Source organism: Pseudomonas sp. GLN_2 (assembly GCF_043106005.1).
Lineage (GTDB): Bacteria > Pseudomonadota > Gammaproteobacteria > Pseudomonadales > Pseudomonadaceae > Aquipseudomonas > Aquipseudomonas alloputida.
In genome coordinates this window covers 115,344-167,662 of record NZ_JBICMC010000080.1, presented here as the reverse complement: position 1 = coordinate 167,662, position 52,319 = coordinate 115,344, and the positions used below count along the sequence as shown (strand labels likewise).

The window sequence follows — 52,319 nt, the reverse complement described above, 5'->3', positions numbered from 1 at the left end:
CTTGCTTCTTGCTTCTTGGATGTGGGCATTCACATCGAGTAGGTATTCATTCACGCAGGTGGCGCACAGTCACCTTTCCGCCCTTACGGCGGGTCACTTTTTGTCAAACGCGACAAAAAGTAACCAAAAAACGCTGGCTCCTATCATCCGGCCCCTGCGCTGCGCTCCGGGGTTCCCTCGCTACGGTCTTGCTCCCGGGAGTACGCGCTGCAGGCCCCATCCATGGGGCCTCAGCGCTTGACGGGCATCCATGCCCGTCACCTCCCTTCGCAAGCCCTACGCTCGGCCTCCTGAAGTCGCAATCCGCGTCGCCTGAACTATCGCGCACTTAGAAGCAAAAGCCACAGCAACGGCAACGGCAACGGCAACGGCAACGGCAACGGCAACGAACCGAGTCTGATCAACGGTCCTTGAACTGTGCCTCTCGCTTGGCGATGAATGCGGCCATGCCTTCTTTCTGGTCTTCGGTGGAGAACGCCGCATGGAAGACACGACGCTCAAAACGAACCCCCTCGCTGAGGGTGACTTCAAATGCTCGGTTGACGCTCTCCTTGACCATCATGCTCACCGGAATCGACTTGCTGGCAATGGTCGCCGCCACCTTCAGCGCCTCTTCCACCAGCTCTGCCTGCGGCACGATCCGCGCCACCAAACCTGCACGCTCGGCTTCTTCCGCCCCCATCAGGCGGCCGGTCAGGCAAAGCTCCATGGCCTTGGCCTTGCCCACCGCACGCGTCAGGCGCTGGGTACCGCCCATGCCCGGCAGCACGCCCAGGTTGATTTCCGGCTGACCAAATTTGGCATTGTCCGCAGCGAGGATAAAGTCGCACATCATCGCCAACTCACAGCCGCCGCCCAGGGCAAATCCAGACACGGCAGCAATGATCGGCTTACGGCGATTGGCGATGCGGTCAGCGTCGCTGAACAGGTCGTCGACGTAGATCTGCGGGTATTGCAGCTCGGCCATTTCCTTGATGTCCGCGCCAGCGGCAAAGGCCTTGGCCGAGCCTGTCAGTACCACGCAGCCGATGTTCGGGTCGCGCTCAAGCTGGTCCAAGGCCTGGTTGATCTCACCGACAATCTGCGCGTTCAGCGCATTGAGCGCCTGCGGCCGGTTGAGGGTGATCAGGCCGACCTTGCCGTGGATGTCCAACAGGATGGTTTCGAATGCCATGCAGTCTGCTCCTTCAAAGATTGCGCGCAATGACCATGCGCTGAATGTCGCTGGTGCCTTCGTAGATCTGGCAAACCCGAACGTCGCGGTAGATCCGCTCCAGCGGGAAGTCACTCAGATAGCCATAACCACCCAGGGTCTGCAAGGCATCCGAACAGACCTTTTCGGCCATTTCCGAGGCAAACAGCTTGGCCATCGACGCTTCAACCAGCGCCGGGCGCCCCGCATCACGAAGGGCAGCAGCGTGCAATACCATCTGCCGGGCAACGGAAACTTTCGTTGCCATGTCGGCCAGGCGAAACGCCACGGCCTGGTGCTCGATCAGCGGTTTGCCAAAGCTCTGGCGCTCGTTGGCATAGTCGCGCGCCACTTCGAACGCTGCGCGGGCCATACCCACCGCTTGCGAGGCGATGCCGATACGGCCGCCTTCAAGATTGGCCAGGGCGATCTTGTAGCCTTCACCCTCCGCACCCAGCCGGTTGGCCACTGGCACGTGCACATTGTCGAAAACGATCTGGCAGGTGTCGGAGGCGTGCTGGCCGAGTTTGTCCTCGACCCGCGCTACCTGGTAGCCCGGCGAATCGGTCGGCACGATGAAGGCGCTGATGCCACGCTTGCCGGCCTCCGGGTCGGTGACTGCAAACACGATCACGACGCCGGCGTTCTGCCCCGAGGTAATGAACTGCTTACTGCCATTGAGCACGTAATGGTCGCCCTCCAGGCGTGCACGGGTCTTCAGGCTGCTGGCATCGGAGCCAGCCTGCGGCTCGGTCAGGGCGAAAGCACCGAGCATCGCACCTGTCGCCAGCGGGGTGAGGAATTGCTCTTTCTGCTGCTCGTTGCCGAAGCGCAGGATCGGCACGCAACCCACCGAGTTGTGCACGCTCATGATGGTCGAGCAGGCGCCATCACCCGCAGCGATTTCCTCCAGCGCCATGGCATAGGCCACATAACCCGTGTCGCTTCCGCCCCACTGCTCGGGCACCAGCATGCCGAACAGGCCCAGTTCGGCCATTTCGTCGATGGCCTCTTTCGGAAAGCGATGGTCCTTGTCCCATTGCTCGGCAAACGGCTTCAGGCGTTCCTGGGCGAACGCACGAACCGCGTCGGCGATCTGTTGTTGCTCGTCATTTACCAGCATGGTTCACCTCAGTACAGGCATTCAACAGCCATGGCCGTGGCCTCGCCACCGCCGATGCAGATGGCCGCCACACCCCGTCGCAGATTGTTCTGGCGCAAGGCCGACAACAGGGTGACCAGAATACGTGCGCCAGAAGCGCCGATCGGGTGACCGAGGGCGCAGGCGCCGCCATGGATATTGACCTTGTCGTGTGGCAGGTCGAGGTGTTTCATGGCCGCCAGGGTGACCACGGCGAAGGCCTCGTTGATCTCGAACAGGTCGACTTCGGCCAGGTTCCAGCCGGTGCGCTTCATCAGTTTGTCGATCGCGGCGATCGGGGCGGTCGGGAACAACGCCGGGGTGTCGGCAAAGGCGGCGTGACCGTGGATGACGGCCAATGGCTTGAGGCCACGTTTGTCGGCCTCGGAGCGGCGCATCAGTATCAGCGCCGCAGCGCCGTCGGAAATCGAACTGGCGTTGGCCGCCGTCACGGTGCCGCCTTCACGAAACGCCGGTTTGAGCTGCGCAATCTTGTCCAGGCGCGCCTTGGGCGGCTGCTCGTCATCCTTGATGACGCGCTTTTCCTTGCCCTCGGTGACTTCCACCGGCACGATCTCGGCGGCAAAACGGCCGCTGCTGATGGCTTCCTGCGCTCGGGTCAGCGAGGCGATGGCGAACTGGTCCTGGGCCTCGCGGCTGAAGGCATTGACCTGGGCACAGTCCTCGGCAAAGGTGCCCATCAGGCGGCCTTTGTCGTAGGCGTCTTCAAGGCCGTCCATGAACATGTGGTCGATGATCTTGCCGTGGCCCATGCGGTAGCCGCCACGTGCTTTGTCCAGCAGGTACGGCGCGTTGGTCATGCTTTCCATGCCACCCGCCACCACCACGTCTGCGGTGCCGGCCAGCAGCAGGTCATGGGCCATGATCGCGGCTTGCATACCCGAGCCGCACATCTTGTTCAGGGTGGTGCAGGTGGTGTGTTTGTCCAGCCCGGCGCCCAGCGCGGCCTGGCGTGCCGGCGCCTGGCCCTGGCCGGCCGGCAGCACGCAGCCGAACAGTACCTGCTCGACACAGGCGGCATCGATGCCGGCACGTTCCACGGCAGCACGAATGGCGGCGCTGCCCAGTTGCGGCGCAGTCAGGCTCTTGAGGTCGCCCTGCAACCCGCCCATGGGCGTGCGCACGGCGCTGACGATAACGATGGGGTCATTGGCGAGGGTCATGTTCGCTCTCCTTACTTGGCAGCCATGCGCAGCGCACCGTCGAGGCGGATGACCTCACCGTTGAGCATGCTGTTCTCGATGATGTGGCGGGCCAGCGCGGCGTATTCCTGCGGGCGGCCCAAGCGGGGCGGGAACGGCACGCCGGCAGCCAGTGAAGCACGCACCTCATCGCTCATGCCGGCCATCATAGGTGTTTCAAAGATGCCCGGAGCGATGGTCATCACGCGGATGCCGAAGCGTGCCAGTTCGCGCGCAGCCGGCAAGGTCAGGCTGGCAATGGCACCCTTGGAGGCAGCGTAGGCGGCTTGGCCAATCTGGCCGTCATAGGCGGCAATGGAGGCCGTGTTGATGATGACCCCTCGCTCGCCGCTCTCATCGGCAGCCCCTTCGGCCATGGCCGCCGCAGCCAGACGCAACAGGTTGAAGCTGCCGATCAGGTTGACGTTGATGACCTTGGCGAAGCTGGCCAGGCCATGCGGGCCCTGCTTGCCCAGCACCTTCTCGGCACCGACGATGCCGGCACAATTGACCAACCCATGCAAGCTGCCAAAGGCGCTGACAGCTGCATCGACAGCCGACTGGGCCGCCTGCTCGTCACTGATATCAGCCACGGCGAAACGGGCGTTGTCGCCCAGTTCGCGGGCCTTGGCTTCGACAGCCTGCGCATTGAGGTCGACCAGCATGACCTTGGCGCCAGCCTCGACCAGCATCTGTGCAGTCGCGGCACCCAGCCCGGAAGCGGCGCCACTGACGATGAAATGTTTATTGGCTATGTGCATGAGTACTTTCCTTTCAGACGCTGACAGGGGTGGCCTGTTGCACTTGTTGTTTGGCGACTTCCTGGTTGCGCAGGATGAAGCGTTGCAGCTTGCCGCTCGGGGTCTTGGGCAGCTCGCTGACGAATTCGATTTCCCTGGGGTAGGCATGCGCGTAGAGGCGCTGGCGCACGTGCTGGCGCAAGGTTTCTTCCAGCTCGACGCTGCCGGCGTAGCCGCTGGCCAATACCACGAACGCCTTGATCAGCTCGGTGCGCTCCGGGTCGGGCTTGCCGATCACCGCGGCTTCGATCACCGCCGGGTGCTCGATCAACGCGCTTTCCACATCGAACGGCCCCACCCGGTAACCGGAGGTGGTGATCACGTCGTCGCTACGGCCAACGAAGCTGATGCTGCCATCCGGGTTCAGCTCGACAGTGTCGCCGCTGAGGTAGTACTTGCCGACGAAGGCTTTGGTCGGCAGGCCGTGGTAACCGCCGAACCAGCACAGCGGCGACTGCTCGCGGTCAACGGCGAGGATGCCTGGCTGGCCGGCTGGCCGCTCGTTGCCCTGTTCGTCCAGCACCACGATGCGGTGGCCGGGGATGGCATAACCGGCGGAGCCCAGGTGCACCGGGTGCTGCAGACCATGGTGATTGCACAGCACCATGCCCAGTTCGGTCTGGCCGTAGTGATCGTGAATGGTCACGCCCAGCTCGTCGGCGAACCAGCGGATCACCTCGGGGTTAAGCGGTTCGCCGGCACTGCTGACCACCCGCAGGCGGCCCTTGATCGGAACCGAAAAATCTTTGCCCGCCGCAATCAGCAAGCGATACGCGGTCGGCGAGCCGGCCAGGTTGGTGATGCCCAGCTTGTCGATCACCCGGGCGCAGCTCTCGACACTGAACGGGCCATCGTAGAACGTGGTGGCATGCCCCAGCGACAATGGGCCGGTAACGGCGTAATACAAGCCGTACGCCCAACCCGGGTCGGCCAGGTTCCAGAAGTTGTCTTCGGGCAGCAGCTCGATGGCATCACGCATGTAGCCCTGAAACGCGACGATCGCACGCAGTGGCACTTCCAGGGGTTTTGCCGGGCCAGTGGTTCCAGAAGTGAACATCAGCAGGAATGGATCGTTGCCTGAGCGCATCACCGGCTCACATACGTCCGCTGCGCGCTCCAGGCATTGCTGAAAGTCCAGCTCACCACTGCGGGCCTTGACAGTGATGATGGTCGGGCAGGCGTGCACGTCGTCCAGCTTGGCGCGGTTGTGGCTATCGGTGACCACCACTCGGGCATGGGATTGCTCAAGCCGGTGCTCGATGGCCTTGGGGCCGAACGCGGTGAACAAGGGCTGGTAAACCGCCCCGAGGCGCCAGGTAGCGAGGATGGTCACCAACAGTTCGGGGGTGCGCGGCATCAAGCCGGCAACCCGGTCGCCTGCGCCTACCCCCTGCGCCTTTAGCACATTGGCGAACCGGGCAGCCTGCACCTGAAGCTGATCGAAGCTATAGCGCGCGCTGTTACCATCGCGGTCTTCATGAATCAGTGCCAGCTTGCCGTCACCGGCATGGCGGTCACAGCATTCGACACAGGCATTAAGGGCTTCAAGGCTGCCGTGCAATGCCGCCACAACGGCCTCGTCATGGTCAAACGTGCGAGCGGCCTCGGCGTAATCGCGCATCATCGGACTCCTGGTTTCTTGTTTTTGGAGTTGAAGCATCGGTCCGACGATGTTCGCGCCGCTCATGCGCGGCGGCAATGGCCAAAGCTGTCAATCTGGATGACTGGTTTGGCCGCCGCCCATCACCCCTCTGCGCGCTCGGCTGCACGCAGGTAGGACTGGGTGAGCCCTGCGACCAGGCGTTCGATGTCGAGGTCCTGCTGTGCCTGCAGCCGGTGTAGTTGCTGCTCGAAGGCCGCCGGCACCAAGACAGGACGTTGAGCCTGCAGCTCAAGCGTACGCCGCGTGTAATCCGCACTGAGGGCATCGAACATCTGGTCATGTAGCTGGCGCAGGTAACGTCGCCAGAACGCGCGCTGGCTCAGGCTATCGGTCAGGCCCTCGATGGTCTGCGCGCGCGTAACCCGCAGGAACGCATCCTCTATCTGGGCCTGCGTCAGCGCGACAGCTTCGGGATAGCGCATGGCATATGGCTGGTTGGGCAGCTGCAACCGGCTACGAAGTTGCACCCTGTAAGCCAGCCCCAATGCCAACTGGTCAATATGTTCACTGGCAGCCAGACGCTGCCGGCCATCCTGGTAGGCAATCCCTTCCAGTTGATCCAGCCGAAACAGTTGCCTGCCCAGTTCGAGCAACTCTCCCCTGCTTTCAGGGTTGGCTGCGGCGGCTTCTGCCTGCGCCTGCCTCACCGATACTTGCAGTGCACTGAAGTGACTGGCAACGGCGTCCGAACATGACAGCGGCCGGCCGGCCTGTTCAAAGATCCGCCGGCACAGCACCGGGTCGCCGTCCAGCGTAGCCAGCAGTGTCCATACGCCGTCAACCAGCGCATCCCGCCCTTCACCCGCTTCGCTGTAGTCCGCTGTCATCTCCAGGCGAGCCAACAACCTGAACAACCCACTGCTACCCGCTTGCTCCAGCAACCGCAGCCACACGTCCTCCCGCTCGGCCTGAACCGTCGCATCCGTATGGCCCACCCAACGCGTACGGGCCCTGACCAGGTCAACTGACCCCAACTGCTCAGGGGAGTGCCGGTGCTCTTCGATCACATCGAGTGCATACAACCCTCTTTGCTGCATGACCGACAAGGGGTTGTTCTCTACCAGAATGGCGCGTCGAAATGCATAAGGCATCAGTTGGATCTCGGTGGGCACTTCGCGGAGTTGGTTGTTGCGCAGGTCAGCACGCTCGAGCAGACCACAGAGCTCCAGGCGACGCGGCCAGCTGCCCAGGCGACAATAACGCAGGTTCAGGCTTGTCAGCCGAGAAAGTTGATGGAAGCTCATGTCCAGCGCTTCCAGCCGGTTATGACTGAGATCAAGATGCGCAAGGTTGGACAAACCATGCAAAACGCCGATCGCCTGGGCATCGAGGCGTATCTCGTTATGCGCCAACCGAAGCGATTGAAGATTTGGTAAATGGGCAATGCCTGTTGGTAGACGCATCAACGCGTTGTTGTTGAGGTTCAGGTGCGTCAGGGCAGTGAAGGGGCGAAGGAAGTCGACCGGTATGTCAGTAATCCGGGTGTCGTTCACGCTCAGCAGGGTAATGCGATGGAAATCGATGTTCGGCGGCAGTGCCGGCAGTGTGCGCAAACCCGAACCGATCATCGACAAGCGCTGCCCTTGTGTTTGCCCCTCGCCGGCCGAAACAGGCTCGCCCTGCAGTCGCCAGGCTCGCAGGATGCTATCGGCCGTCAACCTGCGGGCGGCGCGTCGCCCCTCCTGCAACTCGGCACCGACCCAGCGATTCAGGTACAGCACCAGCTGGTCATGGGCTTCCTGCAGTTCTACCAGGCGCTCGAAGACTGGCTGCGGGCCTTGTTGCACACGCGCCAGCTCCACATCGAGCGCGGCCTCGTCCAGGCCAGGATAAAGCGACCTTAGCTGGTCACGAATGATCGCTCGCTCATCCCTGGGTGCAGCGCCAGGGCGGCCACTGAGCGGGTATCCCACGCGCCCATCGTCCATGCGACGCCCTGGATTGAGCCAGGCCTGCTCCTCTGGCCAGCCGAGCATGCGCGCGATATCCCAATGGGAAGCGGGTAACCGCGCCAGAAGTTTCTCACGCAATTGGCTCGCCGCAGCACTGCCCACCACTTGCATCGCTGCCCGCTGCTCTGATGTCAGTGCGGCAAAAAGCGCCTCGAAGATACATCCCGGCTCGTCAGCAATAAGCACGTGTGGCACACCTGACCCGTTGTAGATCAGAAACCTGCCTTCATGCCGGACCACTATTCTTCTTGCCTCGGTTTGCCCGCCGCTACCGAGGCGCCTGATAGACCGCCCATCCAGCCCGCTGTCACGCAAGTCAAGGTCAAGGTGCTCGAGTTCGAAGCTATCCAGCAACGCAAGGGCCAACTCGCCGGTGACATCACTGTACGCTGTGCTCAGATACAATCCCGCCAGCCCCCGGCTCAGGCGAGCCAGACGCAAGAGCGAACGGGCGTTGTTCGCGCACGGCAATGGCAGCCGCCGCTCGACCCGCGCCATTTGGTGCTCAAGCTCATGCGCTTGGCTGGTTACTTCATTGATGTAGGCCGAAGGCAAACCCGGGAAGTCCCGCTTGACCAACATGCTCAGCGGGTCTGCTGCAAGTGACTGCTCTGTCAGGTGGGCAAACAATTGCGGCCGCAACCCGGCCTCATGCACCCGGATCTGCTCCAGTCCGGCGCCCACGTCTGGCCTTGCTTCACACCAGGCCAGCAGTTCACTGTCCGATGGCACCAACGCCTTCAGCCGAACACGCTCGAAAAACGTTTGAATGCGTGCATGCGCCTGGAAGGCGCGCAAGGTTTGGCCAAGGCTCACCGGCGCCGGGCGATTTTCCACGAGAACGCCGCGCAACAAATCTTCATCGATACCTGCCACCCGCATGATCTGCTCGGCCTGATGTGCGTCGACAGGGGGATGCTGTGGCCATAATGCATCCAGCATGCGAGCAGGCGCCTGCCAGCTGAGTGGTTGCTCACGCATCAGCTGCCAGCCACGCTCACCATTGTGCAACACGACCGGCCCGTAGCCGCCCTCACTCGCTACATGGCGCAGGCGATAGGGGCCATCGGCGATAGGCTGATGCACTTCGAAGTTGCGCCCATCGATACGGACCCAGCGGCGGCCCGCCTCGCCATAGCGTCCCTCGTCAACCAGGTCGATAGCGCCCGGCAGTGATCGATAATTCCTGGCGTTGAACTGCCACAGGCGACCGCGCCCATTCCCAAGGCTTACCGGCTCCAGGCCCGCGACAAACGCACTGCGCACAAAACTGACACCCGCCACCGTCGCAGCGGTAGCCGCCAAGGTTTCGGCAACCCCCAGCAGATGCTGCAGCGCTTCGTGTTGGTGCCCTCTCGACCAATCCCGTGTCCCTTCGAACACTTCAGCGCACGTCTGGGCAACCACCTGACCCAGCAGCACGCCGCCCACAGCCGGGATGAACAAGCCAGCGAGGTTTACCAGGTCCAGACCTGCCGCTTTCCACTCAGCGTGTCTGGCGCTTACCGCCAGGCTATCAGCGTCGGCAGTCGGTACCAGCAGCAACCGGGCATCTTTCTTGACCCGTTGCACTTGCCGAGTCGCCAGTTGCGTGAAGATCCCTCCTTCAGGAGTTTCACCCTCAAGCTCCAGGTCCGGCAGCTTGTCTTTCAGGCGCTTGCCGAGGGTACTGACAAAACCTGCACGGTGCTCAAGGCTGATGAGCTGTGTGAAGTACTGCCAGTAAACGGGATCTGGCAACAACATCGCCACGGTACTGTTCATGGAGGCGGCATTGTCGAAGAACCGCAATGCCTGCCGGGGATCACCAGGCAGGTAAAGTACGATGCCCCGTTCATTTCCCGTCTTGTCATGCAGGTGGATCAGCAAGCCATCGACCACAGGTTTCCCTAGTGCCCTCAGCAGCATGGGTTTGCCTTCAAGCCCTCGTTGTCGCCGCTCCTGACCGTGGTCCACCAGCTCACGCAGTGCAAGCTGCACATCGACGCTTATGTTTCCCTGCAAAGCCGCAAGCTCGGTCGCCAGCTTCAACCCCGAACGTTTGTCTTCAGCCAGCACCGCCTGGGTAGCTGGCGGGAAGATCCTTTGCAACGCGTCCTGATAGCGCTGACCAACGTCCAGATTGCGACAGGCCGCAATCAATGCTTCCAGCGATGCATTCAATGGTTTATCGCTGCCTGGCAAAACCAGCCCCGTGCCCTCGTAGTAGCGGGTATTCGCAGCAAAGTTGCGCATCAGCCGCAGTAACCCGTTTTCACGCGTCTGGCTGTACCCGTATGTCTGTTGCAAGGTACCTGACAGTGTGCCGAAGCGCGGCGCTACCCGCAGCCATTCGAGCTGGGCAAATACCTGCCCGTCCGGCAACGGTGCATCCAGCAAAGCCGCCAGGTGCTTCTCGGCAAACTGCTGGAGCGGCAGTAACTCAAGCGTCAGGCCACTCAAGCGTGCCTGGCTGGCGTGGTGCGCGTTCAGGCTGGTGCGCAGGGTGTTGATCTGGCCCCGTGACGCGCGTTTGAGCCACTCAGGTAATCGGGCACCGATGAATGGGTCATGGCCCGTCGCGTTGATAATCATGGTGGGTTCCCCCCGCTATTTGACGAAGCCAACCATGTTGTTCAAATGCCGGGCCAGGAGGCAGAGGGAACGGGTTCGATCAGCGCCTGCTCGGTAAGCCCTCTGGGCCCGCGGGGTAATGCACTACGACGGGAAGTGTTCGCCCTTCAGTGCCCTGCTCCTCGCGCCTGGATCAATGCCCGATAATGCCCTGGGTTGCAGCCGAACCACTTGCGAAATGCCTTATAGAACGAGCTGCTGTCGGCGAACCCCAAGCGCTCGGCAAGCTCGCCCATGGCCAGGTCTTCCTGGCTGAGCCAGGCGATCGCCAGCTCCCGTCGTACGCTGTCCTTCAAGCCTTGGTAGTTCTGCCCCTCTTCTGCCAGGCGCCGCCGCAGGGTCGATGGCGACAGGCACAGCTGCCGGGCCAGGCGGTCAGCATCGGGCCACTGCGCAGGGGCCAGGCGCCGCAGGTCGGTGCGGATACGCCGCCCGAGGCTGGCCGGGTCACGGTATTTGACCAGGATATTGCCCGGCGCTTCGGCCAGAAAACGCTGCAGCTCCTCCTCGCTGCGCCGCAGGGGCAAGTCGAGGCATTGCGAAGCAATGATCATGCGTGTGCGTGGACGCTCAAAATGCAGGTTTTCCGAAAACATGACCCGGTAGTCGTCGCAAAAGGGTGGTTCGGTACACCGCAGATCAATGCTCAGAATCGGGATACGCCGCCCGGCCGCCCAGCAGGTCACGCCATGCACGATCATCCAGAACGTGAAATAGGTGAACGCGCGGCGCGGTTCGTCACGCGGCTCGTTGATGACAATTTCGGCCAAGCCTTGCTGGCGTACCAGGCTGGGCTGCATGTCTTGAAGCATCAGCGACAGAAATGCCAGCGAGGTTTCCAGGCCTGCACCCAGGGTTGGTTGGCCCATGCTGGCACGGCACATGAACGCCAGGCTGCCACTGCGCAGACCGCGCGGGTCCATCGCGAAAAACTCGTCGTTGCAGCGCCGGGCCAGCAAGCGCCACAGGCGGGCATAGGACTCGGCACTGACCCTTGCCTCTGGCAGGTGCAATTGTTCAACGGCGATGCCCGCCCTCGCCAGCAAGCCACTGTCAGGCTCACCGGCAGGGCAGGTCTGCAACAGCGCTTCGCGCACCAGCTGCATGGAAATGGTGTCTTTGTCGCTCATCGACGGTCCTGTCGGCTGATTGCCGGCCATTTTAGGGTCTGTATGAAAAGCCTTGAGACGAAGGTCAGGCAAGGCGAAAACAGCCGAGGAAGCGGAGTTTACGGGTTGTAAATGAGCATTCCGAGGCTGTTTTCAACGCAGCATCACCGAGTATCAAGGCTTTTCATACAGAGCCTAGGGTGCCCCGCAGCAAACAGCCATCATAGCCCCGCTGCCAGGCTCAGGAATGCCTGAATCAGGCGCAGTTCGCGACGGCGCTCCAGGCAGCCGATCACGTGTTGGTTGACAAGGCCCTCGCCGGCCAAGGGTCGTGCCACCACACGGGGATCATTGGCCACTTCAGTGGAAGAAACAACGCCAATACCCAGCTGCGAGGCCACGGCCTCGGTTACCGCCTCCCGGCTGTCCAGTTCCAGCAAAACACGCGGTTGCACGCCCGCCTTGATGCAGGCCTTGTCGAAGGTGCGCCGGGTGGTGGAGCTGGGTTCGCGCAGCACCATGATCTGCTGGTGCAGGTCGGCCAACGGCAAGTCCTCCTGCTCGCTGGCCCAGACGTGCCCCACGGGTAACAACGCACACAGGCGCGACTCACAGAGATTTTGCAGGTGCAGCCCTTTGCGCGGCTCGATTTCGGTCAGCACTGCCACGTCGGCATGCTCACCGAGCAGCGCAGCCAACGTCTCCTGTGCATTGCCCAGACGCAAGTTGACGGTGACGCCAGGGTACCGCTCACGCAGCAGCGCCAGCATCGGCATGACCCGGTGCGGGCCGTCGGCGGCTACCTCCAGGCGCCCGGTCAGCAACTGACGGTTGGCCTCGAGCATGGCCTGCGCTTCTTCAGCCAGGCCGAACATGGCGCGCGTGATGGCCGCCAGGCGCGTGCCCTCTTCGGTCAGTTCCACGCGCCGTGCAGTACGCCGCAGCAAGGTGATCTGGTAGTGCTCCTCCAGAGCCTTGACGTGCCCGGTCACCGCCGGCTGGCTGATGAAGAGGCGCTCGGCAGCACGGGTAAAGCTGCCCTCACGGGCCACGGCGTCGAAGGCGCGTAGCTGGAACAGGTTCATATTTATCGGCCTGACTTATAGCTGAGATAACAACAAACAATTTGATTGATGACAGCGCGAATTGCAACCTAGGCCTCGTAGTTTCAGCCCACCGCTTGTGAGGAATAACGGAATGAGCAACGCCCCGATTCTGCTGACCCCAGGTCCCCTGACCACATCAATCCGCACCCGCCAAGCCATGCTGGTGGACTGGGGCTCCTGGGACCGTGACTTCAACCAATTGACTGCCAGCGTCTGTGAGCAACTGCTGGCCATCATCGACGGCGCCAGCAGCCACCACTGCGTGCCCCTGCAAGGCAGCGGCACCTTCGCCGTGGAAGCGGCCATCGGCACCTTGGTGCCACGCGATGGCAAGGTTCTGGTACTGATCAACGGCGCGTACGGCCAGCGCCTGGCGAAGATCTGCAAAGTGCTGGGTCGCACTTACAGCACCTTCGAAACGGCCGAAGACCAGCCGACCACAGCCGCCGACGTCGACCGGCTGCTGGCCGAAGACTCGGCCATCACCCATGTGGCGCTGATCCACTGTGAAACCAGCACCGGCATCCTGAACCCGCTGCCCGAAATCGCCCAGGTGATCAAACACCATGGCAAGCGCCTGATCATCGATGCCATGAGCTCGTTCGGTGCGCTGCCGATCGATGCCCGCGAAATCCCCTTCGAAGCGCTGATCGCAGCCTCCGGCAAGTGCCTGGAAGGCGTACCCGGCATGGGCTTCGTCTTCGCCGAAAAGAACGCCCTGGCGGCCGCCGAAGGCAATGCCCACTCGCTGGCCATGGACCTGTACGACCAGCACGCCTACATGGCCAAGACCGGGCAATGGCGCTTCACCCCGCCTACCCACGTGGTCGCGGCCCTGCACGAAGCACTGCAGCAATACAACGAGGAAGGTGGCCTTCCGGCCCGCCACCAGCGCTACGCAGACAACTGCAAGACGCTGCTCGACGGCATGGCAGCCATCGGCCTGCGCAGTTTCCTGCCCGCCGAGATCCAGGCGCCGATCATCGTCACCTTCCACGCCCCCACCGATGCCCGCTACCAGTTCAAGGACTTCTACGAGCGAGTCAAGGCCAAGGGTTTCATTCTCTACCCGGGCAAGTTGACCCAGGTCGAAACCTTCCGTGTCGGCTGCATCGGCGTGGTCGGGGCGGACGGCATGCAGGCCGCCGTGAATGCCGTGGCCGACGTGCTACGGGAAATGGAAGTGCTGGATATCTGACGCTTTGCCCACCCGAATTCAGGAATTAGCGCACATGAACTACAACAACCCCACCCAACTGCAAGCCGCCATCCTCGACTGGGCTGGCACCGTGGTCGATTTCGGCTCATTCGCCCCCACCCAGATCTTTGTCGAGGCCTTTGCCGAGTTCGACGTGCAGGTGTCCATCGAAGAAGCCCGAGGCCCGATGGGCATGGGCAAATGGGACCATATCCGCACCCTGTGCGACGTACCGGAAATTGCCGAGCGCTACCGCAAGGTGTTCGGCCGTACCCCGACCGATGATGACGTCACCGCCATCTACAACCGCTTCATGCCGCTGCAGATCGAGAAGATCGCCGTGCACTCGGCACTGATCCCCGGTGCGCTGGACACCCTCACCGGCCTACGCCAGGACGGCCTGAAGATCGGCTCGTGCTCGGGTTACCCGAAAGTGGTGATGGACAAGGTGGTGGAACTGGCGGCGCAGAACGGCTACGTAGCCGACCATGTCGTGGCCACCGACGAAACCCCGAACGGCCGACCATGGCCGGCCCAGGCCTTGGCCAACGTAATTGCGCTGGGGATTGACGATGTAGCAGCCTGCGTGAAGGTGGACGACACCGTGCCAGGCATTCTTGAAGGCCGCCGTGCCGGCATGTGGACCGTGGCGCTGGTCTGCTCGGGCAATGCCTTGGGCCTGACCTGGGAAGGCTTCCGGGCGTTGAGTGCCGAGAAACTGGAAAGCGAGCGCCAGCGCATCCACGCACTGTTTGCCGGCTCCCGCCCGCACTACCTGATCGACACCATCAACGACCTGCCCGAAGTGATTGCCGATATCAACCGGCGCCTGGCCAAGGGCGAGATGCCGCAAGGCTTCTGACCCCTGCAGTTTCGCTGTGGTAGCGGCCCTTGCGCGACACAAGGCCGCGCCCAATCACCGACCTGTGTCTACCCTCGATCAGGTGTAGGCGCGGGTTTACCCGCGAATACGGTAGCGGCGGCAACGGCGAACGGCGGGTGGAGATTGGCCAGCAGGCCCGGCCCTTTCGCGGGTAAACCCGCTCCTACGGCCGACAAACCTGAGCAAGAACGCTATTGTGGCAATTGCACCCGCGGTTTGGTCGCGGCAAAGATCGCCCAGCTGGAGACGAACAGCGCCGCGATCAACGGGCCAATCACGAAGCCGTTCAGGCCGAACACCGCCAGCCCGCCAAGGGTCGACACCAAGATCAGGTAGTCCGGCATGCGCGTATCCTTGCCCACCAGGATTGGCCGCAACACATTATCCACCAGGCCGATCACCAGCACCCCGAACGCGGTAAGCACCACCCCTGGCAGTATCGCCCCGGTCAGCAGGAAATACGCCGCCACCGGCGCCCAGATGATGCCCGCGCCCACCGCCGGCAGCAGCGACAGAAACGCCATCAGCACCGCCCACACCAACGCACTCGGGATATCCAGCACCCAGAAAATAAAGCCTCCCAACGCACCTTGGGTAATGGCCACCAGCACGTTGCCCTTCACCGTCGCCCTCACCACACGATTGAACTTCAACTGCAAACGACGCTTCTGGTGCTCGGGCAGCGGGACGGCCATCCGCACCCGGCGCGCGACTTCCGGACCATCACGCAGGAAAAAGAACAGCAAGTACATCATGATGCCAAAACTGATCAGGAACTCGAATGTGCCCTGCCCAAAGCTGAACGCCTGGCTGGCCAATACCTGGCTACCCTGGGTTGCCCACTTGGCGATCTTGTCACGCAACCCGTCGAGGTTACCCATGCCCATATTGTCCAAGCCACGCTGGGCGAATGCCGGGAGCATGTCCTTGCCGCGCTCGACGTAACCGGCGATGTCCAGTTGCCCGCTTTCGATGCGCTGGTACAGCGTGGCGCCCTCTTGAACCAGCAGGGCGCTGGTGATGATCACCGGCAGGATCGCCACAAGCAGGCACACCAGCGTAGACGTGGCCGCGGCAAGGTTACGCCGCCGACCGCAGCGGATCAGCAAGTGACGCTGCAGCGGGGCGAACAAAATGCCGAGAATCACCGCCCAGAAGATTGCGCCGTAATACGGCAGAAGGATCCAGAAGAAGGCAATGGTCACCAACGCCAAGAGTACTGCCAGGGCTTTGTTCTGTAGCGCGGTTTCGTTCATCGCAGTTCCTCAAATGGCTTATGAGTGATTAGTGCACCGCACCTGGACAAAAGTGCCGCGCTCACTTGACGCAAATCAATACGCGCCTTGTCCATCGACCCTAGCATCCCGGCCTTTTTGCCCTGGTGCGCACATGAACCCTACTGCCAAGCCCGAACTGCTGGCCCCCGCCGGCACCCTCAAGACCATGCGCTACGCGTTTGCCTACGGCGCCGATGCGGTCTACGCCGGCCAGCCGCGTTACAGCTTGCGGGTGCGCAACAACGCGTTCGATCACGCCAACCTGGCACTGGGGATCGAGGAGGCGCACGCCTTGGGCAAGCGCTTCTACGTGGTGGTCAACATCGCCCCGCACAATGCCAAGCTCAAGACCTTCCTCAAGGACCTGGCACCCGTGATCGAGATGGCGCCGGACGCGCTGATCATGTCCGACCCCGGCCTGATCATGCTGGTGCGCCAGCACTTCCCACAGATGCCGGTGCACCTGTCGGTGCAGGCCAACACCGTCAACTGGGCCAGCGTACAGTTCTGGCAGCAACTTGGCCTGAGCCGGGTGATCCTGTCGCGGGAGCTGTCGCTGGACGAAATCGAGGAAATCCGCCAGCAGGTGCCGGGCATGGAACTGGAAGTGTTCGTGCACGGCGCCCTGTGCATGGCCTATTCCGGCCGTTGCCTGCTGTCGGGCTACCTCAACAAGCGTGACGCCAACCAGGGAACCTGCACCAATGCCTGCCGCTGGAAGTACGACGCCACGCCGGCCACCGAGAACGCCACCGGTGACATCGTGCGCCAAGTGCAGCCCACCCTGGGCCTGGGTGCGCCCACCGACCAAGTGTTCCTGCTGCAAGAAAGCAACCGCCCCGGCACTGAAATGCCGGCGTTCGAGGATGAGCACGGCACCTACATCATGAACGCCAAGGACCTGCGCGCCATTCAGCACGTCGAGCGCCTGGCCTTGATGGGCGTGCATTCGCTGAAGATCGAAGGCCGCACCAAATCGCACTTCTACTGTGCCCGCGCGGTACAGTCTTATCGCCAGGCGATCGACGACGCGGTGGCCGGGCGACCATTCGACCGCGCCCTGATGGGCAACCTCGAATCCCTGGCGCAACGCGGTTACACCGAAGGTTTCCTGCGCCGCCACGTGCACGACGAGTACCAGAACTACCAGCGCGGCAACTCGGTGTCCGAGCGCCAGCAATTCGTTGGCGAGCTGACCGGCGTGCGCGTCGACGGCCTGGCCGAGGTCAAGGTGAAGAACCGCTTTGCCGTGGGCGACCATCTGGAGCTGATGACCCCGCGCGGTAATTACCACTTCGATCTGCACCGCCTGTGCAACCGCCAGCGGCACGCCATCGAGGTAGCACCGGGCGATGGTCACGTGGTGTATCTGCCGATCCCGGAACAGGTTGCCCTCGACTACGGCCTGCTGATGCGCGACCTCCGCATCGACGAAGCAGCAAGCTGACAACACTGTAATGTGCACATCAGCTACCTGACAGCCGGCGGCAGCGAACATCGTGGCGCTTCTGCATGAGGCCACGCCATGTTGCGCCCCCCTCGCGCCGTACGTTTGCCAAAGGCCTGGGCGCCGCCAGCACGCCGGCAGGGGCAACAAACCGCGCTGCGCCTGGAAGCCGCTTACGCTATGCTGCTGACCAACCGCTGGATACTGGAACCGACCCTGGAGGCCAACCTCCAAGGGCGCACCGACGCCGGGCGCGAACAAGGCGCGGGGCTGGCCGACAGCGAGGTGGGCCTGCGCCTGCGCGACAAGATCACGCGCGGCTTCGCCCCCTACGTCGGGCTCAGTTTCAACCGCCTGCACGGCTCGCGCGCCAACCAGGCCCTGGAAGACGGCGAAGATCTGGGCCAGACCCGCCTTGTCGCCGGTATCCGCCTGCGTTTTTAAAGGAGTGCTTCACCATGCTGCGCAAACACCTGCTGACCCTGAGCCTGCTGGCCGTCACCGGCCTGGCCCAGGCCGCCGAGACCATCGACGTCTACCGCGACCCCAACTGCGGCTGCTGCAAGGCCTGGATCAGCCACCTGCGTGACAACGGTTTTACCGTCAACGACCACGTCGAGCCAAACATGAGCGCCGTCAAGCAACGCCTCGGCGTGGCACCACGCCTTGCGTCGTGCCATACCGGGGTGATCGACGGCAAGTTCGTCGAAGGCCACGTGCCGGCCGAGCAGGTGCGCCTGCTGGCCAAGCGCAACGACCTCAAGGGCCTGGCGGTTCCGGGCATGCCCATGGGCTCGCCCGGCATGGAAATGGGTGACCACAAGGATGCCTACCAGGTCATCGGGGTGACCCAGGATGGCCAGGACACCGTGGTCGCCAACTACTGATGCTCAGCCTGGGGGCGCTGTTTCTCAGCGCCTTTGGTGCCGCCACCCTGCTGCCGCTGCAATCAGAGGCCGTGCTGGTCGGTCTGTTGCTGCGCCAGCCCGAGGCATGGGCGATCCTGCTGCTGGTAGCCACCCTGGGCAACGTGCTCGGCTCGGTGGTCAACTGGCTGCTGGGCCGGGCCATCGAGCACCTGCGCGACAAACGCTGGTTCCCTTTCAGCGCTGCCCAGCTGGCGCGGGCGCAGCAGCGCTACCAACGCTGGGGGCAATGGTCGCTGCTGCTCAGCTGGATGCCGGTGATCGGTGACCCGCTTACGCTGATCGCCGGGATCATGCGTGAGCCGTTCTGGCGCTTCCTGTTGCTGGTGATCCTGGCCAAGGCTGGCCGCTATGCCGTGCTTGCCATGATCACCCTGGGCTGGTTTCACGCCTGGTAACACCTTTTAGGTTTCGCGTGGTCCACTGCCTGTTACAGTCGCCCCATTCAACCTGGCCCTACACGGAGTTCCCCCATGCTGCGCGCAACCGCCCTCGCCCTGGCCTGCCTTGCCAGCAGTTCGGCCATCGCTGCCGAGTCGCCTACCTACGGCCCCCAGCTTGAAGGCTTCAGCTACCCGCACCCCCTCAAGCATTTCAACTTCAAGTCCCAGGGCCAGGCCCTGCAGATGGGCTACATGGACGTGCCCGCCCAGGGCCAGGCCAACGGCCACAACGTGGTGCTGATGCACGGCAAGAACTTCTGCGCCGCCACCTGGGAAACCACCATCGACGCCTTGAGCAAGGCCGGCTACCGGGTCATCGTGCCCGACCAGGTCGGCTTCTGTACGTCAAGCAAACCGGCGCATTACCAGTACAGCTTTCAGCAACTGGCCGACAACACCCATGCCCTGCTCGAACAGCTGGGTGTGAAGCAAACCATTGTGCTCGGCCACTCCACCGGCGGCATGCTGGCCACCCGCTATGCGCTGATGTACCCACAGCAGGTGGAACGCCTGGCAATGGTCAACCCGATCGGCCTGGAAGACTGGAAAGCGCTGGGGGTGCCCTACCGCACCGTGGACCAGTGGTATGCCCGCGAACTCAAGCTGGATGCCGAAGGCGTACGTGCATATGAGCGCAAGACCTATTACGCCGGGCGCTGGAAGCCTGAATATGAACGCTGGGTGCAGATGCTGGTGGGCTTGAACAAAGGGCCAGGGCATGAAGCGGTGGCGTGGAACTCGGCACTGATCTACGACATGATCTTTACCCAGCCGGTGTACCACGAGTTCAAGCACCTGCAGATGCCGACCCTGCTGCTGATAGGCGACCAGGACACCACGGCCATCGGCAGCGATATCGCGCCGCCGGAGGTAAAGGCCAAGCTGGGCAACTATGCAGAGTTGGGGCCGCAGGTGGCCAAGCTGATACCCAAAGGTGAGCTGATCACGTTCGAAGGCATGGGGCACGCGCCGCAAATCGAGGAACCGGTGCGGTTCAATCGCACCCTGGTCGAATGGCTGGGCAAGTGAGCCAATGATTGGCCCCTGTGGGAGCACGCAGGCTTTGGGATTTTGCGCACGCCCGCTGCTGCCACAGGGTTCCTTTACACGTTCCAGACCTGCGCTTCTGTCCAGCCCAGCTCGGCAAAGTCGTTTGCCCGCAACTCAGCCTCTTCTTCGCAGAAAAACTCATCCAGCTGTGGTGGTCTGACCGCTGTATCACTGAGCATTGCGTGCACCTGCCCACGGTGATGCACCTGATGTTCGAACAGATGCGCCAGCAACCGCAGCCGCTGCTCGCGCTGCACCCGATCGGGCCGTACGACGCTCACATAGCGGCCAAGGTCGCCATCACTCAGCCCCCGGCAGTAGGCGATCAAACGGTGGTCAGCCTGGGCCTGCTCGGCATGCAGATCGGTACAGGTGGCAAACGGCTGCTCCGGGTCGAAAAAGCGTTCGCCGTCGGCATCGGGCTGCTCGCCGCGCTGCTCGCACTCGAGCATATGCAGGTAAAACCAATCCACCGTCAGCAAGTGGTTGAGGGTGGCCTTGATCGACGGGAAGAAGCTGCAACGCGGGGCGACGAACTCGTCCTGGGTCAGTTGCAGGCAGGCCTTGTACAGGCGGTGGTTGGCCCAGCCATTGTTATAGGCCTGGGTCAGCAGATGATGCGATAACGGCTGCATGGTCGGCTCCTTTTCAGGCGAAGCGTTGCAGTTGCATCTCCCGTAGCCGGCTCAGGGTGCGCTGGTACGGGAACGCCAGATACCCTTGAGTGTAGAGGGCATCGAGCGGCACCTGTGCCTCCAGGTACAACGCCACCCGACGGTCATAGCATTCGTCGACCAGGGCAATGAAGCGGCGAACCGCATCGTCCTTGGGCGACAGCGCAGGCAGTTCACGGTCGCCCGCCACTACCCTCGCCGCGCCATCTTCGGTGCCACGGGCAATACGCCCCGCCCGCTGCTCCCCGCCCAGCGCCGGAATGCCGGATACCAGAATCGAGGGAAAACGGTCGCACAAGGCCATGAACTCCATGGCCGCCAAGGGTTGATCGCACAGATCGGTGAAACGACACCAGATAGCCTGCTCACTGCGCCGCACGACGTGAATGTGCCTTGAGCCAATAACCAAGGGCTGATCTGTGCCGGCATCTTCCGGGCTGAGCTGGCGAAACACCTCGGCCAACGGGCTGGCCTGCCCTGCCTCGGCTACCCAATAGCGCTGCCGCGCTTCACCGGGGTGCAGGCGGTGATCCTGCTCGCCCGCTACCGGCAGGACCTGCATGTGACGACCAATGGCGGCGATGGCCGGCAGGAACCGCTCGCGGTTGAAACCATCGCGGTAGAGCTGCTCGGGAGGCTGGTTGGAAGTGGCAACAATCACCACGCCCTGATCGAACAATACCTGGAACAAGCGGCCGAGGATGATCGCATCACCGATGTCGTTGACGAACAGTTCATCGAAGCACAGCACACGGATTTGCCGCGCCAGCTCCGCCGCCAGGGCCAATAGCGGGTCGGCAGTGCCGTTGAGCTGAAACAGGCGTTGATGCACCCAGGCCATGAAGTGGTGAAAGTGCTGGCGCCGGCTCGGTATGCGCAGACAATGGTGGAACTGGTCCATCAGCCAGGTCTTGCCGCGCCCGACCGGGCCCCAGAGGTAGAGGCCCTGGGTGGGGCGGCCCTGCTCAAGGGACTGGAAGCAGGCTTGCAAGGCCTCGACGACGCGGGCCTGGGCGGGGTCAGCGACGTAGCCCCGAGTGCTCAGGGCTTGCTGGTAGAGGGTTTGGGGATCGAGGGCCATGGCCGCATTCTACCCGACTGTCACCCTCGGTGCAGTGGCGCGTCAGTCGGCCAGGCCGACCTTGAGTAGCGCGCCGTCCTTGTCATCGGTCAGTACATACAGGTAACCATCTGGCCCCACCCGCAAATCACGGATACGCGCCTTCAGGTCACCGAGCAACCGCTCTTCGTGCACCACCTTGTCGCCCTCCAGTTGCAAGCGGATCAATTCCTGCGTGGCCAGCGCCCCTATGAACAGATTGTGGTCCCAGGCCTTGAACGTTGGGCTGTCGTAGAACGCCATACCGCTGATACCCGGTGACTTTTCCCATACATGGTGCGGGTCGACCATCCCGTCCACATGCTCGCCCTTGGCCTCGGGGATGGGCAGCAGCGAGTAGTTGATGCCGTGGGTCGCAATCGGCCAACCATAGTTCTTGCCAGGCTTTGGAATGTTGATTTCATCCCCGCCACGCGGGCCGTGTTCGTGGGTCCACAACTGGCCGGTCCAGGGGTTGAGCGCGGCGCCTTGCTGATTACGGTGGCCGTACGACCAGATCTCCGGACGCACGTTGTCCTTGCCGACGAAGGGGTTGTCTTTGGGCACTTCGCCGTCCGGCAGAACACGCACGACCTTGCCTTGCAACTTGTCCAGGTCCTGAGCAGTGGGGCGTTGATTGTTCTCGCCCAGGGCGATGAACAGGTAGCCGTTGCGGTCGAACACCAGCCGCGAGCCGAAATGGTTACCCACCGACAGCTTGGGCTGCTGGCGGAAGATCACGGTGAAATGCTCCAGCCGGGCGCGGTCCTCGGACAGCTGCCCGCGGCCGACCGCAGTACCGGCCTTGCCGTCACTGCCCTCCTCGGCGTAGGACAGGTAAACGGTGCGGTCCTTGCCGAACTCCGGTGACAGTGCCACATCCAGCAAGCCGCCCTGGCCTTCGGCCCAGACTTTGGGTACACCGCTGATCGGCGGGCCGACCTTGCCTTCGGCATTGACCAGCCGCAGGTTGCCGGCGCGCTCGGTCACCAGCATGTCCTTGCCACCAGGCAGGAAGGCCAGGGCCCAGGGGTTGCGCAGGCCATCGGCAAGCGTGTCGACGATCAAGGTGCCTTCTTCGCTGGGAAACCGCTGTTCGGCCGCGGCATGCGCCCACAGTGGCAGTAGCGCGGCGGCGGTCAGGGTGACTAGCCAGGGTGCTCGAAGCATGCCGGATTCCTTTCAAGTGGGCTTAAGGCGCACGAGGGTTGTCGCGCGGTGGCCGGGTGGGTTCCAGGTTCGGGGTTTGCTGCTGACGGCGCAGGTTGTCGCCATTGCCGATGCCGCGATTGTCCAGGGTGGGTGGGCGCTGGTACGGGTCGGTGGACGGGCCACGTACCGGTGGCGCAGCCGGCATGCTGCCTTGACGGCTGTTGGGATTGGCCCGCTGGATCGGGCTGTTGTAAGGGTTGTTGTTGCCGGCAGCACGTTGCACGGGCTGCTGCGCAGCCGCGTGCGTGGGCAGGCACAAGGCCAGGCCGAGGGCCAGGATGGGCAATGTCGGGGTCATGCTTCACCTCCTGTACGAAAATGCCGCGCCTGGTGGGTTTGATAGCCTAAGGCGCGAGGGGTTCGCGGCAAAAGTGTGAATGCGGGTGGAGTTGATTCCTGATGTTTCAGTATGGGCCGCGGAGGGCTGCTTCGCCCTCCCATGGCCGCAACCTTCTACTGGCCGTTATCCACCTTGTGCCGCGCCGCATACAGGCACAGCATCTCCATGGCCAGGGTCGCCCCGGCCAATGCGGTGATATCGGCATGGTCATAGGCTGGCGCCACTTCCACCAAGTCCATGCCTACCAGGTTGATGCCACGCAGCCCACCCAGAATCTCCAGCGCCTGCACCGTGCTCAGCCCGCCACACACCGGGGTTCCGGTACCGGGCGCGTAGGCCGGGTCGAGGCAGTCGATGTCGAAGGTCAGGTACACCGGCCGCTCGCCCACCCGCTGGCGAATCGCTGCAATCACCGCCTCTGTGCCCTGGCGGTGCACCTGCCTGGCGTCGAGAATGGCAAAGCCCTGGCTGTCGTCATTGGTCGTGCGCAGGCCAATCTGCACCGAGTGGGCCGGGTCAACCAGGCCTTCGCGGGCGGCATGCCAGAACATGGTGCCGTGGTCGATGCGCTTACCCGCCTCGTCCGGCCAGGTGTCACTGTGCGCATCGAAATGGATCAGCGCCAGCGGGCCATGGCGGCGGGCGTGAGCCTTGAGCAGCGGGTAGCTGATGAAATGGTCGCCACCAAGGGTCAGCATGGCGCAACCCGCCTGCAGAATGTGCTCGGCATGAGCCTCGATGCTGTCCGGTACCGACTGCGGCGTGCCGCTGTCGAAGGGGCAGTCGCCATAGTCGATCACCGCCAGGTGGTCGAACGGGTCGAACGCCCACGGCCAGTGGCGGGCCCAGGCCTGCTGGACCGAGGCAGCACGGATCGCCCGCGGGCCGAAGCGCGCGCCGGGGCGGTTACTGGTGGCCGTATCGAACGGCACCCCGCTGACCACCACATCCACACCGCGCAAGTCGCGGCTGTAGCGGCGGCGGGAAAAACTGACAACACCGGCGTAGGTGCTTTCTGCGGCGGTACCATACAGGCTGTCGCGGGTCATGGCCTGGTCATTGCTTGCGGCTTGGTCCACGGTCGGGCTCCTTGATTGTCATGGGCTACTGCCGGCTGCGGAAGGCGGTCCACAGACGGTTGCGTTGGCGCAGGTCGGCCAAGGCCATGCTGCGGTCGGCATACAGGCGCTGACGCACCTCGGCCGACGGATAGATATCCGGGTCGTTGCGCACCGCTTCGTCCACCAGCGGCGTGGCAGCCTGGTTGGCATTGGCGAAGAACAGCGTGTTGGTCAGCGCTGCCACCGACTCTGGCTTGAGCATGAAGGCGATGAACGCCCGTGCGGCCTCGGGGTGCGGGGCGTCCTTGGGGATGACCAGGTTGTCCTGCCATACCAGCGTGCCTTCGCGGGGGATGCGGTAGATCACCTCGAACGGCTTGCCGGCACGGCGGGCCTGGTCGGCAGCCATCGCGGCATCACCGTTGTAGGTCAACGCCAGGCACACGCTGCCATTGGCCAGGTCGTTGATCTGCCGGCCGTTGGCAACGTAGCTGACCGACGGCTGCAACTGGCTGAGCAGGTTCTGCGCGGCAGCCAGGTCATCCTTGTTCTGGCTGTAAGGGTCCTTGCCCAGGTAGTTCAGGGCTACGCCGATCACCTCCTGGGGCGAGTCAGGCAAAGCGATGCCGCAACCCTTCAGGCGGGTGGCGTACTCGGGCTTGAACAACAGGTCGAGGCTGTCCAGCGGTACATCGCCAAGGCGCTGGCGTACGGCCTCCACATTTACCCCCAGGCCCAGCGTGCCCCAGGTGTACGGCACCGCGTGGCGGTTGCCGGGGTCAACCTCGGCCAGTTTGCCCAGCAGGTCCTTGTCGAGGTTGCCATAGCCAGGCATGGCCTGAGCATCCAGCGGTTGCAGGGCATTGGCCTTGAGCGCCCGGGCCAGCACGGTGGATGACGGCACCACCACGTCGTAGCCACTACCACCGGTCAACAGCTTGGTTTCCAGCACCTCGGGGGTGTCAAAGGTGTCGTAACGCACCTTGTAGCCCGTTTCCTGTTCGAAGCGCTGCAGGGTTTGCGGGGCGACGTAATCGGCCCAGCTGTAGAGATTGACGACCTTTTCTTCGGCCTGCAGCGGCAGGGCCAGAACCAGAGACAAAAGGCACAACGATCGACGCATGGCGGACACCTCGGTAAATGGGTGGATGCCGCGAGCATGCCAGCCGGGTTACATTGCACCAATGGCAAGTTTGCAAAGCTGACATTCATCAGGAGCAATGTAATGCTCGGACAAGTGCACGACCCCGACCTGCACCTGCTGCGGCTGTTCGTCACTGTAGTCGAGGCGGGTGGCTTCAGCGCCGCTCAAGGCGTGCTGGGCCTGAGCCAGCCCACCATCAGCCAGCGCATGGCGCAACTGGAGGCACGCGTGGGTTACCGCCTGTGCAGCCGCGGCAAGGGTGGTTTTCGCCTGACGGAAAAAGGTGAATTGCTATTGGACGCGGCGCATGGGCTACTGCTGAACATTGAGCAGTTTCGCCAGCAGGCCAACGGCGTTGCCGGGCGGCTGCTGGGAACTGTGCGCATAGGCATGGCGGAAAATCAGGACAAGGCGGTGAGCCTGAAACTGGCGGCGGCCATTGCGGCATTTCGCAGGCGAGAAGAATCGGTGCAACTGGAGCTTGTCAGTGCACCGCCGGCGGAGCTGGAACGGCTGTTGCTGGAGCAGCGGTTGGACTATGCCATCAGCTATTTTTCCGGCAACCAGGCGGCCTTTGATTACCAGCCCTTGTTCGCGGAGCGCCAGCGGCTGTATTGCGGCAAGGGGCATGTGCTGTATGGGGAAACGGATGTGGGACTTGAGCGGTTGCTGGACATGGACCAGGTGCGCCATCCGTACCGTTTTCTCAAAGGGGGCGAGCCGTTCCAAAGCAGACGCAGCACGGCAGTGGCGGAGCAGATCGAAAGCGTGCTGACGTTCATTCTGTCTGGGCGGCATATTGGCTACTTGCCATGCCACTGTGCACAGGCCTGGGAGACCGAGGGGCTGTTATGGGCGCTGGACCCTGAGCTTGATTTTGGGGTGCCGTTCACCTTGGCCCGGCATCGGGCACAGGGGGTTGGCGAGGCAGCCCATGTATTTGCGCAGGATTTGCTGGCGGCGTTTGCCTGAACCGGCCCCTTCGCGGGTAAACCCGCGCCTACACCGGATCGGTGGTGGACACCCGTCGGTGGCTGGGCACAGGCACCGTCGTGTAGGAGCGGGTTCACCCGCGAAAGGGCCGGTTCAGGCAACCACAATCAGTAAGCCATGCTCCAGGTCAGAGTGTAGGTCCGCCCGCGCCCCTGGTAGTCATACAGATACGCCGGCCCGTAGGTCGGCGAATAGAACAACGTCGCACGCTGTCCCCAGACCGTGCTGTACTGTTTGTCCAGCACGTTCTGGATACCGGCACTGACGGTGCCGAAACCGGTGTCTTGGCTGCCCAGCAGGTCAAAGGTGGTGTAACCGTCAATCTCGTGATCGGCATCGTCCTTCAGGCTGAAGGCATGGTTGGCCTGCAACCGTGCACTGCGGCCATCGCCTTTCCAGCCGACGAACGCGGTGGCCTTGGACAACGAGGCATAACGGGCATCGCGCTTGATCCAGCCGCCATCCTCGGCCTCTTCCTCGGAGCGTGTCATGTGCAATGTGCCGCCGGTTTCCCAGCCGGTCTGGAAGTGCCGGGTCAGTGCACCTTCAAAGCCAAAGTCGCGGCTTTTCTGCTCTTCCACGTCGATGGTCAGCGTTTGCGAATCGACGTTGATGATCTTGTCCGACCAGATGTAGTACAGCGCTGCCTGTGCATCCCAATCCAGGTCGGCATAGCGCCAGCCCACTTCCACCTGGCGGCTCTTGATACCGGCCAACGGGTTATCGGCCACGCTCAGGCCCGGCTTGCCGTAGTACTTGGCCGGGTCAGGCAGGTCGAAGCCTTCGCCATAGTTGCTCCACACCTGGTGGCCGTTCTTGAAGTCGTAGATGGCACCGACGTTGAACAGGTTGACCTGATAGTCGTTACTGCCACCTGGCACGCCCTTGAAGTCGCTGACATCCACGTCCATCTGCTGGCGCCGGGCACCACCGGACAATGTCAGGTTGTCGGTGGCATGCCAGTCCAGCTGGGCATACACCGACACACCATCCACCCGGTAGCTGGGGTAGCGTGCGGCCTTGCTGTCTTTTTCCAGCTCCAGGCCACCCGACTCGGACGAGGTCTGGGCGTTGAAGGTGGTCTGCTCGGCGTTGAAGCGCTCGCGGTCCAGGTCAACGCCGTAGGTCAGCTTCAGCGTATCCCACTGTTTGGCAAACAGGCCCTTGAGGCTGGTGACTTCGAAGTTCTGCTGCGAGGCGGCAAAGTACACCCCGCGCGAGCCGGTGGGCGTGGCACGGTTGTAGTACGGGAACGGGTAGAAGTTGTCGTCTTCCTTGCGGTACGAGGCCTGCAGGTAGAAGTCCTGGCCCAGCACGTCGGTGTGGTGGTAATTGGCGTTGAGCAGCAAGCGCCGCGTACGCGGCTCCAGGTCCGATGAATAACCGCTGCGCAGCTCGGCGTCTTCCAGGTCGGATGGCGCGTTGTAGTTCAGGTTGGGGAAGTAGATACCCGTGCTGCCGTGGTTGCCCGAGTCGTAGTACTGGGCCAACAGGTCGAGGCTCTGCTGGTCGTTCAGCTGCAGGCCCAAGGTACCGAGTACGTCGATGGTGCGGTTGTACTGCAGGTCGGTCTGGGTGTTGTCGATGAAGATCTGGTCGCCAGCACCATCGTAGAAGGCTTCGTTCTGCTCACCGGAAACGCCCAACCGGGCATTGACCCGTTCGTTGCCGCCGCTGACCGACTGGGCGAAGCGGGTGGCCAGGTCGTCGCTGTTGTTGAAACCGCTGCTGGCCCCCAACTGGGTTTCGAAGCGCGCCGGGCCAGGCTCACCCTTTTTGGTCACGATGTTGATGATGCCGCCAGTGGCGCCACCGCCGTAGATGGCGCTGGCGCCAGACAGCACTTCGACGCGCTCGACGTTGAACGGCGAAATGCTGTCGAACTGGCGCGACAGGCCGCGGGAGCTGTTCTGGCTGACCCCGTCGATCATCACCAGCACGTTGCGCCCACGCATGTTCTGGCCGTAATTGGTGCGCCCTTCCGGCGCCAGGTCAAGGCCCGGTACCAGCTTGCCGATGGCTTCCTTCAGGCTGACGCCGCTGTCGATCTGCTCGCGCAATTGCTGCTGGTCGACCACCCAGACGGTCCCGGGGATTTCGCTGATGGCGGTGCTGGTGCGCGAGGCTACGCTGACTTCGATCGGCTTGAGGTTGACCGCCTGCGGCGCGGCCTCGGCCTTGCGCAGGGTGACGGTGCGAGCCTCGCTGAACTGCCAGCTCATGCCGCTGCCGGCCAACAACTGCTGCAGGGCCTGCTCGACACTGTAGTTGCCCTGCAACGCCGGGCTGACCTGGCCGGCGACATCGCCTGTGGTGTACAGCAGGTGCAGGCCGGCCTGGTCGGCGAAGGTGGTCAGCGCCTGGTCCAGCGGCTGGGCTGGCAGGTCGAGCTGGACCTGGCGAGCTTGCATCTGGGTCTGTTCGGCAGTTGTCGCGGCCCCTGCGTGCAGGGGGCCGAGCAACAGGGCCACGGCACTGCAAGACATCAAGGCATGGTGAAAAGAACCGCGACGGCGGTGCAAGGGCTTGAGCATCAGAGGCACGAATGAGCTTCCTGACAAGTCGTAAATGAGAATGGGTTGCTGATCAGTCTCACTACGACGATCTGGCTTGCAGGAACTTGCAGTGGCAAATGGAAAATATTTTTGTTTCTGTCCGGCCTCTTCGCGGGCAAGCCCGCTCCTGCAACGACTGCGTCCGCCTGAAGGTTGTGCGACCTGTGCAGGAACGGGCTTGCCCGTTGAGAGGCCGGCACAGGCTGATCAATGCACCACGGCCAACCACGGCAGGTAGGTCACCTTCAGGCCATACCGCTGCTCCAACGTCCGCAACAGGGCCTCAGGTTCATCCAGGTCAAACACCCCGCTCACCTCCATCGCAGCCAGCTTGCTGTCAGACAACACAATGCGCCCATGCCGGTATCGCTCAAGCTCCGTCAGCACCTGCCCCAGTGGCTTGCCGTTGAAGATCAGCTTGCCACGCTGCCAGGCCATCTGCGTGCCGGCATCGGCCGCCACCGCCAGTTCATGTTCACCCACCTTGGCTTCACCGCGTGCCAACACGACGTGGCCATCGCGGTGCACGCTGAAGGTGGCGGCATTGCCCTGCACCCGCGCACCGGCCGTTTCGACCACGAACGGACGTGAATCATCGGCGGTCTCGAACAGCGCCTCACCCGCATCGAGTACCACACGCCGCTCATGCTCGCTGAACGCCACGCTCAAGGCACTGGCGCTGTTCAGCGTCACCCGTGTGCCATCTGCCAGGGTAATGACCTGCCGCTCGCCCACGGCGGTGTGGTAATCGGCCAGCAGCATCGGGGCTTGCTGCCAACCCGCCACGGCGGCGACCAGCAACACCACCGAAGCCGCCACACCCGCCTGCTTCAGCCGGCCGCGGCAATGGCGCAAGGCCTGGCCGATATACTTTGCCACCATGCTCTCGGAAACCCCCAGGCGTTGAGCGACCTGCTTCTGGGTCAGGCCCTCGACACGGTTGAGCAACAGCGCCTGGCGGGCATTGTCGGGCAACTGCAACAGGGCCTGGTCAAGAATCTGCAAGCGCTCGCGGGCCAGCAACGCCGCCTCGGGTGCCGGCGCCGGGCAGGCCACCTCACAGGCACCGTCGCTGTCGTCGTGGCTGGCGGCGATGCGTTGCTCACGGCGCAAGGCGTCAATCGCCAGGTTGCCGGCCACACGGAAGATGAAACTGCGCGCGTGCAACACCGGCACCGCCTGCTCGTCGATGTTCACCAGCTTCAGGTAGGTTTCCTGGGCCACATCGGCCGCGCGCTGGCGGTCGCTCATGCGCCGTGTCAGAAACTGCAGCAGGTCGTCGTAGTGCTCCTGGAAACTTGCCAGCAGGCCCGACATGGGTGAAGTCAGCATGATTGGGGAACAGCCAGTAAGAGAGGTTATCGAGCGTTAATGAGAAACAGTATCTTTCATATGAACCGATACTTTCAACGCCGACGCGCATTTGCCACACTGCCAGCTCCACTCCGGCAAGGTCACAGCCCATGACTGCCCGTCTGTACCGCTACACCCGCCTGTTCCTGGTCCTGCTGTTGGCCTGTGGCCTGGCGGCCTGTGCGCTGTTCCAGCCACGCGACCCGGTGAACATCAGCGTGATCGGCATCGAACCACTGCCCGGGCAGGAGCTGGAACTGCGCATGGCGGTGAAAATGCGGGTGCAAAACCCCAATGAGGCACCAATCGATTACAACGGCATCGCCTTGAACCTGGAAGTGAACGGCCAGCCGCTGGCCGCTGGTGTCAGTGACCAGCAGGGGCACATTGGCCGCTACGACGAAGCGGTGATCGTGGTGCCGGTAAGCATCACGGCGTTTTCCTTCCTGCGCCAGGCCTATGGGCTGGGCAAGCTGGATTCGCTGCAGGGTCTACCCTACAAGCTGCGCGGCAAACTGGCCGGCGGGCCGCTGGGGACTGTGCGTTTTACCGATGAAGGCAAGCTGGACCTGCCCAAGGGCACCTACTGACAAGCGCCGGGCGGGTGTGCTCAGCGGTTGGCGCTGGCTGCGGCCATCAGCTTGTTGACTTCGCTGCGCACCATGCTGGCGTACTCAGGCGGCGTCATGCCGTCCAGTTCGGCGCGCACCCACTCGGCCCATTTGCCCTTGCGCCGTGGCTTTTCGGCAATCAGCCGGGCGGCTTCGCCCTTGGCTTTGCCCAGGTTGTTCTGCCACATCTCGAACAGCCGGGCCTTCTCTGCCTCGATCTGCGCCCGTTCCTCGAAGCTCATGTTGGCCAGATTGAAACTCATGAAGGTACCTGCAGGTTTGAAAATGGCCGCTATCTTACACCCAGGCACCCCATCATCGGAAAGCCGCCGCAACTTTCCCGACGTGGCGGCATCCATTGTTCACACCCCCATTGACGAGGACGAGTTCATGGCCCGGAAGAACGCCACACTGGCTGACAGCGATCAGATCAAGGACCAGGTATTCAGCGAACTGCAATCGCTGATAGAAGAATCGGAAAAACTGCTGAACGACAGTGCCGCACTGGTCGGCGAAGAAGCAGAGACGTTGCGCGCCCAGGTGAGCCTGAAGCTGCGCCAGGCACGCCAGGCGGCGAGCAACGTGCGCAGCAAGGCGCAACCGGTGGTGGACGCCACTCAGGACTACATCGGCGGCCACCCCTGGCAGACCGTGGCCATTTCCGCCGGCCTCGGGCTGGCGGTAGGCCTGCTACTGGGCCGGCGCAGTTAAGGCCTGCGCCGCCCGGTGCCCATCAGGCGGCCAAAGCCTGCGGGATGCCGCTGTGGAAGCGCAGTTCCTGGTCTGGCGACTGGATCAGCTCCATTTCCGCAGCGCGTACCAGCTCGACACGGCGGGCGATGTCCGCCTCATCACCGTAGTTGTGCGCCAGTTTCAGGTAGCCCTGGTAGTGGCGCGCTTCGCTTTTCAGCAACCCGTGATAGAAGCGGCCCAGCTCTTCATCCAGATGCGGCACCAGCGCGGCAAAACGTTCGCAACTGCGCGCCTCGATGAACGCCCCCACCACCAGCGTATCCACCAGCTTGACCGGCTCGTGGGCGCGCACCAGCCGGCGCAACCCCGACGCATAACGCCCTGCCGACACCGGACGCAATGGCACACCGCGGCGTTTCATGAGGCGTAACACCTGTTCGTGATGCACCAGCTCCTCGCGGGCCAGGCGCGACATCATGTTGATCAGATCCAGGTGAGTGTTGTACTTGGCGATCAGGCTCAAGGCCGTGCTGGCGGCCTTGAACTCGCAGTTCTTGTGGTCGATCAGCAGGGTTTCCTGGTCGGCGAGCGCCGCTTCGATCCAGGCGTCTGGCGTCGGGCAGCCAAGAAAGGCGTCGATTTCGGGGATCAGGGACATAAGCGTGCAACCACACAGAACAGGCAGGGTCGGCGATTATACCGGCGGCGGCTGGCGACGCCAGTGACTATGCTTGATGTACATCAAGCGCTGGCGGGGGAAGCGCCGACTATAGTCAGGCATTGGTCGCCATCATCGAAGGGAGTTAACGCCCATGCAAGCCGTCCGCAGCATCCTCGTCGTCCTCGACCCCGCGCACGCCCACAGCCGGGCGCTTACGCGCGCCAAGCTGATTGCAGGCGTCACGGGCGCACGCCTGCACTTGCTGATGTGTGACAAGCGGCATGATCACAGTGCGCTGCTCAGCCTGCTGAGCAGCCAGTTGCATGATGACGGCTACGACAATGTCACCCATGAAGAGGGCTGGCGCGACAGCCTGCACGACACCATCATCCATGTACAGCAGGCCGAAGGCTGCGAACTGGTGATCAAGGAACACCGCCCGGACAACCCGCTGAAAAAGGCCCTGCTCACCCCCAGCGACTGGAAGCTGCTGCGCCAATGCCCGGGTACCGTGCTGATGGTCAAGAGCGAACGGCCGTGGACCGGGGGCAAGATTTTGGCGGCGGTGGACGTGGGTAACCAGGACGAAGACCACCGCCGCCTGCATGCCAGCATCATCGACCACGGCTTCGAGATTGCCAAACTGGCCAAGGGAGAACTGCATGTCATCAGTGCCCACCCGTCGCCGATGCTGTCAGCGTCGGACCCGGCCTACCAGCTGAGCGATACGATCGAAAAACGCTACCGTGAAGCATGCAAGGCGTTCCAGGCCGAATACGGCATCAGCGATGAGTGCCTGCACGTGGCCGAAGGGCCAGCGGATGTGTTGATTCCACATACCGAAAAGAAGCTTGATGCAGTGGTGACCGTGATAGGCACGGTGTGCCGCACGGGGATTTCCGGGGCGTTGATTGGCAATACCTCGGAAGTGGTGCTGGATGCGCTGGAGGGCGATGTGCTGGTGCTCAAGAGCGAAGAAGCCATCGCCCACCTGGCGGAGTTGGCCCGCGGCTGAGTAGGCAATATGCAGGCCCCTTGTAGGAGCGGGTTCACCCGCGAATGCGTCATTGCTTTCCACGCCGCATTCGCGGGCAAGCCCGTCCTCAAGGTTCCTTGCTGCCCGGGAATCTAAACCAACGCCTCCCGCACTTTTGGATCAAGCCCCTCCCCCGCGTGGGCCTCGCTCCACTCCGCCAATTGCCGGAGCATCGCCGGCGTCCAGAAGCTCTTCAGATGCTGCCGCACCCCTTGCACCGCCAGCGCCCGGTCTGGCTCGCTATCGAAGTAATGGGCAATCTGGTTGGCCATCTTGACCAGGTTTTCACTGCTCATCGGCGAACCTCGGCTTTCTCCGCAGTACGGCGCTCTTTCAGCAGGCGCTGCTGTTCATCACTGAAGTCCTGGTAGCGCTTTTGCCACTGCGATGGCTGGAACACTTTCACCACTTCCACTGCCGTCACCTTGTACTCGGGGCAGTTTGTGGCCCAGTCGGAGTTGTCGGTGGTGATCACGTTGGCCCCCGACTCGGGGAAGTGGAAGGTGGTGTACACCACGCCCGGCGCCACCCGCGCACTGACCTTGGCACGCAGCACAGTCTGCCCGGCGCGGCTGCCGATGCCGACCCAGTCACCGTCGTGGATGCCACGGCTTTCCGCGTCGGTCGGGTGGATCTCCAGGCGGTCGGCATCATGCCAGGCAACGTTGGCAGTACGCCGGGTCTGCGCACCGACGTTGTACTGGCTGAGAATGCGCCCGGTGGTCAGCAGCAACGGGTAGCGGTTGTTGACCTTTTCGTCGGTGGGCACGTAGCCGGTGAGCATGAAGCGGCCCTTGCCACGCACGAACTGGTCGATGTGCATGGTCGGCGTGCCGTCTGGGGCAGCGTCGTTGCACGGCCACTGCAGGCTGCCATGGCGGTCGAGTTCAGCGTAACTGACACGACGGAAGGTCGGCGTCAGGCGGGCGATCTCGTCCATGATCTCGGAAGGATGGCGGTAGTTCATCGGGTAGCCCAGGGCGTTGGCCAGGGCCACGGTAGCTTCCCAGTCGGCCTTGCCGGCCAGCGGCTCCATGACCTTGCGCACCCGCGAAATACGCCGCTCGGCGTTGGTGAAGGTGCCGTCCTTTTCCAGGAACGAACTGCCCGGCAGGAACACATGGGCGAACTTGGCAGTTTCGTTGAGGAAAATGTCCTGCACCACCACACACTCCATGGCGAGCAAGGCCGCCGTAACGTGCTGGGTGTTGGGGTCGCTCTGGGCGATGTCCTCACCCTGGCAGTACAGCGCCTTGAAGCTGCCATCCAGCGCCGCCTCGAACATGTTGGGAATGCGCAGACCCGGGTCGGGCTGCAAGGTCACGCCCCAGGCCCGTTCGAACTCGGCGCGCACGCCCTCGTTTGAGACATGCCGGTAGCCGGGCAGCTCGTGGGGGAACGAGCCCATGTCGCACGAACCCTGCACGTTGTTCTGCCCGCGCAGCGGGTTCACCCCTACCCCTTCACGGCCGATGTTGCCAGTGGCCATGGCCAGGTTGGCAATGCCCATCACTGCGGTGCTGCCTTGGCTGTGCTCGGTCACACCCAGGCCGTAGTAGATGGCCGCGTTGCCGCCGGTGGCATACAGCCGTGCCGCAGCGCGGATTTGCTCAGGTGGCACGCCACAAATCGGGCCGAGCACCTCGGGAGCGTTGTCTGGCAGGCTGACGAAGTCGCGCCAACGGGCAAAGTCTTCGGTTTCGCAGCGGGCATCGATGAAGCGCTGGGCCAGCAGGCCCTCGGTGACGATCACGTGGGCCAGGGCGTTGAGCATGGCCACGTTGGTGCCCGGGCGCAGTTGCAGGTGCAGGTCGGCGCGGGCGTGCGGCGAGTCGACCAGGTCGATGCGCCGTGGGTCGATCACGATCAGCCGCGCCCCCTGGCGCAGGCGGCGCTTGAGTTGCGAGCCGAACACCGGGTGCGCATCGGTAGGGTTGGCACCAATCACCAGCACAACGTCGGCCTGCATCACCGAGTCGAAGCTTTGCGTGCCGGCCGACTCACCCAGGGTCTGCTTCAGGCCATAACCGGTGGGCGAATGGCACACCCGTGCGCAGGTGTCGACGTTGTTGTTACCAAACGCGGTGCGCACCAGTTTTTGCACCAGATAGGCTTCTTCGTTGGTACAACGGCTGGAGGTGATACCGCCGATGGAGTCGCGCCCGTACTTGAGCTGGATGCGGCGGAACTCGCTGGCGGCATAGGTCACGGCCTCGTCCCAGCTGACTTCCTGCCACGGGTCTTCCAGGCGCTTGCGGATCATCGGTTTGGTGATGCGGTCCGGGTGGGTGGCGTAGCCCCAGGCAAAGCGGCCCTTGACGCAGGCGTGGCCGTGGTTGGCGCCACCGTTCTTGTCCGGGACCATGCGCACCAGTTGGTCACCCTTGATTTCGGCGCGGAACGAGCAACCAACGCCGCAGTAGGCGCAGGTGGTAATGACCGAACGCTCAGGCTGGCCAAGCTGCACCAGGCTCTTTTCCGTCAGGGTCGCGGTCGGGCAGGCCTGCACGCAGGCGCCGCACGACACGCATTCGGAAGCCAGGAAGTTTTCGCCCCCCGCGGCCGCCACCCGTGATTCGAAACCGCGCCCGGTAATGGTCAGGGCGAACGTACCCTGGATGTCCTCGCAGGCGCGCACACAGCGGCTGCAGACGATGCACTTGCTCGGCTCGTAGTCGAAATACGGGTTGGAAACGTCTTTTTTCTCGTCCAGGTGGTTGGCGCCGTCATAGCCGTAGCGCACCTCACGCAGGCCCACCTGGCCGGCCACGGTCTGCAGCTCGCAGTTGCCGTTGGCCGAACAGGTCAGGCAGTCCAGCGGGTGGTCGGAAATGTACAGCTCCATCACGTTGCGACGCAGGCCGGCCAGGCGCGGGGTTTCGGTGCGCACCACCATGCCTTCACTGACTGGCGTGGTGCAGGACGCCGGGTAGCCACGCATGCCTTCGATTTCCACCATGCACATGCGGCAGGAGCCGAAGGCTTCAAGGCTGTCGGTGGCGCACAGTTTGGGGATGCTGGTGCCCAGCATGGCGGCGGCGCGCATGACCGAGGTGCCAGCAGGCACGCTGATGGCGCGGCCATCGATGCTCAGGCTGACCTGCACGTCGCTTTCGCGGGCCGGGGTGCCGAGGTCGCTGCTTTTATCAGAAGCGGGGTCGAAGAAATTGATCACTGTGCGGCCTCCGTGGTGGTCAGCCCAAAATCGGCGGGGAAGTACTTGAGCGCGCTGGCCACCGGATAGGCAGTCATACCGCCCATGGCGCACAGGGAGCCGTACTGCAGGGTGTCGCACAGGTCGCGCAGCAACAGCGCCTGGTCATGGCGCTCGGTGATGTCGCTGCTGGCGATCAACCGGTCGACCACTTCCATGCCCCGGGTGGAACCGATACGGCACGGGGTGCACTTGCCGCAGGACTCCTCGGCACAAAACTGCAGGGCGAAACGCGCCATGCTGGCCATGTTCAACGTATCGTCGGCCACCACCACACCGCCGTGGCCGAGCATCGCGCCCACGGCAGCAAACGCTTCATAGTCCAGTGGGGTGTCGAAATGGCTGGGGGGTACCCAGGCACCAAGCGGGCCACCGACCTGCGCGGCCTTCAGCGGCCGGCCACTGGCCGTGCCACCGCCATAGCCTTCCACCAACTCGCGCAGGGTCAGGCCGAACGCGCGCTCGACCAGGCCACCCTGGCGAATGTTGCCGGCCAGCTGGAACGGCATGGTGCCCAGCGAGCGGCCCATGCCGAAATCGCGATAGAACGCTGCACCCTTGGCCAGAATGATGGGCACCGAAGCCAGGGTAAGCACGTTGTGCACCAGCGTCGGCAGGCCGAACAGCCCTTGCAGCGCAGGCAGCGGGGGCTTGGCGCGGACGATGCCACGCTTGCCTTCGATGGATTCGAGCAGCGCGGTTTCTTCGCCGCAAATATAGGCGCCGGCGCCCACCCGCACTTCCAGGTCGAACGCCTGGCCGCTGCCGGCTACGTCAGCACCCAGGTAGCCCGCGTCACGCGCGATGGCGAAGGCCTGGTCGAGTACCCGGATGGCATCGGGATACTCAGAGCGCACATAGATATAGCCCTTGTCGGCACCCACGGCGAGGCCGGCAATGATCATGCCCTCGATCAGCAGGAAGGGGTCGCCTTCCATCAGCATGCGATCAGCGAATGTGCCCGAGTCACCCTCGTCGGCGTTGCACACCACGTACTTCTGCCCGGCGCCAGCGTCACGCACGGTGCGCCACTTGATGCCGGCCGGAAACGCCGCACCACCCCGGCCACGCAGGCCGGAGTCGAGTACTGCGGCAACCACTTCGGCACCATCCAGCGCCACGGCGGCCTCCAGGCCTGCAAAACCGCCGTTGGCGCGATAGTCGTCCAGCGACAATGGGCGGGTGATGCCAGCGCGAGCGAACAGCAAGCGTTGCTGGGTCTTGAGATAGGGTATTTCTTCGACCGGCCCCAGTGCCAGCGAGTGGCCACCGGGTTCGCCCGCCAAGGCATCAAGCAGTGACGGCACATCGTGTGGCGTAATCGGGCCGAAACCCAGGCGCCCTTGCGCACTGTCGCACTCGATCAGCGGCTCCAGCCAGTAAAGCCCGCGCGAGCTGGTGCGCTGGATGTCCAGCGGCAACTGGCGGCGCTCGGCCTCATGCAGCAGGGCATCGGCAACCTGATCGGCACCCACGGCACGGGCTACCGAATCACAGGGAATATACAGCTTCAGCATGCTGAGTCCTCCCGGCAACCGTTGACCAAGTCCCGCAGGCGCTCAGGGGTGAGGCGCGCGTGCACCTGGCCGTCCAGCTCCAGTGCTGGCGAGCAGGCACAGGCACCCAGGCAATAAACAGGGCGCAGGCTGATGGCGCCGTCGGCGCTGGTGCCGTGGTCGTCCAGTGCCAACTGTTCACGCAATTGCGCGGCCAGGGCTTCGGCGCCACGGCTCTGGCACGACTCGGCACGGCACAGGCGCAGGGTGTGGCGAGCGGGCGGCGCGGTGCGGAAGTCGTGATAAAAACTGATAACCCCACGCACTTCAGCCAGGCTGAGGTTGAGGGCATGGGCGATTTCGGGAACAGAAGCGTCGGGGATGTAACCCAGCTCGTGCTGGACGGCATGCAGGATCGGCAACAGGGCACCGGGGGTGTCCTTGTCGCGGGCCAGAATGCGCTGGATTACAGGCAGGTGGAGCAATTCATCAGGCATACAGCGGACCTCGGCATCACGGACCCTGCCTGATTTTTTTTAAGGGGCAGGTTTCCGGCGTGTTCTGCTGCGGCGCACCGTTCACGTCACAGTTGCGTGGTACGGGTGGCCTCCTCGCCCACGGCCGCACGTCTGCGCGCACTGACCCTTGGGCATCCTGCTAGCATGGCACTTGTGGCGCCGAGGGGTTGTATACGAGCGACCAGGCGCATTCTGAAACCGACGCACGTGATTACGCCCCGGCATCATCTGCCGCGGCTTGCCGATCAGGTGGGTCTTGAAACCATCGTTGCATGCACCAGGCCCTCGAAACCGAACCTGGTCCATTGCCGGGCCTGCCAGACGGCAGCCCCGGCAATGGGCTGCCATCCAGCATGGCTACGGGGCAGAACGCGGCTGAGTTCAGTCGGTAGACTGCACCGTTGCGGTGTCGGCGGCGGGGGCCGGAGCCTGGGCCTTTGACTTCGCACGATTGCGTCGGTCCTGGCTGCGTTGCCGCGCAGCTTGCTGCTTGGCATGCAGCGCCTGAGCGGCGGTCACAGTACCCGCGGCCTGACCATTCAGGTCAAGGCGCGGTGCATTCTCCACCATGCTCGCCCAGTATCGAGCGCCCCGGCACCACGTGGAAATGCCCAGCTTGAGCTGTTCGCGGGTCAACCCAAGCAGCTCCAGGTGTTGCTCGGCATCCTTGAAAATGCCCTCCTTGAGCGGCACCTTGGGGGCCGGGTTGACCGGGAAAGCCAAGGGAAAATGCTTCTGCAGTGGCCAGATCGCTGCCACCGCCGGGTCCATCTCACGCGGCTTCGCCTGCGGGGGCGACTTGCGCTTGGGCGGTTTCGCGCTCTCGGCCTTTACCTGCCCTTTTTCCGCCCGCAGGCGGTCTCGTAGCTCAGCTAGTTGTTCAAAACCCATTGTTCATTCACTGCTTCGAAGTTGATTGCGTGGTGCAAGGATACCCCATGCAGCCTGCACATTGCTTGCAGGCCAACTTTCCCGGCCAGACCAGGCACAAGCGCATGCCTGTGCGACGGCCCTCAGCTGAACACCCAAAGCACGCGTGTGGACTTGTCGGTCAGGTTGGCATACCGAAAACGGGCGTGGGGCTGCAACTGAAAACTGTCATTGGCGTACAGCGTGACCGGGTCAGCATCGCCCAACCATACGGTCAGTTCGCCTTCGAGCACAAAGCAGCCCTGCTCCGAGCTGTCGTCCAGGTACTCCTCGCCACTGCTGGCCCCCGGCTGCAAATGGCTATCCAGCATGGAAAACGCGCCCGTTATGGAGGGCGATGCCAGCACATCGGTGATGCCACCGGCCAGGTGCAGCGTGCGACGCTCGTGGGGGCGGGTCACCCAGTCGAGCTCACGGGGTTTGTCCAGCTTGTAGAAGTAGGCTGTGGATACACCGAGCTCTTCGCTGATGGCTGTGAGATCGGCCACGGTCGGGCGTGACACGCCGCGTTCGACCTGGGACAGAAAGCCCACCGAACGGCCGATGCGCTGCGCCAGCTCGCCCAGTGTCAGGCCCTTGAACTTGCGCAGGTCGCGAATCAGTACTGCCAGGCCTTCGATTTCTTCGTGCACTTTCATGGTTGAATCGCGACTTTCAGACGGAAAATGTATGCCCAGAAAAGTACAGGATTCATTTCATAAAGCAAAATGCTTTGCGGAAGGTGCCTGAGGTGAAATGTACGATGGCGGCACCGATCGAGCACCGCGCAGGCGGCGCTCGATCTCACAGGTGCTGAGAACAGCTAACCAGGCCCTCTGCCCTTACCGAACAGCCTCATAGGTCAGGTCCAGGCACTTGCGGGCTTTCTCCACCAGTTCGTCGATCTCTTCGATACTGATCACCAGCGGTGGCGCGATGATCATGGTGTCGCCTACAGCGCGCATGATCAGGCCGTTGTCGAAGCAGTGCTGGCGACAGATCATGCCGACACCTTTGCCTTCATGACGGGCCCGGGTGGCCTTGTCTTTCACCAACTCGATCGCACCGAGCATGCCCAGGCCGCGCACTTCGCCTACCAGCGGGTGGTCGGCCAGTTCGCGCAGGCGTTGTTGCAGATAAGGCGCGGTTTTATCGTGCACCCGCTGGATGATCTGCTCGTCACGCAGGATCCGCAGGTTCTCCAGGCCCACCGCTGCCGCCACCGGGTGGCCGGAATAGGTGAAGCCGTGGTTGAAGTCGCCGCCTTCGCTGATCACCTTGGCCACCTCGCCACGCACGATCACCCCGCCCATGGGGATGTAACCGGAGGTCAGGCCCTTGGCGATGGTCATCAGGTCAGGCTTGAGGTCGTAATAATCGGTGCCGAACCACTCACCGGTACGGCCGAACCCGCAGATCACTTCGTCGGCGACGAAGAGGATGTCGTACCTGGCCAGGATTTCCTTGATCTTCGGCCAATAGGTCTGCGGTGGAATGATCACGCCACCGGCGCCCTGGATCGGCTCGGCGATGAAGGCGGCGACGTTGTCCACGCCAACTTCGAGGATCTTCTTCTCCAGTTGCTCGGCCGCCCACACGCCGAAGTCGGCCTCGGTCATGTCACCGCCTTCGCCAAACCAGTACGGCTGCGGGATGTGCACGACATCCGGAATCACCCCGCCCTGCTGGTGCATGCCACTCATGCCGCCCAAGGCCGCGCCCGCCACGGTAGAGCCGTGGTAGCCGTTGATGCGGCCAATGATGACCTTCTTGTTCTTCTGGCCCTTCAGAGCCCAGTAATGGCGGACCATGCGCAGCACGGTGTCGTTGCCTTCGGAGCCGGAACCGGTGAAGAACACGTGGTTCATGCCTTGCGGGGCCACCTCGGCGATCGCCTTGGCCAGCTCCAGCGCGGGCGGGTGCGCGGTCTGGAAGAACAGGTTGTAGTAAGGCAGCTGCTTCATCTGCTGGCTGGCGACATCGGCCAGCTCATCGCGACCATAGCCGACTGCCACGCACCACAGGCCGGCCATGCCATCGAGAATCTTGTTGCCCTCGCTGTCCCACAGGTACACGCCCTTGGCCGAGGTGATGATGCGCGGGCCTTTCTCGGCCAGTTGCCTGACATCGCTGAACGGGGCCAGGTGATGGTCGCGGCTCATGGTCTGCCAGGCAAGGGTCTGCGAATTCTGTTCACTCATTGACTTCACTCCATCAAGTTGCGCAGCCGCGCTGCGAGGGTATTTTCTACAGGTGGAAAGGCCGCTGCTCAGGCAGACAGCAACAGCCTCTGGCGCAGTACCGAGCGGTGCCGGCAGGCCTTGCCAAAGGACTGGAAGATGGCCAGGTAATGGGGGTTATCCATGACCTGGAACTCGGGGTGCCATTGCACGCCCAGGGCAAAACCCTTGCTGTTTTCGACCGAAATCGCTTCCACCAGGCCATCGGGCGCCAGCGCTTCCACCCTCAGCCCGGGGGCCAATACGTCGATGCCTTGGCCGTGGATGGAATTGACGTCGAATATCGCCGGCAAGCCCATGCGGTCGAGCATGCCGCCAGGCTCTACATGCAGGGTGTGGCGCGGCCCGTATTGCTTGTCGAGGGGCTCATCCTTGCCTTCACGGTGGTCCATGAACACGCCGGTCTCGTGGACCTTCTGGTGCAGGGTGCCACCCAGCGCCACGTTCATTTCCTGGAAGCCACGGCAAATGCCGAGTACCGGTACACCGGCGGCGATGGCGGCGCGCATCAGCGGCAACGTGGTGGCATCGCGCAGAGGGTCGTGATGGGTGCCCGCGGCACTGGCCGGGCCGTTGTAGTGGTACGGCTCGATGTTGGACGGCGAACCGGTGAAGATCAGCCCATCCACCACGTCAAGAATATCGGCGCTGTCCATCAACTCACCTAGGCTGGGAATGACGATGGGCAGCCCACACGCCGCCTTGGCTGCCGCGCGCGCGTACTTCTCGCTGATGGTCTGGGTTGCATGCAGCTCAATCATGCTGGTGCATGCGGTAATGCCGATCACGGGCACACGTGGCATATCTTCCTCCGGCAAATCCATATTGCGCGTTGTATTGAAACGGTAGAAAGGGAGGGTGCAGCGTCGCTGTTCCAACCTCGGCACCTACAGGAACCAGCGGTATTCGCGGGCATCGATGTGGTGCATGAAGTCCAGTTGCTCCTGGTATTTGTTTTCGCAATAGACCATCACGAACTCGCTGCCCAGGCCTTGGTTGACCACCGGGTGATGACGCATCGCGGCCAAGGCGCTGAGGGCATCCTTGGGGAAGTCGATGCCACTCTGGCGGTTGTCGTTCAGCGGGGCGATGGGCTCCACGCCGCGATCCAGACCATGCTCCATCCCTGTCAAAATGGCCGCCAGTACCAGATACGGGTTGGCGTCGGCGCCAGCGAGGCGGTGCTCGATGCGCAGGTTGCGCGGGTCGGACTCGGGGATGCGGATGCACGCGTCACGGTCTTCGAAACCCCAGCTGGCCTTGCTCGCCGCGTTGACCATGGCGCCATAACGTCGGTAGGCATTGTGGTTGGGGGCAAAGATCGGCATGCAGTGCGGCAGCAGCTCCAGGCAGCCTGCCACCGCATGGCGCAGCTTGCGCTGTTCGCTTCCCGCCAGGATGTTATTGCCGGCGGCGTCGTACAGGCTGACGTGCACATGCATGCCGCTGCCTGGCGCGTCCAGGTAGGGTTTGCTCATGAAGCTGGCACGGTAGCCGTGCTTCATCGCGATACCGCGGGTACTGCGGCAGAACAGTGCCGACCAGTCCGCCGCACTGAGGGCATCGTCGCTGTGCGAGAAGTTGATCTCGAACTGGCCTGGGCCCAGCTCTGCGGTGATGACGTTCGCCGGCACGCCCTGCTCGTTGGCGCCATCGACCATCTCGTGCAGGACCGACGAGAAGCGCGACAACCGCTCGATGTGCATGTTCGGCTGATCGTCTTCATCCTCGGTTGCCGGGTCACGTGGGTACTGTGGCAGGCCGTTATCAAGCTTGCGGTCGAACAGGTAGAACTCCAGTTCGAACGCCACCACCGGGCGGATGCCACGCTTGGCCAGACGCTGAAGCACACGCGCCAGCACTTCACGGGGCTCGAACTCGATCGGCTTTGCGGTGCCGTCGGATGTGATCAGCATCTGGGCGATCACTTCCTTCTCCCAACGCACCGGTTTCAGCGTACCCGGCACCAGGCGCCGGGCGGCATCCGGGTCGCCGTCGGCGAAGCAATAGTCACCAATCGGGTAAAGGCCGCCCTGGGTACCCAGCAGCACGCAGTTCTGCGGCAGCTTCAGTGGCGCACCGGCTGCGACTTTTTCCAGCATGTCCATGGGGTAGCGCTTGCCGTAGAAGTGCCCGGGGATGTCCAGCGCAATCAGGTCGACATAGCGAATTGACGGGTGTTCTGCTCGGAACGAGCGCACTTCAGCCAGCAGATCCGGAAAGATGACACTCATCTTCTTATCCTTGTGAGGTGAACGAATTCAATTGAAGACCCAGAGCACACGGGTGGTTCTATCCGTCAGGTTGGCGTAACGGAACGGCGCATGGGGTTGCAGCTGGAAGCAGTCGTTGGCTTGCAGGGTCACGGCATCGCCCTGGTCCAGCCACACCGTGAGTTCGCCCTCGAGCACGAAACAGCCCTGCTCGGAACGGTCGCTCAAGTACGCCTCCCCACTGGTGGCGCCCGGCTCGAGAAGGCTGTCGAGCATGGAGAAGGCGCCTGCGATGGTCGGCGAAGCCAGCACGTCGGTGATGCCCGACTCCAGGTACAACGTGCGCCGCTCGTGGGGGCGCGTGACCCAGCCAATGCTGCGGGGCTTGCTCAGGTTGTAGAAGTACGCGGTTGATACGCCAAGCGCTTCGCTGATAGCGGTGAGGTCTGCCACGGTCGGGCGCGAAACGCCGCGTTCGACCTGGGAGAGGAAACCCACCGAGCGGTTGATGCGCTCGGCCAGTTCACCCAAGGTCAGGTTCTTGAATTTGCGCAGGTCGTGAATAAGGATCGCGAGGGCTTCAACCTCTTCGTGCATCTTCATCGTTTCGGACTGCCGTGAAATTTTTAGACTTATTTTTCATGAAAATTTACATGAAAAATTTCACGCGTCAAGCCAAACGATGGAAATGTGCAGCCGCCAACAGAGGGCTTGCTGCGCAGCGAGGCGGATTGGCTGCGGTGGCGCGGGTTTCTTTACAGGCGCTCGGCGAGTAGCCTCGTGGCTGAATCCTCCAGCCCGAACCTGTCCATCGCCATGCCAAACGGTTTCCCTGATTTGCCCTCGCTCAATGCGCTACGTGTGTTCGAAGTGGTTGCCCGCCACCTGAACTTCCGCCTGGCCGCCAACGAGCTGGGGGTGACCCAGGCGGCAGTTGCACAACAGATACGCGGGCTGGAAGCGAGCCTGAACCTACGTTTGTTCGAGCGCCTGCCCCGGGGCCTGGCACTGACCGATGCAGGGCTGGGCTACAGCGGCAGCATTCGCAACGCCTTGGCGATGATCGATGAGGCAACCCGCCTGCTGCGGCCACAAGCGTCTCATCTGACGGTCAGCGTGACACCGACCTTTGCCTCCAAATGGCTCATTCCCCGGCTGGGCCGCTTTGCGCACAGCCATCCGGACATCGATTTACGTGTACTGGCCACAGATCGGCTGTCCCACTTCAATACCGACGGCGTGGATCTCGCAGTCCGCTATGGCAAGCCCGACATCGGCGCGGGTTTGAACAGCGAACTGTTGATGGAACAGCGTATCGTCGCCGTGGCCAGCCCAACGTTGTTCGAAGCCAGCAAAGTCCCCACCAGCTTCGAGCAGCTTCAAGCGTTCACCCTGCTCCACGATGCCCATGATTTCTGGCCTCGGTTCCTTGCACAACTGTTCCCGCAACACGGGCAAGCGACTGCCAGAAACCTGCGGTTCAACCAGACTTCATTGGCCATCGATGCGGCCATCAGTGGTCAGGGTATTGCGTTGGCAAGCCTGGCGTTCGTCAGTGATGACCTCGTCGCGGGCAGGCTGACCCAGGTCTTCGCTCAGCAACTCAGGCTCGATAAGTCGTTCTATCTGGTGTGGCCGCGAAAGTTGCAGCAGCCGGAGTCGCTAGGCATTGTCCAGCGCTGGCTCAAGCAACAAGCAGGCAATAGTTAATCTACTGCCTTGGTGAAGTTTAGCTGTCTCCCTCGCGGCCACGACTGCTGCTAATTTTAGTGCACCTAAGCATTCAGCCATTAACGTTCCGGAGGCAGCATGTCAGTAGAAAAAGTTGCGATCATCACAGCAGGTGGCAGTGGTATGGGCGCGGCAGCGGCACGGCGCCTGGCCGCTGACGGGTTCAAGGTTGGCGTCCTGTCCTCCTCGGGCAAGGGCGAAGCACTGGCTGCCGAGCTTGGTGGTATTGGCGTAACAGGTAGCAACCAGTCGATTGACGACCTGAAACGCCTGGTTGATGCCGTGGTGGAAAAGTGGGGGCGCATCGATGTGCTGGTCAATAGCGCCGGCCATGGTCCGCGCGCGCCAATTCTGGAAATCAGCGACGAGGACTGGCACAAGGGCATGGACACCTATCTGCTCAATGTCATTCGCCCGACTCGCCTGGTGACGCCCTACATGCAGCGCCAGAAAGGGGGCGTGATCATCAACATTTCCACCGCCTGGGCGTTCGAGCCGAGCGAGCTGTTCCCGACGTCTGCAGTGTTCCGCTCGGGCCTGGCCGCATTCACCAAAATCTTCGCCGACCAATTCGCCGGGGACAACGTGAGGATCAACAACGTCCTCCCCGGCTGGATCGACAGCCTGCCGGCCACCGAACAGCGCCGCGACAGCGTGCCGCTCAAACGCTATGGCACCTGCGAGGAAATCGCCGCCACCATCGCGTTTCTCGCCAGCGAAGGCGCTGCCTACATCACCGGGCAGAACATCAAGGTCGATGGCGGCTTAACACGTAGCGTTTGATTGCCCGTTGGCCCGCAGGCCGGTCGACTGATCGGGCCAAGGCGTTTACGCTGGCGCTTTCCCACCTGCACGGAAGCGCCAATGACAGAGGCATACCAAGGAAGCTGCTTGTGCGCAGCAGTCTCTTACCTGCTACTCACCCCACCCAAGGCAGTGAGCCACTGCCACTGCAGCCAGTGCCGCAAAAGTCACGGCGCCGCATTCGCTTCGTACGGCAGCATTCCGCGCAGCAGGCTGCGCATACTGCGCGGCGCTTCCAGCATCAAGGCCTTTTCTTCATCACCGACGGTTACGCGCGAGTTCTGCACGGAGTGCGGCTCGACCTTGTTCTGGTCACGCGCCCAAGGTGAGTTTGCCGACTGGATTTCGATAGCACTGGGGTCAACGAACGGAATCTCTGGAAGGTGCGGTAAGCGCTAGCATTGGCTTCGACGCGCAGCGCATCAACTGGTCGCCTCGCCCGCGACGCCCATACTGGAGGCCGCATTCGGCGCCGGTTTCGAAAGCCCCGAAGCCTTTGCCAGAGCATTCAAGCGCGCCTTCGGCATGGCGCCGAGCGCTTTCGCCAAGGCGCCGAACTGGCAGGCCTGGAGTGCGGTATTCAATGTTCCTCACCGATCCAGGAGTATCACCATGCAGATCCGTATCGTGCATTTCGCCGAAACCCACGTGGCCGCGCTCGAACACCAAGGGCCGCCCGGCCTGGTCAGCGAAAGCGTCGCGCGTTTTCGCCAATGGCGCATGCACAGCGGCCAGTCGCCTGTGGCCAGCAGCCGTACCTTCGGTATCCCCTACGACAACCCCGACACCACCCCGGCCCTCGCTTTTCGCTTTGCCGTGTGCGGCGAGATAGACGAGACAGTACAGACCAACGATTTCGGCGTGCATGAACGGGTTATACCGGCAGGGCGCTGTGCCGTGATTCGACATACCGGCTCGCCTGACTACATTGGCGAAACCATCTACCCGCTCTACCGTGACTGGCTGCCATTGAGCAACGAAGAACTGCGTGATCATCCGTTGTTCTTTCATTACCTGAGCGTGTATCCGGAAACGCCACTGGAGCAATGGCAGACAGACATCTACGTGCCGCTGAAATAGGCTGAGCCATGGACAGCAGGCGTAGCCAACTTGGCCGGCCCAGACGCATGGCCGGGCAACCGAGCCGGGGATCAGATACGTACCCTGGATGCCTCGCCATGCGTCTGGAGGCGTGTTTGCTTGCGGTAAAAGGCGTGAATAGCCCACACCACCCCTACGAACAACAAGCCTGTTCCAAGCGCTTCCATAGGAGACGGCCAGCGTTGGTTGATGAGCAGGCCCATCGTAGTTGCATAAATGGATCCGCTGGCGATCAATTGCCCGCTCAGCGCCAGCGGTAGACGCCGCGTTGCGATTGACCATGCCCAGGCACCTGCAAGGGTGGCCCCTAACCCCTGAGTCAGCCCACAGACGATCAGCGCCTGAGTACCTGCCAATCCGCTCGGATGGCTAGCGAAATGAGACAGTTTCAAGTACAGCCCAACCGGGATGAACGCCAGCATTTCGACGCTGCACATGAAGATCAACATGGCTGACCACAACATGGGAGACATGCTTGGGCGTCGAGCCAAAGCACTTTCATTCAATAGACCAAAACCGGTCCAGAATGCGATTGCCAGCAACGATGCAAGCAGCCCAAGCAGTAACGATGCGGTTGGGAGCACTGCCGCCGCACGGCTAGCATCAAACACGCTCAGATTGACCAGGCTGATGCCCAGACCCGCCACCAGCAGTGGCCCGGCAATGGCGCGCCAGGGCACGCTGGCACTGCGCAGGTTGCCGGCAATCGCAAGCACGATCGGTACTGACCCCATCATCACCGGAGGGATCACCGGCCCGGCTGCCAAGACCGCAGTGGTGATCAGGAAGAAGTAGCCAATGTATCCCAAGAAGCCCAGCAGTGCGGCACAGGCCCAGTCAATCAGTCGCAATTGCCGCACTGCGCTACGGTAAACGAACAGCACCAGCAGGCTACCTAACCCGGCAAAGGCATAGCTCACCACCGCCAGGTCAAAAAGGCTGTAGTCACCGACCAGCCCCGGAAAGATGTAGAGCAGTGACCAGGAAAAGGTGGCGGCAATGGCCGCTAACAAGCCCAGGATCATACGCCCTGCTCCTGCCTCTGGATCCAGCAATGAGCTATTTGCCGGGCAGTGTCGAATACCCGCATGTCCTGGCCCATCGCGCCGCTGACAAAACTGCCCTCCAGCAAGATAAACAGCCCCTGGGCAACTGCGTCAGGGTCGCTTATCCCGGCGCTCATGGCCAAGGCAGCAAGGTTTTCGCGTATCCCTTGCTTATGCCGGCTCACTGCCAAATGCACGGGGTGGCTAAACTGGGGGAATTCAGCCGCACTGTTGACGAACAGGCACCCGCGCTCGCTATCTTTTAAAAGAAAGCGCTCATACAGATCGAAAAAAGCGAGCATGCCACTGACCGGCTCAGGATGCCTGGCCAAGGTGCACGCTACCTCTTCACGCCAGCGTCGGTCACGCTCTTCAAGGCACGCCACTATCAGCGCATCCTTGGAGGGGAAATGGCTGTAGAGCGTCATTTTGGTAACACCCGCCATCGCGGCAATGGCCGTTACCCCCGTCACGTATACACCTTGCGACAGAAACAGCTTCAGCGCGGCATCAATCAAACGCTCACGGGTATTGTCCAATTCAAGGCACTCCGGCAAAGGGACGGAGCTGACTATACTGACCGGTAAGATTCAGGCCGCATCCAGATACGACCTGAAGCATGGCCGCTACGACACAGAGCGCAGCAGCAAAACGCAGGCCTGGCCAATCAGAAACTTGCTACGCCAGCTAAGCGCTCCTGCACTTGGGATGCGAATCAGGGCTATGTGGCTGATCGTGCCGTCTACCTTCTTGCGAAACACCGCCTGGCCCAACGTGTCTTGGCCATGCCGGTGGAAACTGTGTCTACCGAGATCGATCCCGACCCACACTGGCCCGCTCGTGATGATGGCCTCCAAAACAAAACACCCTGCGAAAGCTTAGCCCTCGCAGGGTGTGGGGGTGACCCGTTCATTTAGCCCGGCCTACGCTGGGCTTTCGTGCACGCTAAAGCCGGTACGGCATGGATGCGCTCAAATCATCGATCATTTTTTGAAGAAGACCCGACAGCGTTGCTGAGGCCTTTCGAATTATGATCGCCTGGCGTCGTTCCAGAGATGGCCGTGGACTTGGCCAAACCGCGAGTGTCCTTGGAGTGAGCGACACCCGAGGTGGTGGTGCCGTGACCGTTGTCGCTGTTGCGCGAGCTTCCGTAATGATTGCCGCTTACCCCATGATCGCGGGTCGCCTTTCCAGCGTGATCACTTCCAAGGCCCTTCCCGCTTCCACTATGCCCTCCCATGCCACCGCCATGTCCGGCGCCGTTTCCACCGCCATGTCCGCCGCCATGTCCGCCGCCACCGCCATGACCACCACCGCCGCCGCCACCACCACCACCACCACCACCACCGCCCTTGGCATAGGCGGAACTGATAGGAGAGACATCGGCAGGCAAGAATGCCGTCATCCCGAGTGCCAATGCACAAGCAAAGACAGCAACCAAAGGTTTTTTCATTTTTTGTTCGGCTCCGGAGGCGCGAGTGGGTGGCTAAAGTGCAGGTTGGACCTGATACAGCCACCAAAGTTCTCGCATTCCGACAGACTGCCAGGGTAACGTCGCAGCGGCCGTGTCCGGCGTGGCGTCCGGCGCAGGCATTCTGTTTCACGTTGCAGCCGCCTCGTTAGGCCTTACCCTACTGATGCAAACCTGGGTGCTCGCATTTTGGGTGATCAAGCTCTGCCGGCTATCTGCTCTGGCTAGGGATCAAGGTGCTGCGCGCTCGTAGCCTGATAAGCTTTCAGCCGGCGTCCAGGCAATCGCTATCCAGCATTTTTCTGACCGGTCTGCTTTCGGCTGCGCTCAACCCCAAGCCAGGTTTGTTCGTGCTGGCGTTCATTCCCCAGTTCGTCGACCCCGCACGCGGGTCGGTCAGCGTGCAGATGTTGGTTTACGGCGTGTGGTTCGCTGTACTCACGGCATTAAGGTTTGCCTTGATGGGCATTTTCGCCACGGGACTGTCTCGCTACCTGTACCGGCGGCCACGGCTGGTGAATGGGCTGAACGTGGGCGCAGGCCTCACCTTCGTTGCGTCTGGCGTCTCGATTGCGGCGTTGAGCCAGAGATAGCAAGCAGGAGAAAGCGGCGGGGCTGCGTATGAGCCCCGCGTTTCATCACGATGCTGAAGCCTCGTCAGCCAGCTTCGCATGGGTGTTCAGTTCCTCAGCGATGAAGGCCGAAATCATCGCCCGATAGACCTGTTCCACCACCTCGGCCGAAGCACCGGTTTCGTCAGCCATCTCACGAACCTTCCTGATCACTTGCTCGACCCGAGCAGGCGCACGCACATCATCGGTGGTTTTCTTGAAGCCCGCTGCTTGCATCACGAGCCTTCCACGTTTGGCGAGAAGCGAAACGAGGCTGCGGTCGATTTCATCGATCCGTTGACGGACTTCGTCCAGAGAGGTGCAAGGTACATCCATTTGCTTGACTTCCTTTTCATATGCCTGCGATGGATTGGAGCAGGCTGTCGTGGGTGACTGGGTCGTGCAGTGTAGCTTCTATGCTAGGTTCGCTTCACGCTCCTTAGAGGGGTGTAACGCCGCAGCGAGTGGCCCGTCACGATGACCGGAAACACTCCATGCACGCGGGATATCTCACTCCTTATCGAACAACCAGCTCACGCCTGCGTGGCGCATGTCGTGAAAATGCAGATCGTCCACGCCAATCATCTTTCGCCCTGGCTTGAGCAGCCTGCTGGCGGGCGAATGTCTGGGACCTTTGGTAGACTAGGACACCCTTTTTCTTGAGGCGGATCTGGACGGTATAGCTAACCATTCCATCGGCCTTTTTCCTTGCTCTGATCGTTGCCATGATTTCCGGTGGTACGAGTGTGTTTGGCGGCGGTAGCCCGCACCACTGTCAAACCCAACACGCCCCCGGAAAATGGTGCATAAATGCGTAGACCAGAATGCCCCTAGAATCAGCTTCAAAGCCACAAACCACGCGCCCTGAGCCGTCACGCCGCTTCAGCGTTGCCCCCATGATGGACTGGACCGACAGACATTGCCGGTTCTTCCTGCGCCTGCTCTCCCGGCAAACCCTGCTCTACACCGAAATGGTCACCACCGGTGCCCTGCTGCACAACGACGCCCACCGTTTCCTGCGCCACGATGCTTCTGAGCACCCGCTGGCCCTGCAACTGGGTGGCAGTGTGCCGGCCGACCTGGCCGCGTGTGCGCGCCTGGCTGAAGAAGCGGGCTACGATGAGGTCAACCTCAACGTTGGCTGCCCGAGCGACCGGGTGCAGAACAACATGATCGGCGCGTGCCTGATGGCTCACCCGGCGCTGGTGGCCGACTGCGTGAAGGCCATGCGTGATGCCGTATCGACGCCTGTCACGGTGAAGCACCGCATTGGTATCAACGGCCGTGACAGCTACGCCGAACTGAGCGACTTCGTCGGCCAGGTGCGTGAGGCCGGCTGCCGGAGTTTTACCGTGCATGCACGCATCGCGATTCTGGAAGGGCTGTCGCCGAAAGAGAACCGCGAGATCCCGCCGCTGCGCTATGACATCGCAGCGCAGTTGAAGAGGGACTTCCCGGACCTGGAGATCGTGCTCAACGGCGGGATCAAGACTCTGGACGAATGCCAGGCACACCTTGAAACCTTCGATGG

General features: G+C 62.6%; 46 protein-coding genes and 5 pseudogenes (1 of these 51 only partly in view). 17 read left to right on the top strand and 34 right to left on the bottom strand.

Annotated features, from left to right (window positions below):
• Positions 1 to 400 precede the first annotated feature (400 nt).
• From ACF8Q6_RS19520 to ACF8Q6_RS19485, 8 genes are all read right to left on the bottom strand, one after another.
• Positions 401 to 1,174, bottom strand: a complete 774-nt coding sequence (locus ACF8Q6_RS19520; protein ID WP_003250095.1) for an enoyl-CoA hydratase — start codon at positions 1,172 to 1,174, stop codon at positions 401 to 403.
• Between the two features lie 13 nt (positions 1,175 to 1,187).
• Positions 1,188 to 2,315: an acyl-CoA dehydrogenase gene (locus ACF8Q6_RS19515; protein WP_012053107.1), complete on the bottom strand. Its 1,128-nt coding sequence runs from the start codon at positions 2,313 to 2,315 to the stop codon at positions 1,188 to 1,190.
• 8 nt (positions 2,316 to 2,323) lie between these two features.
• Positions 2,324 to 3,517: an acetyl-CoA C-acyltransferase gene (locus ACF8Q6_RS19510; RefSeq protein ID WP_392490222.1), complete on the bottom strand. Its 1,194-nt coding sequence runs from the start codon at positions 3,515 to 3,517 to the stop codon at positions 2,324 to 2,326.
• An 11-nt stretch (positions 3,518 to 3,528) separates the two neighbouring features.
• Positions 3,529 to 4,296, bottom strand: coding sequence for an SDR family NAD(P)-dependent oxidoreductase (locus tag ACF8Q6_RS19505; protein ID WP_003250091.1), 768 nt, complete (start codon positions 4,294 to 4,296; stop codon positions 3,529 to 3,531).
• A 13-nt stretch (positions 4,297 to 4,309) separates the two neighbouring features.
• On the bottom strand, positions 4,310 to 5,956 hold the full coding sequence (locus ACF8Q6_RS19500; RefSeq protein WP_392490221.1) for an acyl-CoA synthetase: 1,647 nt from the start codon (positions 5,954 to 5,956) through the stop codon (positions 4,310 to 4,312).
• Positions 5,957 to 6,078: 122 nt separating this feature from the next.
• Positions 6,079 to 10,524 (bottom strand): NEL-type E3 ubiquitin ligase domain-containing protein, encoded by a 4,446-nt coding sequence (locus tag ACF8Q6_RS19495; protein WP_392490220.1) that lies wholly within the window; start codon positions 10,522 to 10,524, stop codon positions 6,079 to 6,081.
• Between the two features lie 146 nt (positions 10,525 to 10,670).
• Positions 10,671 to 11,693, bottom strand: a complete 1,023-nt coding sequence (locus ACF8Q6_RS19490; RefSeq protein ID WP_392490219.1) for an AraC family transcriptional regulator — start codon at positions 11,691 to 11,693, stop codon at positions 10,671 to 10,673.
• Between the two features lie 200 nt (positions 11,694 to 11,893).
• Positions 11,894 to 12,757 (bottom strand): LysR substrate-binding domain-containing protein, encoded by an 864-nt coding sequence (locus ACF8Q6_RS19485; RefSeq protein ID WP_392490218.1) that lies wholly within the window; start codon positions 12,755 to 12,757, stop codon positions 11,894 to 11,896.
• A gap of 112 nt (positions 12,758 to 12,869) precedes the next feature.
• On the opposite strand from ACF8Q6_RS19485, the gene ACF8Q6_RS19480 reads away from it, so the two are divergent.
• Entirely contained in the window at positions 12,870 to 13,976 is a 1,107-nt protein-coding gene (locus ACF8Q6_RS19480; RefSeq protein ID WP_392490217.1) for a 2-aminoethylphosphonate--pyruvate transaminase, read from the top strand.
• 34 nt (positions 13,977 to 14,010) lie between these two features.
• Complete coding sequence (phnX, locus tag ACF8Q6_RS19475) at positions 14,011 to 14,838, top strand: phosphonoacetaldehyde hydrolase (RefSeq protein ID WP_392490216.1); 828 nt, start codon at positions 14,011 to 14,013, stop codon at positions 14,836 to 14,838.
• 212 nt (positions 14,839 to 15,050) lie between these two features.
• Here the strand turns inward: phnX and ACF8Q6_RS19470 are convergent, their stop codons facing one another.
• Positions 15,051 to 16,115 (bottom strand): AI-2E family transporter, encoded by a 1,065-nt coding sequence (locus ACF8Q6_RS19470; protein ID WP_004576775.1) that lies wholly within the window; start codon positions 16,113 to 16,115, stop codon positions 15,051 to 15,053.
• Positions 16,116 to 16,248: 133 nt separating this feature from the next.
• Between ACF8Q6_RS19470 and yegQ the strand changes: the two genes are divergently transcribed.
• From yegQ to ACF8Q6_RS19445, 5 genes and pseudogenes are all read left to right on the top strand, one after another.
• Positions 16,249 to 17,583 (top strand): tRNA 5-hydroxyuridine modification protein YegQ, encoded by a 1,335-nt coding sequence (gene yegQ, locus ACF8Q6_RS19465; protein WP_392494378.1) that lies wholly within the window; start codon positions 16,249 to 16,251, stop codon positions 17,581 to 17,583.
• A gap of 144 nt (positions 17,584 to 17,727) precedes the next feature.
• Positions 17,728 to 18,027, top strand: a pseudogene (locus tag ACF8Q6_RS19460) (copper resistance protein B); the annotation flags it as partial.
• 14 nt (positions 18,028 to 18,041) lie between these two features.
• On the top strand, positions 18,042 to 18,470 hold the full coding sequence (locus ACF8Q6_RS19455; protein WP_003248913.1) for a DUF411 domain-containing protein: 429 nt from the start codon (positions 18,042 to 18,044) through the stop codon (positions 18,468 to 18,470).
• A complete protein-coding gene (locus tag ACF8Q6_RS19450) occupies positions 18,470 to 18,907 on the top strand; it encodes a YqaA family protein (protein ID WP_392494377.1) in 438 nt (145 codons plus the stop codon). Before ACF8Q6_RS19455 ends, ACF8Q6_RS19450 begins: the two co-directional genes overlap by 1 nt.
• Before the next feature lie 75 nt (positions 18,908 to 18,982).
• A complete protein-coding gene (locus ACF8Q6_RS19445) occupies positions 18,983 to 19,981 on the top strand; it encodes an alpha/beta fold hydrolase (protein WP_392494376.1) in 999 nt (332 codons plus the stop codon).
• Between the two features lie 74 nt (positions 19,982 to 20,055).
• On the opposite strand, the gene ACF8Q6_RS19440 is transcribed toward ACF8Q6_RS19445, so the two are convergent.
• The 6 genes from ACF8Q6_RS19440 to ACF8Q6_RS19415 form a co-directional block, all read right to left on the bottom strand.
• Positions 20,056 to 20,637: a DinB family protein gene (locus ACF8Q6_RS19440; RefSeq protein ID WP_392494375.1), complete on the bottom strand. Its 582-nt coding sequence runs from the start codon at positions 20,635 to 20,637 to the stop codon at positions 20,056 to 20,058.
• A gap of 13 nt (positions 20,638 to 20,650) precedes the next feature.
• Positions 20,651 to 21,757: a cell division protein ZapE gene (gene zapE, locus ACF8Q6_RS19435; protein ID WP_392494373.1), complete on the bottom strand. Its 1,107-nt coding sequence runs from the start codon at positions 21,755 to 21,757 to the stop codon at positions 20,651 to 20,653.
• 42 nt (positions 21,758 to 21,799) lie between these two features.
• Entirely contained in the window at positions 21,800 to 22,945 is a 1,146-nt protein-coding gene (locus ACF8Q6_RS19430) for a PQQ-dependent sugar dehydrogenase (protein ID WP_392494372.1), read from the bottom strand.
• A gap of 22 nt (positions 22,946 to 22,967) precedes the next feature.
• A complete protein-coding gene (locus ACF8Q6_RS19425; protein ID WP_012053118.1) occupies positions 22,968 to 23,285 on the bottom strand; it encodes a hypothetical protein in 318 nt (105 codons plus the stop codon).
• A gap of 155 nt (positions 23,286 to 23,440) precedes the next feature.
• Positions 23,441 to 24,406, bottom strand: coding sequence for an agmatinase (gene speB / locus ACF8Q6_RS19420; protein ID WP_004576768.1), 966 nt, complete (start codon positions 24,404 to 24,406; stop codon positions 23,441 to 23,443).
• A 25-nt stretch (positions 24,407 to 24,431) separates the two neighbouring features.
• The gene (locus ACF8Q6_RS19415) at positions 24,432 to 25,511 is read right to left on the bottom strand and encodes an extracellular solute-binding protein (RefSeq protein ID WP_012053120.1); all 1,080 of its coding nucleotides are present in this window, start codon (positions 25,509 to 25,511) and stop codon (positions 24,432 to 24,434) included.
• A gap of 102 nt (positions 25,512 to 25,613) precedes the next feature.
• Here ACF8Q6_RS19415 and ACF8Q6_RS19410 point away from each other — a divergent pair, with 102 nt between their 5' ends.
• A complete protein-coding gene (locus ACF8Q6_RS19410) occupies positions 25,614 to 26,504 on the top strand; it encodes a LysR family transcriptional regulator (RefSeq protein ID WP_392494381.1) in 891 nt (296 codons plus the stop codon).
• 128 nt (positions 26,505 to 26,632) lie between these two features.
• Here the strand turns inward: ACF8Q6_RS19410 and ACF8Q6_RS19405 are convergent, their stop codons facing one another.
• Together ACF8Q6_RS19405 and ACF8Q6_RS19400 are read right to left on the bottom strand one after the other, a co-directional pair.
• The gene (locus ACF8Q6_RS19405; protein ID WP_392494380.1) at positions 26,633 to 29,059 is read right to left on the bottom strand and encodes a TonB-dependent receptor; all 2,427 of its coding nucleotides are present in this window, start codon (positions 29,057 to 29,059) and stop codon (positions 26,633 to 26,635) included.
• 228 nt (positions 29,060 to 29,287) lie between these two features.
• Positions 29,288 to 30,412, bottom strand: a complete 1,125-nt coding sequence (locus ACF8Q6_RS19400; RefSeq protein WP_392494370.1) for a sigma-70 family RNA polymerase sigma factor — start codon at positions 30,410 to 30,412, stop codon at positions 29,288 to 29,290.
• 131 nt (positions 30,413 to 30,543) lie between these two features.
• Between ACF8Q6_RS19400 and ACF8Q6_RS19395 the strand changes: the two genes are divergently transcribed.
• On the top strand, positions 30,544 to 31,023 hold the full coding sequence (locus ACF8Q6_RS19395; protein ID WP_021785372.1) for an LEA type 2 family protein: 480 nt from the start codon (positions 30,544 to 30,546) through the stop codon (positions 31,021 to 31,023).
• A gap of 20 nt (positions 31,024 to 31,043) precedes the next feature.
• Here the strand turns inward: ACF8Q6_RS19395 and ACF8Q6_RS19390 are convergent, their stop codons facing one another.
• Entirely contained in the window at positions 31,044 to 31,307 is a 264-nt protein-coding gene (locus ACF8Q6_RS19390; RefSeq protein WP_003248880.1) for a hypothetical protein, read from the bottom strand.
• 22 nt (positions 31,308 to 31,329) lie between these two features.
• Here ACF8Q6_RS19390 and ACF8Q6_RS19385 point away from each other — a divergent pair, with 22 nt between their 5' ends.
• On the top strand, positions 31,330 to 31,755 hold the full coding sequence (locus ACF8Q6_RS19385; protein WP_392499306.1) for a YqjD family protein: 426 nt from the start codon (positions 31,330 to 31,332) through the stop codon (positions 31,753 to 31,755).
• A gap of 22 nt (positions 31,756 to 31,777) precedes the next feature.
• On the opposite strand, the gene ACF8Q6_RS19380 is transcribed toward ACF8Q6_RS19385, so the two are convergent.
• Positions 31,778 to 32,395 (bottom strand): tRNA-(ms[2]io[6]A)-hydroxylase, encoded by a 618-nt coding sequence (locus tag ACF8Q6_RS19380; protein ID WP_003248869.1) that lies wholly within the window; start codon positions 32,393 to 32,395, stop codon positions 31,778 to 31,780.
• Between the two features lie 154 nt (positions 32,396 to 32,549).
• On the opposite strand from ACF8Q6_RS19380, the gene ACF8Q6_RS19375 reads away from it, so the two are divergent.
• Entirely contained in the window at positions 32,550 to 33,413 is an 864-nt protein-coding gene (locus tag ACF8Q6_RS19375) for a universal stress protein (RefSeq protein WP_161774871.1), read from the top strand.
• A gap of 113 nt (positions 33,414 to 33,526) precedes the next feature.
• Here the strand turns inward: ACF8Q6_RS19375 and ACF8Q6_RS19370 are convergent, their stop codons facing one another.
• The 10 genes from ACF8Q6_RS19370 to ACF8Q6_RS19325 form a co-directional block, all read right to left on the bottom strand.
• Positions 33,527 to 33,730 (bottom strand): formate dehydrogenase subunit delta, encoded by a 204-nt coding sequence (locus ACF8Q6_RS19370; protein ID WP_003248864.1) that lies wholly within the window; start codon positions 33,728 to 33,730, stop codon positions 33,527 to 33,529.
• On the bottom strand, positions 33,727 to 36,609 hold the full coding sequence (gene fdhF, locus ACF8Q6_RS19365; RefSeq protein WP_161774870.1) for a formate dehydrogenase subunit alpha: 2,883 nt from the start codon (positions 36,607 to 36,609) through the stop codon (positions 33,727 to 33,729). The genes ACF8Q6_RS19370 and fdhF overlap by 4 nt, the downstream gene beginning before the upstream one ends.
• Positions 36,606 to 38,165 (bottom strand): formate dehydrogenase beta subunit, encoded by a 1,560-nt coding sequence (locus tag ACF8Q6_RS19360; protein WP_392494368.1) that lies wholly within the window; start codon positions 38,163 to 38,165, stop codon positions 36,606 to 36,608. The genes fdhF and ACF8Q6_RS19360 overlap by 4 nt, the downstream gene beginning before the upstream one ends.
• The gene (locus ACF8Q6_RS19355; protein ID WP_003248859.1) at positions 38,159 to 38,641 is read right to left on the bottom strand and encodes a formate dehydrogenase subunit gamma; all 483 of its coding nucleotides are present in this window, start codon (positions 38,639 to 38,641) and stop codon (positions 38,159 to 38,161) included. The genes ACF8Q6_RS19360 and ACF8Q6_RS19355 overlap by 7 nt, the downstream gene beginning before the upstream one ends.
• 402 nt (positions 38,642 to 39,043) lie before the next feature.
• Positions 39,044 to 39,553: a ProQ/FinO family protein gene (locus tag ACF8Q6_RS19350; RefSeq protein ID WP_054889141.1), complete on the bottom strand. Its 510-nt coding sequence runs from the start codon at positions 39,551 to 39,553 to the stop codon at positions 39,044 to 39,046.
• Positions 39,554 to 39,675: 122 nt separating this feature from the next.
• Entirely contained in the window at positions 39,676 to 40,230 is a 555-nt protein-coding gene (locus ACF8Q6_RS19345) for a helix-turn-helix domain-containing protein (protein WP_392494366.1), read from the bottom strand.
• 183 nt (positions 40,231 to 40,413) lie between these two features.
• Entirely contained in the window at positions 40,414 to 41,772 is a 1,359-nt protein-coding gene (locus tag ACF8Q6_RS19340; RefSeq protein ID WP_392499301.1) for an aspartate aminotransferase family protein, read from the bottom strand.
• A gap of 68 nt (positions 41,773 to 41,840) precedes the next feature.
• Entirely contained in the window at positions 41,841 to 42,614 is a 774-nt protein-coding gene (locus ACF8Q6_RS19335; RefSeq protein ID WP_088513718.1) for a gamma-glutamyl-gamma-aminobutyrate hydrolase family protein, read from the bottom strand.
• Positions 42,615 to 42,698: 84 nt separating this feature from the next.
• Complete coding sequence (locus tag ACF8Q6_RS19330) at positions 42,699 to 44,045, bottom strand: glutamine synthetase family protein (RefSeq protein ID WP_392492791.1); 1,347 nt, start codon at positions 44,043 to 44,045, stop codon at positions 42,699 to 42,701.
• Between the two features lie 27 nt (positions 44,046 to 44,072).
• On the bottom strand, positions 44,073 to 44,627 hold the full coding sequence (locus ACF8Q6_RS19325) for a helix-turn-helix domain-containing protein (RefSeq protein WP_064493509.1): 555 nt from the start codon (positions 44,625 to 44,627) through the stop codon (positions 44,073 to 44,075).
• A gap of 213 nt (positions 44,628 to 44,840) precedes the next feature.
• Here ACF8Q6_RS19325 and ACF8Q6_RS19320 point away from each other — a divergent pair, with 213 nt between their 5' ends.
• The 4 genes and pseudogenes from ACF8Q6_RS19320 to ACF8Q6_RS19305 all read left to right on the top strand — a co-directional run.
• Positions 44,841 to 45,734 carry a LysR substrate-binding domain-containing protein gene (locus ACF8Q6_RS19320; protein ID WP_392492792.1) on the top strand — a complete coding sequence of 298 codons (894 nt, stop codon included), beginning with the start codon at positions 44,841 to 44,843 and terminating at the stop codon, positions 45,732 to 45,734.
• A 99-nt stretch (positions 45,735 to 45,833) separates the two neighbouring features.
• Complete coding sequence (locus ACF8Q6_RS19315) at positions 45,834 to 46,538, top strand: SDR family oxidoreductase (RefSeq protein ID WP_392492789.1); 705 nt, start codon at positions 45,834 to 45,836, stop codon at positions 46,536 to 46,538.
• A gap of 81 nt (positions 46,539 to 46,619) precedes the next feature.
• A pseudogene (locus tag ACF8Q6_RS19310) lies at positions 46,620 to 46,922 on the top strand (GFA family protein); the annotation flags it as partial.
• Between the two features lie 42 nt (positions 46,923 to 46,964).
• Positions 46,965 to 47,639, top strand: a pseudogene (locus ACF8Q6_RS19305) (GyrI-like domain-containing protein); the annotation flags it as partial.
• 71 nt (positions 47,640 to 47,710) lie between these two features.
• Here ACF8Q6_RS19305 and ACF8Q6_RS19300 read toward each other — a convergent pair.
• The 3 genes from ACF8Q6_RS19300 to ACF8Q6_RS19290 all read right to left on the bottom strand — a co-directional run bounded on the left by ACF8Q6_RS19300 (position 47,711) and on the right by ACF8Q6_RS19290 (position 50,159).
• The gene (locus ACF8Q6_RS19300; RefSeq protein ID WP_392492787.1) at positions 47,711 to 48,685 is read right to left on the bottom strand and encodes an EamA/RhaT family transporter; all 975 of its coding nucleotides are present in this window, start codon (positions 48,683 to 48,685) and stop codon (positions 47,711 to 47,713) included.
• On the bottom strand, positions 48,682 to 49,245 hold the full coding sequence (locus tag ACF8Q6_RS19295) for a TetR/AcrR family transcriptional regulator (RefSeq protein ID WP_392492786.1): 564 nt from the start codon (positions 49,243 to 49,245) through the stop codon (positions 48,682 to 48,684). The genes ACF8Q6_RS19300 and ACF8Q6_RS19295 overlap by 4 nt, the downstream gene beginning before the upstream one ends.
• A gap of 437 nt (positions 49,246 to 49,682) precedes the next feature.
• Entirely contained in the window at positions 49,683 to 50,159 is a 477-nt protein-coding gene (locus ACF8Q6_RS19290; RefSeq protein WP_392499298.1) for a hypothetical protein, read from the bottom strand.
• 91 nt (positions 50,160 to 50,250) lie between these two features.
• Here ACF8Q6_RS19290 and ACF8Q6_RS19285 point away from each other — a divergent pair.
• Positions 50,251 to 50,770: pseudogene (locus ACF8Q6_RS19285) on the top strand (LysE family translocator); the annotation flags it as partial.
• A 45-nt stretch (positions 50,771 to 50,815) separates the two neighbouring features.
• Here the strand turns inward: ACF8Q6_RS19285 and ACF8Q6_RS19280 are convergent.
• Complete coding sequence (locus tag ACF8Q6_RS19280; RefSeq protein WP_392492009.1) at positions 50,816 to 51,124, bottom strand: chorismate mutase; 309 nt, start codon at positions 51,122 to 51,124, stop codon at positions 50,816 to 50,818.
• Between the two features lie 83 nt (positions 51,125 to 51,207).
• A pseudogene (locus tag ACF8Q6_RS19275) lies at positions 51,208 to 51,361 on the bottom strand (site-specific integrase); the annotation flags it as partial.
• A gap of 251 nt (positions 51,362 to 51,612) precedes the next feature.
• Here ACF8Q6_RS19275 and dusA point away from each other — a divergent pair.
• A protein-coding gene (gene dusA, locus ACF8Q6_RS19270) for a tRNA dihydrouridine(20/20a) synthase DusA (protein ID WP_003248827.1) crosses the window boundary here: on the top strand, positions 51,613 to 52,319 show its 5' portion. The gene runs 304 nt beyond the window's last position; only the first 707 of its 1,011 coding nucleotides appear in the window; it begins with the start codon at positions 51,613 to 51,615; its stop codon lies off the right edge, out of view.

What these genes read in the sequence shown, in the direction of transcription:
- ACF8Q6_RS19345 (WP_392494366.1), bottom strand. Translation starts at nt 40,230, where the DNA reads ATGAAAGTGCACGAAGAAATCGAAGGCCTGGCAGTACTGATTCGCGAC.
- ACF8Q6_RS19280 (WP_392492009.1), bottom strand. Translation starts at nt 51,124, where the DNA reads ATGGATGTACCTTGCACCTCTCTGGACGAAGTCCGTCAACGGATCGAT.
- ACF8Q6_RS19325 (WP_064493509.1), bottom strand. Translation starts at nt 44,627, where the DNA reads ATGAAGATGCACGAAGAGGTTGAAGCCCTCGCGATCCTTATTCACGAC.
- ACF8Q6_RS19510 (WP_392490222.1), bottom strand. Translation starts at nt 3,517, where the DNA reads ATGACCCTCGCCAATGACCCCATCGTTATCGTCAGCGCCGTGCGCACG.
- ACF8Q6_RS19425 (WP_012053118.1), bottom strand. Translation starts at nt 23,285, where the DNA reads ATGACCCCGACATTGCCCATCCTGGCCCTCGGCCTGGCCTTGTGCCTG.
- ACF8Q6_RS19390 (WP_003248880.1), bottom strand. Translation starts at nt 31,307, where the DNA reads ATGAGTTTCAATCTGGCCAACATGAGCTTCGAGGAACGGGCGCAGATC.
- yegQ (WP_392494378.1), top strand. Translation starts at nt 16,249, where the DNA reads ATGAACCCTACTGCCAAGCCCGAACTGCTGGCCCCCGCCGGCACCCTC.
- ACF8Q6_RS19290 (WP_392499298.1), bottom strand. Translation starts at nt 50,159, where the DNA reads ATGAAAAAACCTTTGGTTGCTGTCTTTGCTTGTGCATTGGCACTCGGG.
- zapE (WP_392494373.1), bottom strand. Translation starts at nt 21,757, where the DNA reads ATGGCCCTCGATCCCCAAACCCTCTACCAGCAAGCCCTGAGCACTCGG.
- ACF8Q6_RS19520 (WP_003250095.1), bottom strand. Translation starts at nt 1,174, where the DNA reads ATGGCATTCGAAACCATCCTGTTGGACATCCACGGCAAGGTCGGCCTG.
- ACF8Q6_RS19415 (WP_012053120.1), bottom strand. Translation starts at nt 25,511, where the DNA reads ATGCGTCGATCGTTGTGCCTTTTGTCTCTGGTTCTGGCCCTGCCGCTG.
- ACF8Q6_RS19320 (WP_392492792.1), top strand. Translation starts at nt 44,841, where the DNA reads ATGCCAAACGGTTTCCCTGATTTGCCCTCGCTCAATGCGCTACGTGTG.
- ACF8Q6_RS19430 (WP_392494372.1), bottom strand. Translation starts at nt 22,945, where the DNA reads ATGCTTCGAGCACCCTGGCTAGTCACCCTGACCGCCGCCGCGCTACTG.
- ACF8Q6_RS19355 (WP_003248859.1), bottom strand. Translation starts at nt 38,641, where the DNA reads ATGCCTGATGAATTGCTCCACCTGCCTGTAATCCAGCGCATTCTGGCC.
- ACF8Q6_RS19445 (WP_392494376.1), top strand. Translation starts at nt 18,983, where the DNA reads ATGCTGCGCGCAACCGCCCTCGCCCTGGCCTGCCTTGCCAGCAGTTCG.
- ACF8Q6_RS19450 (WP_392494377.1), top strand. Translation starts at nt 18,470, where the DNA reads ATGCTCAGCCTGGGGGCGCTGTTTCTCAGCGCCTTTGGTGCCGCCACC.
- ACF8Q6_RS19300 (WP_392492787.1), bottom strand. Translation starts at nt 48,685, where the DNA reads ATGATCCTGGGCTTGTTAGCGGCCATTGCCGCCACCTTTTCCTGGTCA.
- ACF8Q6_RS19500 (WP_392490221.1), bottom strand. Translation starts at nt 5,956, where the DNA reads ATGCGCGATTACGCCGAGGCCGCTCGCACGTTTGACCATGACGAGGCC.
- ACF8Q6_RS19350 (WP_054889141.1), bottom strand. Translation starts at nt 39,553, where the DNA reads ATGGGTTTTGAACAACTAGCTGAGCTACGAGACCGCCTGCGGGCGGAA.
- ACF8Q6_RS19315 (WP_392492789.1), top strand. Translation starts at nt 45,834, where the DNA reads ATGTCAGTAGAAAAAGTTGCGATCATCACAGCAGGTGGCAGTGGTATG.
- ACF8Q6_RS19385 (WP_392499306.1), top strand. Translation starts at nt 31,330, where the DNA reads ATGGCCGCTATCTTACACCCAGGCACCCCATCATCGGAAAGCCGCCGC.
- ACF8Q6_RS19515 (WP_012053107.1), bottom strand. Translation starts at nt 2,315, where the DNA reads ATGCTGGTAAATGACGAGCAACAACAGATCGCCGACGCGGTTCGTGCG.
- ACF8Q6_RS19380 (WP_003248869.1), bottom strand. Translation starts at nt 32,395, where the DNA reads ATGTCCCTGATCCCCGAAATCGACGCCTTTCTTGGCTGCCCGACGCCA.
- ACF8Q6_RS19375 (WP_161774871.1), top strand. Translation starts at nt 32,550, where the DNA reads ATGCAAGCCGTCCGCAGCATCCTCGTCGTCCTCGACCCCGCGCACGCC.
- ACF8Q6_RS19335 (WP_088513718.1), bottom strand. Translation starts at nt 42,614, where the DNA reads ATGCCACGTGTGCCCGTGATCGGCATTACCGCATGCACCAGCATGATT.
- ACF8Q6_RS19490 (WP_392490219.1), bottom strand. Translation starts at nt 11,693, where the DNA reads ATGAGCGACAAAGACACCATTTCCATGCAGCTGGTGCGCGAAGCGCTG.
- ACF8Q6_RS19480 (WP_392490217.1), top strand. Translation starts at nt 12,870, where the DNA reads ATGAGCAACGCCCCGATTCTGCTGACCCCAGGTCCCCTGACCACATCA.
- ACF8Q6_RS19330 (WP_392492791.1), bottom strand. Translation starts at nt 44,045, where the DNA reads ATGAGTGTCATCTTTCCGGATCTGCTGGCTGAAGTGCGCTCGTTCCGA.
- phnX (WP_392490216.1), top strand. Translation starts at nt 14,011, where the DNA reads ATGAACTACAACAACCCCACCCAACTGCAAGCCGCCATCCTCGACTGG.
- ACF8Q6_RS19360 (WP_392494368.1), bottom strand. Translation starts at nt 38,165, where the DNA reads ATGCTGAAGCTGTATATTCCCTGTGATTCGGTAGCCCGTGCCGTGGGT.
- ACF8Q6_RS19370 (WP_003248864.1), bottom strand. Translation starts at nt 33,730, where the DNA reads ATGAGCAGTGAAAACCTGGTCAAGATGGCCAACCAGATTGCCCATTAC.
- ACF8Q6_RS19395 (WP_021785372.1), top strand. Translation starts at nt 30,544, where the DNA reads ATGACTGCCCGTCTGTACCGCTACACCCGCCTGTTCCTGGTCCTGCTG.
- ACF8Q6_RS19495 (WP_392490220.1), bottom strand. Translation starts at nt 10,524, where the DNA reads ATGATTATCAACGCGACGGGCCATGACCCATTCATCGGTGCCCGATTA.
- ACF8Q6_RS19440 (WP_392494375.1), bottom strand. Translation starts at nt 20,637, where the DNA reads ATGCAGCCGTTATCGCATCATCTGCTGACCCAGGCCTATAACAATGGC.
- ACF8Q6_RS19455 (WP_003248913.1), top strand. Translation starts at nt 18,042, where the DNA reads ATGCTGCGCAAACACCTGCTGACCCTGAGCCTGCTGGCCGTCACCGGC.
- ACF8Q6_RS19505 (WP_003250091.1), bottom strand. Translation starts at nt 4,296, where the DNA reads ATGCACATAGCCAATAAACATTTCATCGTCAGTGGCGCCGCTTCCGGG.
- ACF8Q6_RS19485 (WP_392490218.1), bottom strand. Translation starts at nt 12,757, where the DNA reads ATGAACCTGTTCCAGCTACGCGCCTTCGACGCCGTGGCCCGTGAGGGC.
- ACF8Q6_RS19470 (WP_004576775.1), bottom strand. Translation starts at nt 16,115, where the DNA reads ATGAACGAAACCGCGCTACAGAACAAAGCCCTGGCAGTACTCTTGGCG.
- ACF8Q6_RS19340 (WP_392499301.1), bottom strand. Translation starts at nt 41,772, where the DNA reads ATGAGTGAACAGAATTCGCAGACCCTTGCCTGGCAGACCATGAGCCGC.
- ACF8Q6_RS19405 (WP_392494380.1), bottom strand. Translation starts at nt 29,059, where the DNA reads ATGCTCAAGCCCTTGCACCGCCGTCGCGGTTCTTTTCACCATGCCTTG.
- ACF8Q6_RS19410 (WP_392494381.1), top strand. Translation starts at nt 25,614, where the DNA reads ATGCTCGGACAAGTGCACGACCCCGACCTGCACCTGCTGCGGCTGTTC.
- ACF8Q6_RS19400 (WP_392494370.1), bottom strand. Translation starts at nt 30,412, where the DNA reads ATGCTGACTTCACCCATGTCGGGCCTGCTGGCAAGTTTCCAGGAGCAC.